Annotated in this window: 54 protein-coding genes and 1 pseudogene (2 of these 55 only partly in view); 41 read left to right on the top strand and 14 right to left on the bottom strand. The window is 60.6% G+C overall.

Going from position 1 to position 57,671, the window contains the following annotated elements:
- The 5 genes from ntrX to hflX form a co-directional block, all read left to right on the top strand.
- Positions 1-354 carry the 3' end of a two-component system response regulator NtrX gene (ntrX, locus tag BC360_RS25855; protein ID WP_025426781.1) on the top strand. It extends 1,011 nt beyond the left edge of the window, so 354 of the gene's 1,365 nt are visible here — the last part of the coding sequence; its start codon lies beyond the left edge, outside the window; the stop codon is at positions 352-354.
- 52 nt (positions 355-406) lie between these two features.
- Positions 407-1,783 (top strand): Trk system potassium transporter TrkA, encoded by a 1,377-nt coding sequence (gene trkA / locus BC360_RS25850; RefSeq protein ID WP_065797360.1) that lies wholly within the window; start codon positions 407-409, stop codon positions 1,781-1,783.
- A 14-nt stretch (positions 1,784-1,797) separates the two neighbouring features.
- A complete protein-coding gene (locus BC360_RS25845) occupies positions 1,798-2,661 on the top strand; it encodes a D-amino-acid transaminase (RefSeq protein WP_065781235.1) in 864 nt (287 codons plus the stop codon).
- Between the two features lie 110 nt (positions 2,662-2,771).
- Entirely contained in the window at positions 2,772-3,014 is a 243-nt protein-coding gene (gene hfq, locus BC360_RS25840; protein ID WP_003535434.1) for an RNA chaperone Hfq, read from the top strand.
- Positions 3,015-3,092: 78 nt separating this feature from the next.
- Positions 3,093-4,418, top strand: a complete 1,326-nt coding sequence (hflX, locus tag BC360_RS25835; RefSeq protein ID WP_065781234.1) for a GTPase HflX — start codon at positions 3,093-3,095, stop codon at positions 4,416-4,418.
- A gap of 36 nt (positions 4,419-4,454) precedes the next feature.
- Here hflX and mazG read toward each other — a convergent pair whose 3' ends face one another.
- Together mazG and BC360_RS25825 are read right to left on the bottom strand one after the other, a co-directional pair.
- Entirely contained in the window at positions 4,455-5,288 is an 834-nt protein-coding gene (gene mazG, locus BC360_RS25830) for a nucleoside triphosphate pyrophosphohydrolase (RefSeq protein ID WP_065797358.1), read from the bottom strand.
- Positions 5,289-5,292: 4 nt separating this feature from the next.
- Positions 5,293-5,880 (bottom strand): deaminase, encoded by a 588-nt coding sequence (locus BC360_RS25825; protein ID WP_065797356.1) that lies wholly within the window; start codon positions 5,878-5,880, stop codon positions 5,293-5,295.
- 231 nt (positions 5,881-6,111) lie between these two features.
- Here BC360_RS25825 and cysG point away from each other — a divergent pair, with 231 nt between their 5' ends.
- The 6 genes and pseudogenes from cysG to BC360_RS31115 form a co-directional block, all read left to right on the top strand.
- Positions 6,112-7,572 carry a siroheme synthase CysG gene (gene cysG, locus BC360_RS25820; RefSeq protein ID WP_065797354.1) on the top strand — a complete coding sequence of 487 codons (1,461 nt, stop codon included), beginning with the start codon at positions 6,112-6,114 and terminating at the stop codon, positions 7,570-7,572.
- A gap of 10 nt (positions 7,573-7,582) precedes the next feature.
- The gene (locus BC360_RS25815; protein ID WP_065781230.1) at positions 7,583-7,897 is read left to right on the top strand and encodes a DUF2849 domain-containing protein; all 315 of its coding nucleotides are present in this window, start codon (positions 7,583-7,585) and stop codon (positions 7,895-7,897) included.
- A gap of 14 nt (positions 7,898-7,911) precedes the next feature.
- Positions 7,912-9,585: a nitrite/sulfite reductase gene (locus tag BC360_RS25810; RefSeq protein ID WP_065797352.1), complete on the top strand. Its 1,674-nt coding sequence runs from the start codon at positions 7,912-7,914 to the stop codon at positions 9,583-9,585.
- A 16-nt stretch (positions 9,586-9,601) separates the two neighbouring features.
- A complete protein-coding gene (locus tag BC360_RS25805; protein WP_065797350.1) occupies positions 9,602-10,102 on the top strand; it encodes a DUF934 domain-containing protein in 501 nt (166 codons plus the stop codon).
- Positions 10,103-10,247: 145 nt separating this feature from the next.
- Entirely contained in the window at positions 10,248-11,060 is an 813-nt protein-coding gene (locus BC360_RS25800; RefSeq protein WP_065797349.1) for a ferredoxin--NADP reductase, read from the top strand.
- A 94-nt stretch (positions 11,061-11,154) separates the two neighbouring features.
- A pseudogene (locus BC360_RS31115) lies at positions 11,155-11,403 on the top strand (acetyl-CoA hydrolase/transferase C-terminal domain-containing protein); the annotation flags it as partial.
- 4 nt (positions 11,404-11,407) lie between these two features.
- Here the strand turns inward: BC360_RS31115 and BC360_RS25790 are convergent.
- Positions 11,408-12,025: a GntR family transcriptional regulator gene (locus tag BC360_RS25790; protein WP_065797424.1), complete on the bottom strand. Its 618-nt coding sequence runs from the start codon at positions 12,023-12,025 to the stop codon at positions 11,408-11,410.
- A 369-nt stretch (positions 12,026-12,394) separates the two neighbouring features.
- Here BC360_RS25790 and BC360_RS25785 point away from each other — a divergent pair, with 369 nt between their 5' ends.
- The 5 genes from BC360_RS25785 to BC360_RS25765 all read left to right on the top strand — a co-directional run bounded on the left by BC360_RS25785 (position 12,395) and on the right by BC360_RS25765 (position 20,907).
- Positions 12,395-13,648, top strand: coding sequence for a ferric reductase-like transmembrane domain-containing protein (locus BC360_RS25785; protein ID WP_065797344.1), 1,254 nt, complete (start codon positions 12,395-12,397; stop codon positions 13,646-13,648).
- Between the two features lie 117 nt (positions 13,649-13,765).
- Positions 13,766-16,921: a c-type cytochrome gene (locus BC360_RS25780; RefSeq protein ID WP_065797342.1), complete on the top strand. Its 3,156-nt coding sequence runs from the start codon at positions 13,766-13,768 to the stop codon at positions 16,919-16,921.
- A 21-nt stretch (positions 16,922-16,942) separates the two neighbouring features.
- The gene (locus tag BC360_RS25775; RefSeq protein ID WP_065781223.1) at positions 16,943-17,833 is read left to right on the top strand and encodes an OmpA family protein; all 891 of its coding nucleotides are present in this window, start codon (positions 16,943-16,945) and stop codon (positions 17,831-17,833) included.
- Positions 17,834-19,390, top strand: a complete 1,557-nt coding sequence (locus BC360_RS25770; RefSeq protein WP_065797340.1) for a caspase family protein — start codon at positions 17,834-17,836, stop codon at positions 19,388-19,390. It abuts the gene before it with no gap.
- Positions 19,387-20,907 (top strand): caspase family protein, encoded by a 1,521-nt coding sequence (locus tag BC360_RS25765; RefSeq protein ID WP_065797338.1) that lies wholly within the window; start codon positions 19,387-19,389, stop codon positions 20,905-20,907. Before BC360_RS25770 ends, BC360_RS25765 begins: the two co-directional genes overlap by 4 nt.
- A 76-nt stretch (positions 20,908-20,983) precedes the next feature.
- Here BC360_RS25765 and BC360_RS25760 read toward each other — a convergent pair whose 3' ends face one another.
- The 4 genes from BC360_RS25760 to BC360_RS25745 form a co-directional block, all read right to left on the bottom strand.
- Entirely contained in the window at positions 20,984-21,760 is a 777-nt protein-coding gene (locus tag BC360_RS25760) for an amino acid ABC transporter ATP-binding protein (RefSeq protein WP_065781219.1), read from the bottom strand.
- Positions 21,761-21,777: 17 nt separating this feature from the next.
- Entirely contained in the window at positions 21,778-22,932 is a 1,155-nt protein-coding gene (locus BC360_RS25755; RefSeq protein WP_065797336.1) for an amino acid ABC transporter permease, read from the bottom strand.
- Between the two features lie 4 nt (positions 22,933-22,936).
- A complete protein-coding gene (locus BC360_RS25750) occupies positions 22,937-24,130 on the bottom strand; it encodes an amino acid ABC transporter permease (protein WP_065797334.1) in 1,194 nt (397 codons plus the stop codon).
- Between the two features lie 92 nt (positions 24,131-24,222).
- On the bottom strand, positions 24,223-25,248 hold the full coding sequence (locus tag BC360_RS25745; protein ID WP_065781216.1) for an amino acid ABC transporter substrate-binding protein: 1,026 nt from the start codon (positions 25,246-25,248) through the stop codon (positions 24,223-24,225).
- A gap of 341 nt (positions 25,249-25,589) precedes the next feature.
- Here BC360_RS25745 and BC360_RS25740 point away from each other — a divergent pair, with 341 nt between their 5' ends.
- A complete protein-coding gene (locus BC360_RS25740; protein ID WP_065797332.1) occupies positions 25,590-26,780 on the top strand; it encodes a cystathionine beta-lyase in 1,191 nt (396 codons plus the stop codon).
- 5 nt (positions 26,781-26,785) lie between these two features.
- Here the strand turns inward: BC360_RS25740 and BC360_RS25735 are convergent, their stop codons facing one another.
- Together BC360_RS25735 and BC360_RS25730 are read right to left on the bottom strand one after the other, a co-directional pair.
- The gene (locus tag BC360_RS25735; protein ID WP_065797330.1) at positions 26,786-27,952 is read right to left on the bottom strand and encodes an FAD-dependent monooxygenase; all 1,167 of its coding nucleotides are present in this window, start codon (positions 27,950-27,952) and stop codon (positions 26,786-26,788) included.
- Between the two features lie 11 nt (positions 27,953-27,963).
- Positions 27,964-28,209, bottom strand: a complete 246-nt coding sequence (locus BC360_RS25730; RefSeq protein WP_053247284.1) for a zinc-finger domain-containing protein — start codon at positions 28,207-28,209, stop codon at positions 27,964-27,966.
- 179 nt (positions 28,210-28,388) lie between these two features.
- Between BC360_RS25730 and BC360_RS25725 the strand changes: the two genes are divergently transcribed.
- The 8 genes from BC360_RS25725 to BC360_RS25690 all read left to right on the top strand — a co-directional run bounded on the left by BC360_RS25725 (position 28,389) and on the right by BC360_RS25690 (position 35,276).
- The gene (locus BC360_RS25725) at positions 28,389-29,174 is read left to right on the top strand and encodes an alpha/beta fold hydrolase (RefSeq protein WP_065797423.1); all 786 of its coding nucleotides are present in this window, start codon (positions 28,389-28,391) and stop codon (positions 29,172-29,174) included.
- Between the two features lie 100 nt (positions 29,175-29,274).
- Positions 29,275-30,102, top strand: coding sequence for a serine O-acetyltransferase (gene cysE, locus BC360_RS25720; protein WP_065781213.1), 828 nt, complete (start codon positions 29,275-29,277; stop codon positions 30,100-30,102).
- A 100-nt stretch (positions 30,103-30,202) separates the two neighbouring features.
- Positions 30,203-30,406: a DUF3126 family protein gene (locus BC360_RS25715; protein ID WP_003535016.1), complete on the top strand. Its 204-nt coding sequence runs from the start codon at positions 30,203-30,205 to the stop codon at positions 30,404-30,406.
- A 231-nt stretch (positions 30,407-30,637) separates the two neighbouring features.
- Positions 30,638-30,991 carry a phasin family protein gene (locus BC360_RS25710; protein ID WP_065797328.1) on the top strand — a complete coding sequence of 118 codons (354 nt, stop codon included), beginning with the start codon at positions 30,638-30,640 and terminating at the stop codon, positions 30,989-30,991.
- Between the two features lie 240 nt (positions 30,992-31,231).
- Complete coding sequence (clpS, locus tag BC360_RS25705; protein ID WP_053247287.1) at positions 31,232-31,585, top strand: ATP-dependent Clp protease adapter ClpS; 354 nt, start codon at positions 31,232-31,234, stop codon at positions 31,583-31,585.
- Positions 31,586-31,594: 9 nt separating this feature from the next.
- The gene (gene clpA / locus BC360_RS25700) at positions 31,595-34,114 is read left to right on the top strand and encodes an ATP-dependent Clp protease ATP-binding subunit ClpA (protein WP_065781211.1); all 2,520 of its coding nucleotides are present in this window, start codon (positions 31,595-31,597) and stop codon (positions 34,112-34,114) included.
- An 83-nt stretch (positions 34,115-34,197) separates the two neighbouring features.
- Positions 34,198-34,935, top strand: coding sequence for an AzlC family ABC transporter permease (locus BC360_RS25695; protein WP_065797422.1), 738 nt, complete (start codon positions 34,198-34,200; stop codon positions 34,933-34,935).
- A complete protein-coding gene (locus BC360_RS25690; RefSeq protein WP_065781209.1) occupies positions 34,932-35,276 on the top strand; it encodes an AzlD domain-containing protein in 345 nt (114 codons plus the stop codon). Before BC360_RS25695 ends, BC360_RS25690 begins: the two co-directional genes overlap by 4 nt.
- A 52-nt stretch (positions 35,277-35,328) precedes the next feature.
- On the opposite strand, the gene BC360_RS25685 is transcribed toward BC360_RS25690, so the two are convergent.
- Genes BC360_RS25685 through BC360_RS25670 form a run of 4 tightly spaced genes read right to left on the bottom strand, consistent with a single transcriptional unit; the run spans position 35,329 to position 38,191 of the window.
- On the bottom strand, positions 35,329-35,748 hold the full coding sequence (locus BC360_RS25685) for an HIT family protein (protein ID WP_065781208.1): 420 nt from the start codon (positions 35,746-35,748) through the stop codon (positions 35,329-35,331).
- Between the two features lie 44 nt (positions 35,749-35,792).
- Positions 35,793-36,980, bottom strand: coding sequence for a GNAT family N-acetyltransferase (locus BC360_RS25680; protein WP_065797326.1), 1,188 nt, complete (start codon positions 36,978-36,980; stop codon positions 35,793-35,795).
- Between the two features lie 4 nt (positions 36,981-36,984).
- On the bottom strand, positions 36,985-37,710 hold the full coding sequence (locus BC360_RS25675; protein WP_065781206.1) for a glycerophosphodiester phosphodiesterase: 726 nt from the start codon (positions 37,708-37,710) through the stop codon (positions 36,985-36,987).
- 13 nt (positions 37,711-37,723) lie between these two features.
- Positions 37,724-38,191, bottom strand: coding sequence for a RidA family protein (locus tag BC360_RS25670; RefSeq protein WP_025426816.1), 468 nt, complete (start codon positions 38,189-38,191; stop codon positions 37,724-37,726).
- A 145-nt stretch (positions 38,192-38,336) separates the two neighbouring features.
- Here BC360_RS25670 and BC360_RS25665 point away from each other — a divergent pair, with 145 nt between their 5' ends.
- The 14 genes from BC360_RS25665 to lpxB all read left to right on the top strand — a co-directional run bounded on the left by BC360_RS25665 (position 38,337) and on the right by lpxB (position 52,638).
- A complete protein-coding gene (locus BC360_RS25665) occupies positions 38,337-39,164 on the top strand; it encodes a cell envelope integrity EipB family protein (RefSeq protein ID WP_065781205.1) in 828 nt (275 codons plus the stop codon).
- A gap of 180 nt (positions 39,165-39,344) precedes the next feature.
- On the top strand, positions 39,345-40,112 hold the full coding sequence (rpsB, locus tag BC360_RS25660; protein WP_053247295.1) for a 30S ribosomal protein S2: 768 nt from the start codon (positions 39,345-39,347) through the stop codon (positions 40,110-40,112).
- Positions 40,113-40,369: 257 nt separating this feature from the next.
- Positions 40,370-41,293, top strand: coding sequence for a translation elongation factor Ts (gene tsf / locus BC360_RS25655; RefSeq protein WP_065781204.1), 924 nt, complete (start codon positions 40,370-40,372; stop codon positions 41,291-41,293).
- Between the two features lie 191 nt (positions 41,294-41,484).
- Complete coding sequence (pyrH, locus tag BC360_RS25650; RefSeq protein ID WP_065781306.1) at positions 41,485-42,207, top strand: UMP kinase; 723 nt, start codon at positions 41,485-41,487, stop codon at positions 42,205-42,207.
- A 52-nt stretch (positions 42,208-42,259) separates the two neighbouring features.
- Positions 42,260-42,820, top strand: a complete 561-nt coding sequence (gene frr / locus BC360_RS25645) for a ribosome recycling factor (RefSeq protein ID WP_065781203.1) — start codon at positions 42,260-42,262, stop codon at positions 42,818-42,820.
- Between the two features lie 38 nt (positions 42,821-42,858).
- Complete coding sequence (locus tag BC360_RS25640; protein WP_065781202.1) at positions 42,859-43,602, top strand: isoprenyl transferase; 744 nt, start codon at positions 42,859-42,861, stop codon at positions 43,600-43,602.
- A complete protein-coding gene (locus BC360_RS25635; RefSeq protein ID WP_065781201.1) occupies positions 43,602-44,435 on the top strand; it encodes a phosphatidate cytidylyltransferase in 834 nt (277 codons plus the stop codon). Before BC360_RS25640 ends, BC360_RS25635 begins: the two co-directional genes overlap by 1 nt.
- Positions 44,436-44,464: 29 nt before the next feature.
- Positions 44,465-45,598 carry an RIP metalloprotease RseP gene (gene rseP / locus BC360_RS25630; RefSeq protein WP_065781200.1) on the top strand — a complete coding sequence of 378 codons (1,134 nt, stop codon included), beginning with the start codon at positions 44,465-44,467 and terminating at the stop codon, positions 45,596-45,598.
- Between the two features lie 250 nt (positions 45,599-45,848).
- Positions 45,849-48,182, top strand: coding sequence for an outer membrane protein assembly factor BamA (bamA, locus tag BC360_RS25625; protein WP_065797324.1), 2,334 nt, complete (start codon positions 45,849-45,851; stop codon positions 48,180-48,182).
- Between the two features lie 48 nt (positions 48,183-48,230).
- Positions 48,231-49,295 (top strand): UDP-3-O-(3-hydroxymyristoyl)glucosamine N-acyltransferase, encoded by a 1,065-nt coding sequence (gene lpxD / locus BC360_RS25620; protein WP_065781198.1) that lies wholly within the window; start codon positions 48,231-48,233, stop codon positions 49,293-49,295.
- Entirely contained in the window at positions 49,288-49,752 is a 465-nt protein-coding gene (gene fabZ / locus BC360_RS25615; RefSeq protein ID WP_025426827.1) for a 3-hydroxyacyl-ACP dehydratase FabZ, read from the top strand. Before lpxD ends, fabZ begins: the two co-directional genes overlap by 8 nt.
- Positions 49,753-49,754: 2 nt before the next feature.
- Positions 49,755-50,564, top strand: a complete 810-nt coding sequence (gene lpxA / locus BC360_RS25610; RefSeq protein WP_083222728.1) for an acyl-ACP--UDP-N-acetylglucosamine O-acyltransferase — start codon at positions 49,755-49,757, stop codon at positions 50,562-50,564.
- 5 nt (positions 50,565-50,569) lie between these two features.
- Positions 50,570-51,457, top strand: coding sequence for an LpxI family protein (locus tag BC360_RS25605; protein WP_065797322.1), 888 nt, complete (start codon positions 50,570-50,572; stop codon positions 51,455-51,457).
- Complete coding sequence (lpxB, locus tag BC360_RS25600) at positions 51,454-52,638, top strand: lipid-A-disaccharide synthase (protein WP_065797320.1); 1,185 nt, start codon at positions 51,454-51,456, stop codon at positions 52,636-52,638. Before BC360_RS25605 ends, lpxB begins: the two co-directional genes overlap by 4 nt.
- A gap of 29 nt (positions 52,639-52,667) precedes the next feature.
- Here lpxB and gltA read toward each other — a convergent pair whose 3' ends face one another.
- Positions 52,668-53,957, bottom strand: coding sequence for a citrate synthase (gene gltA / locus BC360_RS25595; RefSeq protein ID WP_065781194.1), 1,290 nt, complete (start codon positions 53,955-53,957; stop codon positions 52,668-52,670).
- A gap of 315 nt (positions 53,958-54,272) precedes the next feature.
- Between gltA and BC360_RS25590 the strand changes: the two genes are divergently transcribed.
- Together BC360_RS25590 and exbB are read left to right on the top strand one after the other, a co-directional pair.
- Entirely contained in the window at positions 54,273-56,756 is a 2,484-nt protein-coding gene (locus BC360_RS25590) for a ComEC/Rec2 family competence protein (RefSeq protein WP_065797318.1), read from the top strand.
- Between the two features lie 188 nt (positions 56,757-56,944).
- On the top strand, positions 56,945-57,671 hold the 5' portion of the coding sequence (gene exbB / locus BC360_RS25585) for a tonB-system energizer ExbB (protein WP_244512898.1). The gene runs 377 nt beyond the window's last position; 727 of the gene's 1,104 nt are visible here — the first part of the coding sequence; it begins with the start codon at positions 56,945-56,947; its stop codon lies off the right edge, out of view.

The raw sequence follows: 57,671 nt of genomic DNA, 5'->3' as shown, positions 1-57,671 counted from the left end.
AAGATCGGCGACGATGCGCTCGCCGTGCTACAGGCCCATGACTGGCCGGGCAACATTCGCCAGCTCCGCAACAATATCGAGCGCCTGATGATCCTTGCCCGCAGTGACGGTCCGGATACCCCGATCTCCGCCGACATGCTGCCGACCGAAGTTGGCGACACCTTGCCGAAGATCTCCGCGCAGGGTGACCAGCACATCATGACGCTGCCGCTGCGCGAGGCTCGCGAAATGTTCGAGCGCGACTATCTGATCGCTCAGATCAACCGATTCGGCGGCAACATTTCCCGCACGGCCGAATTTGTTGGCATGGAGCGTTCGGCGCTTCACCGCAAGCTGAAGTCGCTGGGCGTTTGAGCGTTAAACCTCTTCCGGCTAGCGGCCGCCTGTTCCTGGGTGAAAGAACGACATGAAGGTGATCATTTGCGGTGCGGGGCAGGTCGGCTATGGCATCGCCGAACGGCTGGCTCAGGAAGACAATGACGTCTCGGTCATCGATACGTCGGCAGCGCTGATTGCCAACATCACCGAAAGCCTAGACGTGCGCGGTTATGTCGGCCATGGCGCACATCCCGATGTGCTGGCGAAGGCCGGTGCAGATCAGGCCGACATGCTGATCGCGGTCACGCTGTTCGACGAAGTCAACATCGTCGCCTGCGAGGTGGCGCATGCGATCTTCAGCGTGCCGACCAAGGTCGCCCGTATTCGCGCGCAGAACTATCTGGCGCCGGAATACGCCAACCTGTTCTCCCGCGAGAACGTCCCGATCGACGTGACCATTTCGCCCGAGATCGAAGTCGGACGATTGGTACTGCGGCGCATTTCGTTCCCCGGCGCGACGGATGTCGTGCGCTTTGCCGACGACCGTATCGCCATGGTGGCGATCGAGTGTATGGAAGATTGCCCGGTGGTCGACACGCCGCTGCAGCAGTTGAGCGAACTGTTTCCCGATCTGCAGGCAACCGTGACCGGCATCTTCCGCAACGGCAAGCTGATCGTGCCGCATTCGTCGGATCAATTGCAGACCGGCGATCTCGCCTATGTCGTCTGCGATCGCGACCATGCGCGCCGCACCCTGGCTCTGTTCGGCCACGAAGAACAGGAGGCGCGCCGCATCGTCATTCTCGGCGGCGGCAATATCGGTTACTTCGTCGCCAAGGCAATCGAGGAAAATCAGCCTAGAACCCGGGTCAAGTTGATCGAGAGCGACCGCGATCGTGCCGTGATGATGGCCGATAAGCTCAGCAACACGGTCGTCCTCAACGGTTCGGCAATGGATCAGCGTATCCTGATGCAGGCCGACGTGCAGGATGCCGACCTGGTTGTGGCGCTGACCAACAACGACCAGATCAATATCCTCGGCAGCATGATGGCAAAACGCCTCGGCGCTAAATCGACGCTCGTCCTGATCAACGAGCCGTCCTACCAGGATTTTGCGGGGACCGCCGGCGTGGATGCCTATATCAACCCGCGCGCAGTAACGATCTCACGCGTGCTCCAACACGTGCGCAAGGGGCGCATCCGCTCGGTCTATGCCGTCCAGAAGGGGATGGCTGAAGTGATCGAAGCAGAGGCGTTGGAAACGTCGCCGCTGGTCGGCAAGGCGCTGCGCGAGCTGGATCTGCCCGACGGCATCCGCATCGGCGCACTCTACCGTGACCAGACATTCATTCGCCCGCATGGCGACACCAAGATCAAGGCCAGGGACCGCGTGGTGCTGTTTGCTGCCGCCGATGCGGTGCGCCATGTCGAGCAGCTTTTCCGCGTCAGCATTCAGTTCTTCTGAGGTCAAATAAACACATGCCGAGAATTGCCTATGTCAACGGCGCCTATGTGCCGCATGCCGATGCCGCCATCCATATCGAAGATCGCGGCTACCAGTTCGCCGACGGGGTCTATGAGGTCTGCGAGATCCGTCATGGCTTCATCGTCGATCTGACCCGGCATCTCGACCGCCTCGGCCGATCCTTAAGTGAACTTCGCATCGATTGGCCGATGAGCCGTGCCGCGTTGGTCCACGTCATTCGCGAGGTGCTGCGCCGCAACCGGGTGCGAAACGGCCTGTTCTATATGCAGGTGACGCGCGGTGCCGCGCGGCGCGATCACGTGTTTCCGGCAAAAGGTACCGTGCCGACGATCGTGGTGACGGCGAAGCGCACCGACGCGGTCGTGATCGCCAGGAAGAATGCCGAAGGCATCTCGGCGATCACCGTTCCGGAGAACCGCTGGGACCGCGTTGACATCAAATCCGTCGGCCTGCTGCCGAACGTGCTTGCGCGCCAGAAGGCCAAGGAAGAGGGTGCCCATGAGGCGATCTTCGTCGACCCGGATGGCACGGTGAAGGAGGGAGCGGCGACCAATGTCTGGATCGTCGATCGGGAGGGCGTGCTGCGCACCCGGCCGGCCGATCACGGTATTCTCAGAGGCATCACCCGCACGACCCTGATGGACGTTGCAGCTCCTCTTGGAATCAGGATCGAAGAACGAGCATTCTCCGTCGACGACATGCTCGCGGCGCGCGAGGTCTTCATCACCGCCGCGACGAGCATCTGTTTTCCGGTGGTTTCCATCGACGGCAAACCGATCGGCAACGGTCATCCGGGAAGCATAGCGCAGAATATTCGCGAAGCCTTTTTCGGCGTTGCGGAAAAGACATTGATTTGATACCAAACTGAAAGAGGTGTCGGGGGAAGGGTACTTGTGACGCCTCTGATTGAAAAAATAGACAAAATGCACCGGCGCGAGACGCCGGCAAATAAGAAAGAATCGGCGCGATGGCGGAACGTTCTCAGAACTTGCAGGATCTTTTTCTCAATACGGTCCGCAAACAGAAGATTTCTCTGACAATTTTTCTTATCAATGGCGTCAAATTGACGGGCGTCGTCACGTCTTTTGACAATTTCTGTGTCTTGTTGCGCCGCGATGGTCATTCGCAGCTCGTCTACAAGCACGCGATCTCGACCATCATGCCGGGCCAGCCGCTGCAGATGTTCGAGAACGAAGAAGCCGCATCCTGACGGGACGTTAGGCACATTACCAAACGGGATTCAAAGTCGTCGTCGATCATTCCGGAGCTTGAAACGCTCCGCGACGACATGCGCGCGGTCGTGATTGTGCCGGTTCTGAAAAAGACCGGCAGGCAGGCGGCTGAAACGCTCTCTGCAACGAGCACCCGCACCGACGAAAGTCGGCTGGAAGAAGCGACGGGCCTGGCACGAGCGATCGACCTGAACGTCGTTCATGGCGCCATCGTTTCGGTGGCGCAGCCAAAGCCGGGAACGCTTCTGGGCACAGGTAAGATCGAAGAGATCGGTCACATCCTCGTCGAACAGGATGCCGGCCTGGTCATCGTCGATCATCCGCTGACGCCTGTGCAGCAGCGCAACCTGGAAAAGGAATGGAACGCCAAGGTCATCGACCGGACGGGCCTGATCCTTGAAATCTTCGGGCGCCGCGCTTCCACCAAGGAAGGCACGCTGCAGGTCGATCTCGCGCATCTCAACTATCAGAAGGGCCGGCTTGTCCGCAGCTGGACCCACCTCGAGCGTCAGCGCGGCGGTGGCGGCTTCATGGGCGGCCCCGGCGAAACCCAGATCGAAGCGGACCGGCGCTTGCTGCAGGATCGCATCGTCAAGCTCGAGCGCGAGCTGGAGCAGGTCCGCCGCACGCGGCAATTGCACCGCTCCAAGCGCAAGAAGGTTCCGCATCCGATCGTGGCACTTGTCGGCTACACCAATGCCGGCAAATCGACGCTGTTCAACAGAATGACCGGAGCCGGTGTGCTGGCGGAGGACATGTTGTTTGCGACGCTCGATCCGACGTTGCGGCGACTGAAACTGCCGCATGGCCGCATGGTGATCCTGTCCGACACGGTCGGCTTCATCTCAGACCTGCCGACGCATCTTGTTGCCGCCTTCCGTGCGACGCTGGAAGAGGTACTCGAAGCCGACCTGATCCTGCACGTGCGCGATCTCTCCGATCCGGACAACCAGGCGCAGGCAAGCGACGTTCTGCGCATCCTGGCCGATCTCGGCATCGACGAGAAGGAAGCGGCGGCGCGGCTAGTCGAAGTCTGGAACAAGATCGACCGGCTCGAGCCGGAAGCGCGCGAAGCCCTGACGAACAAGGCTGCGGGCACGGCCAACACTGTGGCGGTCTCGGCGATATCAGGCGAGGGCGTCGATGTGCTGTTGGCTGAGATCGGTCGTCGCCTGTCGGGCGTATTGACCGAATGCACCGTCGTTCTTGGCGTCGACCAGTTGCAGCTTCTGCCCTGGGTCTACGAGCACGCGATCGTCGATGGTCGCGAAGATCTCGAGGACGGCACGGTCAGTCTCGATCTTCGCCTGACTGAAAACGAGGCCGTGCAACTGGAGCGGCGTCTAGGCAACGGGCCGAAGCCCATTGCGGAAGACTGGTAAGCGTTTTTAGTTTTTACCTGAGGCGCGGTTGGCGCCTCAGGCCAATTGCCGCTCGATCGCCTTGGCTGCCTGCCAGAGCTCTTCCATGCGTTCCAACGTTGCCGCATCCAGTGTCTCGCCGCTGGCTTCGAGCTCGCGCTCTATGTGGCCAAAGCGGCGGCGGAACTTCGTATTGGTGCCGCGCAGCGCCATTTCCGGATCCGTGCCGACGTGCCGGCCGATATTCACCACTGCAAAGATCAGGTCGCCGAGTTCATCGGCCACCTTCGCACGGTCCTTTTCGCGCAATGCCTGGCGCAGTTCGCCGATTTCTTCCTCGATCTTGTCGAGAATAGGTTCCGGTTCAGACCAATCGAAGCCGACCTTGGCCGCTCGCTCCTGCAGCTTCAGTGCTTCGATGAGCGCCGGGAAGCTGCGCTGTATCGAGCCCAGATGACTGGCTGCGCCGTCAGACGGCAAGCCCCGCTTGGCACGTCGTGCCTGGCGCTCGGCCTTTTCGGCCTGCTTGATCTGGTCCCACTGACTTTTGACCGCTTCCGGGGTGTCGGCGTCCGAACGGGCGAAGACATGCGGGTGGCGGCGGATCATCTTGCGCGTGACGGCCTCGACGACATCGCCAAAGGCGAACTCGCCGGCCTCTTCGGCCATGCGGGCGTGAAACACGACCTGCAGCAGCAGGTCGCCCAGCTCGTCGCAAAGGTCATGCATGTCGCCGCGCTCGATTGCGTCGGCCACTTCGTAGGCTTCTTCGATCGTATAGGGCTTGATCGTTTCGAACGTCTGGACGACGTCCCACGGGCAGCCGGTTTCCGGGTGCCGCAGTGCCTCCATGATGTCGAGCAGGCCCTTGATATCGCGTGATGGTTCCATGGGATCAGTTCAACGGAATGGCGTTGTCGCTCTTGCCCGACTGGTAGCTGTCGGACAGGTGCTGATAGCGGTCGCGGATGCGCGCATCCTGGGCTGCAAGCTTCGCCTGCGTTGGCTGGTCGGCATCCTTGGCGAGCGCCGCGATCGAGGACGACTTCCAGAACGCGTTGTTCTGCGCGTAACCGCCGGGTTCAAGCAAAAACACTTCCTTCAGGATCTTCAGGTCGTGCGGAATGGAAAAGCTGTCGCGCGAATCTTCGTGGCTGAAGAAATAGTAGAAATTGTCGAAGCCCGCCCAGGTGATCGCCGACAGGCACATCGAGCAGGGCTCGTGCGTCGAAAGGAAGATCAGATTGCGCGTGTCTGGCTTTTCCGCCATCTCGTAGAAGCGCTTGAGCGTGTGCACTTCGCCATGCCAGAGCGGGTTTTCAGTCTCGTTGTTCGTCTCGGCGAGAACGAGCGAAAGGTCCGATTTGCGCAGGATCGCGGCGCCGAACACCTTGTTGCCCGCGGCGACACCCTTTTCGGTCAAGGGCAGGATATCCTGCTCGATCACGTTCAGCAGCCGTTCGGCCAGTTCGGATTGTGTCATGTCTTCAGTCTCCGGCAGATGTCTTGCGACATTTAACGGAGGTTGCCCCTGGGGCGCAATGGCTGCGGACAGTGCCATCAGCAAGCCGTTCCGGAGATATTTGCTCAAAATGCTGCACGGTCGAGCAAAACAATACGTGGCCTGAAAGCCATTGAAATTTCTGTTTCTTCAATTGCTCTGGGCGATGCGGGATATTCAGCGCAGCCTGTAGAAGGAACAGATTGCAAGAATATGTCGCAGCAGCTCTCCGTCTTTCCCGCATTCTTTCGCGTCGCGCAAAAGCGCGTGCCGATATTCGGCAATGGCGACGAGGCCTTTGCAAAGCTGCGGCTGTTGCTGAACACCGAAGCCTCGATCGTTGTCTATGCGGATGCTCCTCAGGCTGACTTCGAGACGTTCCTGCGCGAGCGGGCGATCGAAACCGTGCGTGAGGCCTTCGACCCGCAACAGCTCGAGGGCGCCGTTCTGGTGTTTGCCGCGACCGGCGATGCCGCCGAGGACCGGCAGATCGTCATTGCCGCGCGCGAGCAGAAAATCCCGGCAAACGCCGTCGATCAGCCCGATTACTGCGATTTCTTCACACCGGCGCTGGTCAATCGCGCACCGGTCGCCGTTGCGATCGGGACCGAAGGCGCTGGTCCGGTGCTTGCCCAGATGATCCGGGCGCAGATCGATCAACTGCTGTCGCCGTCGCTCGGTGTCGTTGCGTCGCTCGCCGCCGGTTATCGCGATGCCGTCGATCGTCTTGTGCCGCGCGGTGTCGCGCGCCGCCTGTTCTGGCGCCGGTTCTTCCAGGGGCCGGTGGCCGACAAGGTTGCGCTTGGCGATGTCGCCGCCGCGCGCCGCGAGGCCTCCCGTCTGCTCGATGCCGCGCACGCAGCCTCGGGCCACGTCTGGCTCGTTGGTGCCGGTCCTGGCGCCGAGGATCTGCTGACGCTGCGCGCCCAGCGCGTGATGATGGAAGCCGATGCAATCGTCTATGATGCCCTTGTACCGCAGGCGATCGTCGACATGGGCCGCCGCGATGCCGAGCGGCTTTCCGTCGGTAAGCGCAAGGGTTGCCACACGAAGTCGCAAGACGAGATCAACCAGCTTCTGGTAAGGCTCGCGGGTGAGGGCAAGCGCGTCGTTCGCCTGAAGTCCGGCGATCCGCTTGTCTACGGCCGTGCCGGCGAAGAGATGGCGGCGCTGCGCGAAGCTGATATCACCTATGAGATCGTGCCTGGCATCACCTCCGCCTTTGCCGCCGCCGCCGATTTCGAGTTGCCGCTGACCTTGCGCGGTGTCGCATCGTCGCTGGTCTTCACCACCGGCCACGATCTGACCGGCGAAGTGCTGCCGGATTGGGCGCGGCTTGCCGTTTCCGGTGCCACGATCGCCGTCTATATGGGCCGCACCGTCGCTGCTTCGGTTGCCGGTCGCCTGATGCAGGCGGGGCTGCCAGCGGAAACCACAGTGGCTGTGATCGAAAACGCCAGCCGCGCCGACCGTCGCCTGTTGCATGGCACGCTTAAGGACCTGCCGGACCTGGAGGGCCGCACCGAGCTTTCCGGACCGGTCATGGTCATCATCGGCGATGCCGTTGCAGGCGCGAATTTCGAGCGTTCCGAACCGCTGGTGGCAGGCAAGCGCGCCGTCAAGCAAACGAAGATCGAAGCTGCTCAACAGCGCAACGAACAGATTCTGAACTAAGGGAAACGTGATGGTGAACAAGGTTTTGACGGCAAATCGGCTCTCGGATGGCATATCCGTGTGGCTGGATGCCTCGGGCAACTGGGTCGAATCGCTCCAGCAGGCCTTCATTGCCCGCCATGCCGAGGCAGTCACCGCGCTGGAAGCGACAGGCAAGCTTGCCTTCGACGACAACAAGGTCGTGGACGTCAATGTCGTCGACGTCGAGGAAGTCAACGGCACGTTGCGGCCGCTGCGCATGCGCGAGCGCATCCGCGCCGAAGGCCCTTCGATCCCCTATGCCGCCGGATACAATGGGCTCGCCGGCCCGAACTTTGCTGCCTGAGGAACCGATACAACATGTACCGTTACGATGAATTCGATCATGCCTTCGTTTCCTCGCGTGTCGAGCAGTTCCGCGACCAGGTCGAGCGCCGTCTGAGCGGCGAGCTGGCCGAGGACGCATTCAAGCCGCTGCGCCTGATGAACGGCGTCTATCTGCAGCTTCATGCCTACATGCTTCGCGTTGCGATCCCCTATGGCACGCTGTCGAGCCGCCAGATGCGCATGCTTGCGCACATTGCGCGCAAGTACGATCGCGGCTACGGCCATTTCACCACGCGTCAGAATATCCAGTACAACTGGCCGCGTCTTTCCGACACGCCGGATATCCTGGAGGAACTGGCAAGCGTGGAAATGCATGCGCTGCAGACCTCGGGCAATTGCATTCGCAACGTGACGGCCGATCACTTTGCTGGTGCTGCAGCCGATGAAGTCGCAGATCCAAGACCTTATGCGGAAATCCTGAGACAGTGGTCGAGCGTTCATCCGGAATTCTCGTTCCTGCCGCGCAAGTTCAAGATTGCCGTGACCGGTGCCGAGCGCGACCGCGCCGCGATCCAGGTGCACGATATCGGTCTGCACCTGAAGAAGGATGAGAACGGCCGGATCGGCTTTGCCGTCTATGTCGGCGGCGGACAGGGCCGCACGCCGATGATCGCCAAGAAGATCCGCGACTTCCTGCCGGAAGAAGATCTTCTGTCCTACACGACGGCGATCATGCGCGTGTACAACCTGCATGGCCGCCGCGATAACAAGTACAAGGCGCGCATCAAGATCCTCGTTCACGAAACTGGTGCCGAGGAGCTTTCCCGTCAGGTCGAGGTCGAGTTCGCGGCGCTGAAGGATACGGAGCTGAAGCTTCCGGAAGCGGATATCCAGGCCATCTCCACCTATTTCGCGCCGCCGGCGCTGGAGCCGCGCGCCGAAGGCTGGGAAAGCCTGGCGCGCTGGAAGAAGACCGATCCGGAATTTTCGCGTTGGGTTCACCAGAACGTCCAGCCACACAAGCATCCGGACTACGGCATGGTCACCATCTCGCTGAAGCCGATCGGCGGCATTCCAGGTGACGCGACGGATATGCAGATGGAAGCCGTTGCCGATATCGCCGAGGAATATGCCTTCGACGAGATCCGCGTCAGCCATGAGCAGAACCTGATCCTGCCGCATGTGGCTCTGGCCGATCTGGAGCCGATTTACCGGGCGCTCGTGGTTGCCGGCCTGGCGACCGCCAATGCCGGCCTGATCACCGACATCATTGCCTGTCCCGGGCTCGACTACTGCGCGCTTGCAAACGCGCGCTCCATTCCGGTGGCACAGGAGATCTCGACCCGTTTCGGAGCACCCGAGCGCCAGGCCGAGATTGGCGAGTTGAAGATCAAGATCTCCGGCTGCATCAATGCCTGCGGCCACCACCATGTTGGCCACATCGGTCTGCTCGGCGTCGAGAAGAAGGGTGCGGAGCTCTATCAGATCACGCTCGGCGGCTCCGGCGACGAGAACACGTCGATCGGCGAGATCATCGGTCGCGGTTTCGAACCCGAGAAGGTGACCGACGCGATCGAAACGATCGTCGATACCTATCTTGGGCTGCGCAACGACAAGTCGGAAACGTTCCTTGAGGCGTACCGTCGTGTCGGCCCGCAACCCTTCAAGGACGCGCTCTATGGCGGCAGCGCACAGGAAGCCGCTTGAGGCGCGAGGAACGAACATGACAAAAATCTGGAAAGAAACCGGCTTTGTGAGCGATGATCCATGGATCATCGAAAACGAGGAAACCAAGGCGGGTTCGAATGAGAAGGCGATACTCGGCTTCGATACGTTTCTCGCCAAGGTGACCGAGACGGACGAGGTCGGCCTGGGCGTGGTCGTCGCTCCGGCGGATGACGTTACCAAGCTGCAGCCCCATCTCGATCGCATTGCGCTGGTCGCGGTCGCATTCCCGGCCTTTAATGACGGGCGGGCTTTCAGCCATGCGTCGCTGCTGCGTGCCAGGCTTGGTTTTGCCGGCGAGGTGAGAGCGGTCGGTGATGTGCTGATCGATCAGATCCCGTTGATGCTGCGTTGCGGCATCGACAGTTTCGCGGTAACCAATGCCACGGCCTTGAAGCGTCTGAGTGAGGGCCGGCTGCCTGGCATCGCCAATCACTACCAGCCGACGGCAAAGCCCTCGACCGACGCCAGATCCTATAGCTGGCGGCGTGTTTCCTAAGCAGTGTTGACCGCGACAGTGTGAAGCACGGCGAAATGCGCGAAAGCGACTATATTTAGAAGGGAATTCCTTCCCGTTGAGCGCGGCTTGGAATATCCGCGTATTGTTGATAGACAGGGTCATCATTTACAGGACTGTAGCCACGATGAATGCTCCGGCAAAAACGGAAGATTTCGCGATCCAGGCACCGGCAGGTGTCTTCGTTGAGACGGTGACGAGCGTCACCCACTATACGGATCGGCTCTTCCGCTTCCGCATGACCCGTCCTGCGGAGTTCCGCTTCCGCTCCGGCGAATTTGCGATGATTGGTTTGATGGTCGGCGACAAGCCGGTCTACCGCGCCTATTCGATCGCAAGCCCGGCCTGGGACGAGGAACTCGAGTTCTTCTCGATCAAGGTTCCCGATGGTCCGCTGACGTCCCACCTGCAGGCGATCAAGCCCGGCGACAAGGTGCTGATGCGCAAGAAGCCGACCGGCACGCTGGTGCTTGATGCACTGGTTCCCGGGCGCCGGTTGTACATGTTCTCGACCGGCACCGGCATTGCGCCTTTCGCCAGCCTGATCCGCGACCCCGAGACCTATGAGAAATTCGAGGAGGTCATCCTCACGCACACCTGCCGCGATGTGGCCGAGCTGAAATACGGCTTCGACCTCGTCGAGGAGATCCGCGCTCACGAGTTCCTGAACGAGATCGTCGGCGACAAGCTTCGCCACTATGCGACGGTGACCCGCGAAGACTATCCGTTCAAGGGCCGTGTGACCGATCTGATGGTCAACGGCAAGTTCTTCGCAGACCTCGGCCTTCCCCCGCTCGACCCGGCCATCGACCGCGGCATGATCTGCGGTTCGACGGCGATGCTTAAGGACACCAAGGAAATTCTCGAGGCTGCGGGCCTGACTGAGGGCTCCAACAACAAGCCGGCCGAGTTTGTCATCGAGCGCGCTTTTGTCGGCTAACTGACGACAAGATACGAAACATCGTCGCAGTATTTGGAAAGGCGCATCATCGGATGCGCCTTTTTCGCATCTGTGCGACAGTCGCGGCCCATGGACGAGCCATGCTGACGTCGATATTCTGGTCACCGAGCATGGACTGGCCGACCTGCGCGGCCTTGCGCCGCGCGAGCGCGCGCCGATCATTGTCGGCAACTGTTGTCACCCGGAATACCGCGAACTGCTTGCGGATTATTTCAAGCGCGCCGTGGCAACGCGGGCGGGGCAGACGCCGCATATTCTCGAAGAAGCTTTCGACTGGCACGTGCGGCGTCTGAAGACCGGCAGCATGTTGCCCATCGCATGAGGTGTCAGTCCTGTACCAGGTAGTCCATCAGGCCCGACATTGCCACTGACGCTTGCTCGGCGTCGGCGCGGACGATGGCGTCGATCACCTCAACGTGACGGTCGACCGATCCGCGCATCCGCTCGATGGATGCAGCGGCAAACCAGATTCGTCGAGCGTGCGTCTGCAGCGGCGCCAGGGCCGCTGTCAGGAACCTGTTCGGGCAGGCCTCCTCCATCAGTTCGTCGAAGGCCTTGTCGGCCACCAGGAAGCCTTCCATGTCGCCGGCATCCGCGCATTTGCTCATCTCGGCCGCGCAATCCTTCATTGCGCGGCGCGCCTGTCGGCTGGCATGCTCTGCGACCAAGGCGGCCGCGAGAGGCTCAAGGTTCTTGCGGGTTTGCATCACATGGGCTCGGTCGTCGGGCCTGAGGGTCGCGATCTGCAGCCCGACGCGCGGACGCACCTCCACCAGTTCCTGCCACGCGAGTTTCTGTATCGCCTCGCGCACAGGCGTTCGTCCGTGGCCGGCGAGCTCGATCAGCTGCTTTTCGGTCAGCAGCATGCCGGGCTCAAGCTTGAGCGTCACGATGAGGCGCTCGAGTACGAGATAGGCGAGGTGGGCCTGGGAGTGAACTGGCATGCGCATCCTGTCGCTTCTGATATATCAGAAATTGCCATGGTTTGGTGCGGGCGGCAAGCAACCTGATATATCAATGACGCAAACGTGAGAGTGTATTGCGGGCACTGTCAATCAGCTACGATGCCGCCGTCCGTTTTGTGGCGCCTTCGGGTCTCCGTGCACGTGGTTGAAGTGAGCTGCGGTTACTACTTTGCATTGGCCGGGTGGTAGGCATCAATGCTTAGGCAAAAATAGCGAACGTCAACGGCTAGAATAAAAACGGACGCTCGTCCGTTTCACTTTCAAATGATATTGACGACGAGCCAACTGCTTGCCAGTCTTCTCTAAAATAAGCCGTTGGCAATCGGCGTTGAGGGGCGCGGACGTAAGGTGGGAGCGTTTCTGGTCTGGTCGCTGGTCGTGTTCGCGGGGTTGCTTGTCGTACCGGCCGTCAGCCACACGAATGCGACGACGACGTTCTCACTGATGGCCTCGTCCATGGCTTTTGTCTGCATGGCGATCGCACAGTTCATGGCGGCGCGACCGCCCTTTATCGAGCCCCTGTTTGGCGGGCTCGATCGGGTCTATCACTTTCATCGTAAGATCGGCATCTCGGTGCTGGGTCTGATCCTCGTGCATTACTTTCTGACGCCTGATTTCAAGGGGCTGTCGTTGACGAGTGGGCTGAACCAGCTTGCCGCTTCCGCCGGAAAGTATGCCTTCTATGGGCTGAGCGCGCTGCTTGTTCTCAGCATCGTCAAGATCATACCGAAGACGAAGATCGAGATTCCCTATCACCTGTGGCGCTATACCCATCGCTTCATCGGATTGCTGTTCGTACTCGTCGCGTTCCACCAGATGTTCATCAAGCGCCCTTATGACGGGACGGCACTGCTTGCAGTCTACCTCAACGCCTTCGCCGCACTCGGCATTCTAAGCTACGCCTATACCCAGCTTCTGCCGTGGCTGAGGACGCGCAGCTATGAGGTTTTCGAAGTCACCCGGCACGATGGCGCGACCATTATCTCGGCCCGACCGATCGGACGAGCGCTGAAGGCAAAGCCCGGTCAATTCGGCTTCCTGCGTGTCCTGAAAAACGGATTGCGCGAGCCGCACCCCTTCACCATCGCCGGCATCGAGGCCGATGGCGTTGTGCGCTTCGCCATCAAGCCGCTCGGCGACTACACGCGGGCCCTGCGGGAGAAAATCGCCATAGGAGACCGATTGAAGCTCGAGGGCGGATATGGCCGGTTCAATCATCGCCGTGGCGCCAAGAAACAGATTTGGCTTGCCGGTGGTATCGGGGTCACGCCTTTCCTGGCGATGGCCCGTCATTTGCGGGGCGACGAGGGGCAGGACATCCATATGGTCTACTGCGTGCGTGACCGAAACGAGGCGATTGGCCTGGAAACCTTCGAGGCGCAGGCAGCGAAACTCGGCAATTTCAGTTTTGTGTTGCACGATTCGGCTACGGACGGGCGGTTGGACGCGGCGAAGCTTGCGGCCGGCAGCGCGATTGATCCAGGCGACGCGGATCTTTGGTTTTGCGGTCCGCCGCCCTTGCGCGAGGCGATCGTCAAAGGCTTGAAAGAACTGGGAAAGAAGCCGCGCCGGGTAGAATTCGAACAGTTTCAGTTTCGGTAAACAGACGTTTTAATGACGATCTTTTTGATTGAGGGGGTAGGGCTCATGCGCAGCCAGCGTGATATGCGAGAGAATGTCTCGCGGTGTGCCGGTATCCAGAGGAAATCTATCGTAGCCGTGGCCGCGGCTCTTGCCGCCGCGATGCTCTGTCCCGGGACGGCCTCGGCGCGCGATGCTTTCGCCGACGATGCTTTCTCGACCTACAAGGCGAATGCCGAGCACGGCAAGTACATGTTCAACGCCGCCGGCTGTGGCGCCTGCCATGGATCCGGTGACAATACCGAGTTGCTGTCCGGCGGCATGGAGATGAACACCGCCATCGGAACTTTTTACGCGCCGAACATCTCGCCCCACGCCAACGGCATCGGTGGCTGGAGCAACGCCCAATTTCTCAACGCGGTGATGGTCGGTCTCGATCGCGATGGCAACAACCTCTATCCGGTCATGCCCTATACCTCCTATGGCGGCATGAAGCCGGAGGACGTGCTTGATATCAAAGCCTATGTCGAGACCTTGCCGCAGTCCGACGCCGCCTCGAAGGAACATGAGATCGCTTTTCCCTTTAGTCGTCAGACGACGATAACGCTATGGAAACGCACTCATTTCACCGTGCCGGCATATCAGTCGCGCGAAGAGACCCAGATGGAGCGCGGCCGCTATCTGGTCGAAAATGTCGGCGGCTGCGGCGACTGTCACACGCCGCGTACGACGACCTACGGGCTTGACCTGGAAAGAGCCTATCAGGGCGAGAAGGGGCTGACTGGTGCGGTCGCACCCGATATCGGCAAGGCGAAGATGGCCGGGCTCGCGGCACCGGACGTGTTTACGACGGGTCTTATCGGCGAAGGCAAGAAGCTGTCCGGCGCACCGATCAGCGACCCCGTCATGCGGCGGATCGCCAAGGGACTTTCGGCGCTCAGCGATGATGATCGCCGCGCGATCTATGCTTTCCTGTCCGATCGCGAGGTCAAGGCGCCGGCGCCGGTTGCGCAGTCTGTGACGGCCGTGTGCAAAGAGAACACCGCCTCTGCCGTATTGTCCGGCGACAATGCGGCGCTCGCCCAACAGGCGGATGCCTTCATTGGCAAGTATTGCCGCAATTGCCACGGCGCGGGCGAAAGCAATCAAGGTAGCTATCCCGCCGGTGAACTTGCTTCGATCGCCGCCGATGCCAATTTTGTCACGCCGGGCAATGCTGCCAAATCGCGCCTTTTCACCTCGGTTACCAGCGGCCGCATGCCGCTCGGCAAGCGCCCGACGGACGAAGAGGTCAAGGTGCTCGAAGGCTGGATCAATTCGCTGAGCGAAAAGAACCTGCCGCAGACGGCGGCCGCCAAACCCGATCGATCCCGCCCGATGTTGTCCTATGATCAGTTCGTCGCGTTCGCGCTCAAGGACATCTCCAAGGTGAGCGCGCTCGATCGCCCGCACATGCGTTATTTTTCCTATCGCGACCAGTACAACGGAATGATGGGTTGCGAAGATGAGGCCACGTTCATGAAACGCATGGACGTTCTGGCGGGCGGCTTCAAGAAGCTGCTGAACTCGCTCTCCTCTGGACCGAAGCTGGTCTTGCCGGCGGAGGTGGATGGCACCAACGGTCTGCTCGTGCGGGTCGATCTGCGTGAGTTGCAATGGGAGAGCGCCGATTACGACTTCCTGATCAAGCGCTATTTCTACGGCGTCGATCCGAAGAGCGACGCGTCGCTTCAGGCGCTTTCCGACGAAACGCAGACGCAGTTGCCGATCATGCGGATTGACTGGTTCATGAGCAATGGCGCCCGTCCGGAGATCTACAACAGGTTGATGAGGTTGCCGGCGCATATCCGCGAGCTGGAAGCGCGCTTCAAGATCGATGTGGACGACAACATCAGGCGGCGCAAGGTTCTGCGCGCCGGCTTTGCGGATGGCTCGTCGGGTGTCTCGGATCACAATCGCATGCTCGAGCGGCACGATATGCCGTTTGGCGGTTACTACTGGAAGTCCTACGACTTCGGCGGCGACGTCGGCAAACAGGTGCTGAAGCGTTTCCCGCACGGACCCAAGGAATTGGGCGCGCTCGATGCTGGCCTGGTGCCGTTCGAGCACGATGGCGGCGAGATGATCTTCTCGCTGCCCAACGGCCTGCAGGGTTACTACCTGTCGACGGCGGCAGGCAAGCAGCTCGATATCGGGCCGACGACCATCGTTTCGTTCCGCGAACGGCCGATCGGCAAGGGGGTGGAAATCGTCAACGCCCGCTCCTGTTTCGACTGTCACGCAGACGGTATTCTTTCGAAACGCGACCAGTTGCGCGACCATATCGCCACCTCGACACTGTTCAGCAAGGACCAGCAGGATGTTCTGTTGGCCATGTATGTGAAACAGGAGGAACTGGATGAGGCCTACCTTAGGGATCGCCAACGCTTCGTCGAGGCCCTGCAACAACTCGGCGTGACAGAGCCGACACCGGACGGCGGACTCCAGAGCAAGCACGCACCCGGCGACGCCGAGATCGTCACCTATTTCGCCGATAAATACGAAGACGAGCTCGACTTCGATGCTCTTGCGGCGGAGTTCGACATGACGCCGCAAGAGTTTTCCGATGCGATCAAGCGGGTGACGGATACGAATGTCCTTCGTCTCGGGCTCGATTGGGTGACGACGCTGGAGGCCGGCAACACCGTGCCGCGCAACGAGGTTGAGCAGCAATATGCCTTGCTGCTGGAGCCGCTCGTCCAGCGTCGCCCGCTCGATACCGGCACGATCGTTGTTGCCGGAAGCGAGCAGCAGCCCGAAGCAAAGCCTCAATCCGTGGCCGCCGCGGTGCCCGACTACCGCAAGCAGGAAGTCGCTGGCGGCAACAAGCTTGCACTCGCATTGAAGGTGCCGACGACAACGGCCAAGGTCGGTGATGAGCTTTCGTTCGAGTTGAGCGTCAATCAGGCTTGCGAACTGCAGATCCTCTATGTCGAGGAGAACGGTAATGTCGAAGTTATCCCGGACGAGATGATCGGCAATACGACCTTGCAACCCGGAGAAAGCAGGGTGATCCCGCAGCCTGGGACCGGCACGCTGACCTTCGATACGGCAGCGCCCGCCGAAACGATGTTGGCCTTCTGCCGCGTCGGCGGGCTTGCCGATCAGAGGCTGACAGTCGAAAAGGCGCGGGAATATGTGGCTGCGTCGAAGCTGCCGCCGACGCGCGGGCTGGCAGTCAATCTCGCCAAGAAGGCGCAGGCCGACAACGGCGCCAGCAGCGTGCAGATGGTAACTTTCGAGATCAAGGACTAGCCGCCACAGATGAGGAATCGGGTGAAACGACTGATCTTTGCTTCCACGATGCTATTGCCGTTGGCGTATCCCGCTAGCGCCTGCGATGCGCTGGCGAAAGCCTCGCAGGCTCTCAACAGCGGCGATGAGGCCGGTGCGCGGGCGGCCGCCTCTGCGGAGCGAACCAAGGCGTGCTCGAGTACAGAGGCAGCGCTTACGCGGCGTGTCGCGGCGCTTGCGACCTTCAACCGTATCGCCAACGCGGTCGGTGGCGGCGCCAGGCTCGATACCTTTGACAGCGAGCTGAAAGCGGTGCGGGATGAGGTCGGCGGGCCATGGCAAATCCTCGACGCGCTCGGTGACATCGACCGGCAGCGAAAGGACTACGAAAGTGCGGCGACATTTTACCAGCAGGCGCTGGAAGATGCCGCCAACGAGGAACTGACGCCTCAGTGGATGGCGCCGGACAAGGCCTACATTCTGCGCCTCGACCGGCTGGCCTCCGAGATGCGGCTTGCCGCAGCGAAGCCTGTAAAGCTTGCGATGCGCGGTGCCTGCAAATTCTCCTATCGCGGCGTCTCGATCAGGAAGAAGGCGACACCCGTCCGCTATGTCTTCGGAACGGCTGAGTTCACGCCCGAAGGACTGCAGTCTGCCAAGGATCTTTTCGAGTGCCTGAAATCGGCAAAGCCGGAAGCGATCACCTTGATCGGACACACCGATCCGGTGGGCAGCACTGAGGCGAACAAGAAACTCTCGTTGGCACGCGCCGAAGCACTCGCGAACTATCTCGTCGATGCCGGCTACAGCGGCACATGGTCGACTGTTGGCAAAGGCGAGGAGGAGCCGTTCAAGCCGGATGATCCGAGCGCCTATGACGAAGCGATGCTGCATCAATTGGATCGCCGTGTCGAAGTTGATGTGGAGAAATAGGTGCTGCTGCGCAAGATCCTGATTTCGTGCGTTTTCTTTGGATTGCCGGTTCTGCCCGCGATGGCGGCGACATCCGCGCTCGTGGTCGGCGTCGATATCTACCCGCATGAAGTGAGCCTTGATGGGGCGGTCAAGGATGCACGCGATGTTGCTCAGGCGTTGAAGAAGGCTGGTGTCGGTACCATCCGCAAATTCATCAACGAGCAGGCGGCGAAGGGCGCGATCAGAGCCGCCTGGCTGGACCTTGTCGGCGCCGCAACGAGGGGCGACACGATTATCTTCACCTATGCCGGTCACGGCGCGCAGATGCCGGAACTCGTCGCCGGCAGCGAACCGGATGGGCTTGACGAGTTTCTTGAGCTGCCGGGATTCGACCGTAGTCGCGCGGAAGAAACGGCAAAGGAGATCATCGTCGATAACGAGCTGAATGCCTGGTTCGCGGAAGCTGAGGCCAAGGGCGTCCAGGTGCTGTTGGTTTCCGACAGCTGCTATTCCGGTGGCATGAACCGATCGATCTCGGGCAAGACGCGGCTCGCGCCGACCGTGCGGGCGCAATTGCCGCCGCCGTCGCAAGAGGCGGTTTCTGGTGCGGCGCTCAAGGATGCGGATCTGTCACAAGTGACCATCCTTGCTGCATCGCTTGAGAGCCAACCGACGCCGGAGGTTGTGATTGAGGGTGTGCCGCGGGGGGCACTCAGCTGGAGTTTTTCCCGCGCGCTCGAGGGGGCTGCCGATCGTGATGGCGACGGCCTGATTTCGCGCGTCGAGCTCGAGGACTATGTCTTTTCCAACGTCAAGCTCCAGTCCGAGGCGCTGCAGGTGCCGAACTTTACGCCGCAGGTGCCGCGGTCGGACAAGGAAATTGTCCTGTCGTTGCCCAGAAGCGCGACGCTTTCGGCAGACAATGGCACAGCAGCGTCCGGTCGACCGTCAAAGCTGAAACCGGCCCGAGAAATGGGCTGGGCGGGCAAGCTGGCCCTGAGCGTCGAAGGCGCCGCGCCAAAGCTCGACAATGTTGGCGGCACTGGCGTTCCCTATCGATGGGATGCCACGAGCGGCACATTCTACACGCCGAATGGCGACGTCGCGGGTGAACATGTCGCCGCCGACATGGTGCAGGGTGTGGTCGACAAATTCGTCCTTCTCGATTTCCTGAAAGTGCTTGCCGCACAGAACCCTGGCAAAGTCTCGCTGACGCCGGTCAAGGACATCTATTCATCAGGCGACCGCCTGAACTTCGACGCGCCCCAGTCCGGATACGCGAACATGCTGGTGTTCAATCTCGCCAATACCGGCGAAATCCAGCTTCTCGATGCCCAGATCGAGGGCTCGGGCAGCCATGTGTTCAAACTCAGGGACCTGGAGGTGGTCAAACCTTTCGGCGCCGATCACCTTGTCGTCGTCTCGACGAACGCCCCGATCGATGCGGTGGCTGCCGCCCTATCCAACCCGGGTGTCGATGCATCCAAGTTTCTGCGCCTCCTCGAAGAGCGGCTTGACGGTACCGACAGTGCCATCGCCATCCAGCCGCTCTATACGCGGGAGCGCGGGCAATGAGTGGGGACGTCCTGGCCTGGCGTTTCCTGCTGCCGCTTATGGGGCTGGGTCTCTGCTCTCCTGTCTTGGCCGCGGATCGAGCCTTGCTCATCGGGGTAGGGAATTATCAGAGCCTTCCGCCAAAGCTGTTTCTGCACGGACCGAAGAACGACCTTGTTGCCATGGAAGGTCTGCTGACCGGGAGGCTCGGTTTCGATCGCTCCGCGATACGGGTGCTGAAGGACGAGCAGGCGACGCGCACAGCCATCCTGTCGTCGATCGAGGAATGGCTGGTGGCGGGCACGCAACCTGGCGACCGCGCCTATCTCTACTATTCGGGTCAAGGCCTTCAGGTGACGGATCAGGATGGCGACGAGGACGACGGCATGGATGAGGCGTTGGCGCCGTTCGACCTTGCCGCCAAGGCCAAGGATTGGGTGGGTGCCGTCACCGATGACGAACTCGATGCCATCCTCGAGCGCTTGAAGGGCAGGGCGGTAACCCTGGTGATCGACGCCTGTCACTCCGGTACGATCTCGCGGTCGCTGTCGGACGAGGTGTCCGCCGGCATTGACGGCGCGCGCTTCCTGCCGCGCCCGGAAGCCAAACCGGTGGAGCAGGCGCTGACGCGCGGCCTGCGGATCGATCTCGGTGTCATCGATAAGCCCAGCCGCGCCAACGAGAGCGGCATCGTTGCCTGGCGCGCCAGTGCGCCCTATCAGGTTGCCTGGGACGACGTGCGACTGCCGGTCGAGAGCCGTCACGGCGTCTTTACCGCGGCCTATGTCGCCGGGCAGACGGGGGCGGCGGCGGACGCCAACGCCAACGGCCTGACCAGCAACGCCGAGCTTTTCGAATACGTCACGGCGCAATCGGCGACCTATTGCGCCTCGCAGGAGAAATGCGACACGCTTGACCCGCAACTGGAGACGAAGGCGCAGAACCTCGGCGCCAGTGCGGTCATTCCAGCACAGGCAGGTGCCGAGGCGAAGGCGCGGTACGAGCCCGCCATAGGCGATAACACCGGCCAGGCAAGCTATCAGGATGCGAACGCAGTCGATGCGATCGGCGATATCGTCGGCAAAATGGACGCTGGTGACGTGACCATTAGCATCGACCGGCCAACGTCGATGAAGACCGGTGACGTGTTCAAGCTGACGGTCGCGAGCAAGGTTGCCGGTAGCCTCATCCTGCTGGACGTCAACACGGCGGGCGCAGCGACCCAGATCTTCCCCAACGAGTTCGCACAGAAGATTACGCCGCTCAGCGCCAATGTGCCGTTGACATTGCCGGATGAGTATTACGGCTTCGACTTTGAAGCCTCAGGCAAAGGCGAGAGTGCGTTCGTTGCCTTGGTGGTCAGCGACGCCGTCGATCTGGCTGACGTCGCGCCGAAGACGCGGGGCCTCAAGGTTGAACTCAACGCGCGTGAGACTTTGAGCGAAATAGTCTCGCGGCTGCAGAAGATCTGGACTGATGACCTGGACAAACGCGGCATCCGGTGGTCGGTCGGCACCCTGCGCTACCACGTCGAATGATCGTTTTCGTGGTGGATCGGACATCAAAAAGCCCGCCTGGAAAAGCGGGCTTTCTTTTTTAGGTCCGAGGCGATGCCTAGTGCAGGATCTGGCTGAGGAAGAGCTTGGTGCGCTCATGCTGCGGATTGTCGAAGAACTCGGCCGGCGAATTCTGTTCGACGATCTGGCCCTGGTCCATGAAGATCACGCGGTTGGCGACCTGGCGGGCAAAGCCCATTTCGTGGGTCACGCACAGCATGGTCATGCCTTCTTCGGCAAGGCCGACCATCGTGTCGAGCACTTCTTTCACCATTTCCGGATCGAGCGCCGAGGTCGGCTCATCGAACAGCAGAATCTTCGGCTTCATGCACAGTGAGCGGGCAATCGCCACGCGCTGCTGCTGGCCGCCCGAAAGCTGACCCGGATACTTGTTGGCCTGCTCGGGGATCTTGACGCGCTTCAGGAAGTGCATCGCGATTTCTTCGGCCTGCTTCTTCGGCATCTTGCGGACCCAGATCGGTGCAAGCGTGCAGTTTTCCAGGATCGTCAGGTGCGGGAACAGGTTGAAGTGCTGGAACACCATGCCGACTTCGCGGCGCACTTCATCGATCTTCTTCAGGTCGTTCGTGAGCTCGATGCCGTCGACGACGATCTTGCCCTTCTGATGCTCTTCCAGCCGGTTGATGCAGCGGATCATCGTCGATTTGCCGGAGCCCGACGGCCCGGCGATGACGATGCGCTCGCCTTTCATGACCTTCAGGTTGATGTCACGGAGAACGTGGAAGTCTCCGTACCATTTGTTCATTCCGCTGATTTCGACCGCAACGTCAGTTGCCGATACGGTCATCTTGGAAGCAGTGGCAGCATTGGCCATGCGATCTCCCCCTCTTATCATTTATGGCTCGTGTCCAGCACGCGTTCCATGAAGCCTGAATAGCGCGACATACCAAAGCAGAAAAGCCAGAATATGAAGCCTGCGAAAATTAGCCCGGAAATCGGTGTGACCGCCGAGGCCCAGTTGGCATCCGAGAAGTTCAGTCGGACGATGCCGAGCAGGTCGAACATGCCGATGATCGAGACCAGCGACGTATCCTTGAACAGTCCGATGAAGGTGTTGACGATGCCGGGGATCACCAGCTTCAGCGCCTGCGGCAGCACGATGAGGTTCATCTTCTGCCAATAGCTGAGGCCGAGCGAATCGGCGCCTTCATACTGCCCCTTGCCGATCGCCTGCAGACCGCCGCGCACCACCTCTGCCATATAGGCGGAGGCGAAGAACGACACGCCGATCAGTGCCCGCAGGAACTTGTCGAAGGTCACCCCCTGCGGCAGGAACAACGGCAGCATCACGCTTGCCATGAACAGAACGGTGATGAGCGGGATGCCACGCACAACTTCGATGAAGAACGTGCAGAGCATCTTGATCACCGGCATGGTCGATCGCCGGCCAAGCGCAAGCAGGATGCCGAAGGGCAGGGATACCGCGATGCCGACGAAGGACAGCACCAGCGTCACCATGAGGCCGCCCCACAGTGGCGTTTCAACGAACGGCAGTCCGAACCAGCCGCCAGGCAGCAGAACGAGCGCCAGGATCGGCAAGGCGCCGAGAAGCAGGATTGCGTTGATGTTCTTGTAGGGAACCTTCGGGATCAGCATCGGCGTCAGCAACAGGATGAACAGGATGCCGATAAGCGCCGGCCGCCAGCGCTCCTCGATCGGGTAGCGCCCGAAGAGGAACTGGTCGAACTTGGCATTGACGAAGGCCCAGCAGGCGCCGCTCCAGCCCTCCGGCTGCGTGCCGCCCTGTGCGACGGTCGCACAGACCCCACGCCCGCCGCCCGTCCAGGCGGCGTCGATGAAGAGCCATTGTATCGCCGGCGGCACGAGCCAGGCGAGTACAAGCAAGCTTACGATCGTAAGGACCGTATCTTTCGGCGTCGCAAAGAGGTTCTTGCGCAGCCAGTAAGCAAGACCACCCGTCTGGACGGGCGCCGGTGAGGCCTCGATCATCGAGGCACGGACGAAAGTCGCCTGGTGTGTGTTCATGATCTTACCTCTCCACCAGGGCCATGCGGGCATTGAACCAGTTCATCAGCAAGGACGTCGTCAGGCTCAGCGTCAGGTAGACGATGATCCAGATCGAAACGACCTCGATCGCTTGACCGGTCTGGTTGAGAATCGTTCCGCCGACGGCAACCAGGTCGGCGTAGCCGATGGCGATCGCCAGCGACGAGTTCTTGGTCAGGTTGAGATACTGGCTGGTGAGCGGCGGAATGATGATCCGCATTGCCTGCGGCACGACGACGAGGCGGGTTGTCAGACCGGGCCGGACGCCGAGCGCATGGGCTGCTTCGGTCTGTCCCTTGGAGACGCCGCGGATACCGGCACGAACGATCTCGGCGATAAAGGCTGCGGTATAGAAGGAAAGCGCCAGGAACAGTGACAGGAACTCCGGCCCGATGACCGAGCCGCCGGTGAGGTTGAACTTGCCGGCGACCGGCACGTCGAAGGTGATCGGCGAACCGGTCGCCAGGAAGGTGAGGAGCGGCAAGCCAATGACGAGACCGAGCACCGACCACAGCAACGGGAAGCGTTGTCCTGTTGCTTCCTGTTTGATGCGCGCATAGCGGGCCACGAAGAAGCTGGCGATGACAGCGATCACGAACGCATAGAAGACATACTGCGAGCCGTCGCCGAAGACCGGCTTCGGAAAGGCGATGCCGCGGTTGTTGAGGAAGATGTTGAGCGGCAGCGCGGCCGATTCCCGCGGCTGCGGAAGCACCGCCAATACGCCGCTGTACCAGAAGAAAATGACCAAAAGCGGCGGAATGTTGCGGAACACTTCGACATAAGCGAGCGACAGTTTCGCGATCAGCCAATTGTGCGAGAGCCGTCCGATGCCGACGATGAAGCCGATGATCGTTGCGGTGATGATGCCGGTCACCGCCACAAGCAGCGTATTGACGAAACCGACGACGAGGGCCCGTCCGTAGGTAGAATCGCTGGTATAGGCGATCAAGGACTGTCCGACGTCGAAACCGGCACGCCCGTTGAGGAAGCCGTAGCCGGACGCGATGTTTGCGCGCTTGAGGTTTTCGATCGTGTTGTCCGCTATCCAATAGATGACGGTCACGAGAATAACGACGGTTACGACCTGGTAAAATATCCCGCGCACTTGCGGGTCGTTGATGATCGAGCCGGAAGGTTTGCTCTTCTCAGGCGTAGTTGTGACGCCAATCGCCATGCAATGCCTCTTTCCCCTTGTCACCCTTCAGGGTGTTTTTATCGTTGGGATGGGGAAGCGGCGGACCGCTTCCCCTGTCGTGTCGGAGCGTATTAGCGGACCGGAGGAGCGTACTGAATGCCGCCTTTGCTCCACAGCGCGTTGAGGCCGCGTTCGATCTTCAGCGGGCTGCCGGCGCCAATGTTACGGTCGAAGACTTCGCCGTAGTTGCCGACTGCCTTGATGACGTTGACGGCCCATTCGTTGGTGAGGCCGAGGTCGGTGCCGATCTTGCTGTCAGCTTCTACGCCGAGGAAGCGCTGAACGTCCGGGTTGGTGGACTTCTTCATCTCTTCGACGTTTGCCTGCGTGACGCCGAACTCTTCGGCCTGGATCAGCGCGTAGTGAACCCAGCTGATGATATCGTACCACTGGTCGTCACCCTGACGGACGGCCGGACCAAGCGGCTCCTTCGAGATGATTTCCGGCAGGATCATGTGATCGTCCGGCTTGGAGAGCGTAAGACGCAGCGAATAAAGGCCGGACTGGTCGGTCGTGTAGACGTCGCAACGACCGGCGTCATAGGCCGCGTTCACTTCTTCGAGCTTTTCGAAGACGACCGGGTTGTACTGCAGGTTGTTGGACTTGAAGTAGTCGGCGAGGTTGAGCTCGGTGGTGGTGCCGGTCTGTACGCAGACGGCAGCGCCGGAGAGTTCGAGGGCCGACTTCACGTTCAGGCCCTTGCGGACCATAAAGCCCTGGCCGTCGTAATAGTTGACCGGGCGGAAGTTGAAGCCGAGAGCGGTGTCGCGGTTGATCGTCCAGGTGGTGTTACGGGCGAGGACGTCGACTTCACCGGATTGCAGGGCCGGGAAACGTTCCTTGGCCGAAGTGGGTGTGTATTTTACCTTGGTGCCATCCGCGAAGATCGCGGCGGCGATCGCCTTGCAATAATCGACGTCGAAGCCGCTCCAGTTGCCCGAAGCATCCGGTGCGGCGAAGCCGGCAAGGCCGGTGTTCACGCCGCATTGGACAAAGCCCTTGGCCTTCACGTCATCGAGTGTCGCAGCCGAAGCCGCATGTGCGCCAATCCCCATGACAGCAGCGCCAACAAGAGCTGTCAGAATTCTTCTTGCCATTTTTAGAACCTTTTTTCTGTTGTCGTTAGTTCCCGTCTGCACTGGCGCGTCTCCCAGCGCGTGCAGCCTCCGCCACCCTCCTGGAGCGAGTGCAACCTATCTCATGCTCAAAATCCATGAGGGTCAAGTGATGTTGCCGATTTTCTGATCTTGCGTGTGAAAAACCTGAAACAAGCCAGAAGTTTAGGCAGGCTTTGCAGAAAACGAGCAATTGCTGAGCGAAAATTCGTCAATGGCGGCTGCTTTCGGTCGCAAAGCGCCTTTGTCGGATTTTGCCACTTGACCCCGGTTGTAGGGCGTTCGAAGAGTTCCGGATCGGTTTTTCAACATCGGAATATTCAATGGCAGACAGCGGCAATGTGAACGGCAAGATGGGCATCAACACCCGACTGGCCCATACCGGAAACAAACCCTCCGACTATTTCGGTTTCGTCAATCCACCGGTCGTGCACGCGTCCACGGTGCTGTTCCCGAACGCCAGGACGATGGAGACCCGCGCGCAGAAATACACCTACGGCACCCGTGGTACGCCGACGACGGATGCGCTCTGCGACGCGATCAACGAGCTTGAAGGCTCCGCCGGCACGATCCTCGTTCCCACGGGGCTTGCCGCCGTCACCGTGCCGTTCCTTACCTATCTGTCCTCTGGCGATCACGCGCTCATCGTCGATTCGGTCTATTTCCCGACCCGGCATTTCTGCGACACGATGCTGAAGCGCCTCGGTGTTACCGTGGAATATTACGACCCGATGATCGGCGCTGCGATCGAAAGCCTGATTCGCCCGAACACGCGCCTGGTGCACACGGAAGCTCCCGGCTCCAATACATTCGAGATGCAGGACATCCGAGCGATTTCCGATGTTGCGCATCGCCACGGCTGCATCGTGACCATGGACAACACCTGGGCGACGCCGGTCTATTTCAAGCCGCTCGACCACGGCGTCGACGTGTCGATCCATGCTGCCACGAAATATCCCTCGGGTCATTCCGACGTGCTGCTCGGCACGGTGTCGGCCAACGCCGCCCACTGGCCGGCGCTGACGGAAGCGATGGTTACGCTCGGTGTCTGCGTTTCTCCCGATGACAGCTACCAGATCCTGCGCGGGCTGCGCACCATGGGTGTCCGCCTTGAGCGGCACCAGGAAAGCGCGTTGTCGCTCGCGACATGGCTGGAAGGCCGCGACGAGGTTGCGCGCGTCCTGCATCCGGCGCTGCCGAGCTTCCCCGGACACGACCTCTGGAAGCGCGATTTTACCGGTGCGAGCGGCATTTTCTCCTTCGTGCTCAAGGCGGAAGGCCCCGACCGCTTCAAAGCCAAGGCACACGCTTTCCTTGACGCGCTGTCGCTGTTCGGCCTTGGCTATTCCTGGGGCGGCTTCGAAAGCCTGGCGATTCACGTCGGCCTGTCGGATCGCAAGGTGGCATTGGCGCCGACCGAGGGCCCGGTCCTTCGCCTGCAGATCGGTCTTGAGGATGTTGCCGATATTCGCCGGGATATCGAGAAGGGGCTTGCCGCGGCAAGGGCCGTCTGACCGTTTCAGCGTTCGGGAGCGCCGTAGCCGTAGAGCCAATCGAAATCGGCTGCGAGCGCTTCCGGACCCTTCATCGACAGGACGATATTTCGCCCGAGCCGGAATGGGCCACGGGCATGATAGGCGAAGCGGTTGAAGGCGGCGCGGCGGCGCACTTGGGCGATGCGCGGCCGGCGTATGGTCTCGAAGGCTTTCAGGGCTTCGCCGATATCGTTTGTGCCGCCGAGGCAGGCAGCAAGCTCGTATGCATCCTCGATCGCCATGGCAGCACCTTGCGCCGCAAACGGCGTCATCGCATGGGCGGCGTCGCCGATCAGAACAGTCTTTCGCCCATCCTGCCAGGCGCCGTCGGTCACCGTGCAAAGCGGCCAATAGGTCGGGGCATCGGCTTTTTTCAGCAGCGCCTGCACGTCGCCGTTCCAGCCGGAAAAGGCTTCGAGATAGTCGCGACGCCGGCCTTCGGAATCCTTGCCGACCCAGACGCCGTCGGTTTCCTTGCCCTCGATGATAGCAACCAGGTTGAAGCCGTCGATCTCCCGTAAGGGGTAGGCGACCAGATGCGCCCGCGCGCCAAGAAAGGCGGTCACGCAATCCGGTTGAAGAAGGCTGGCGGCGGCATCGCGCGTGACCGTCATGCGCCAGGCGACGTTGCCAGAAAACTGGACGGTGCCGGCACCCGCAATGACGGCGCGCAGGCGCGACCAGATGCCATCGGCGCCGATGATCAGCGCCGGCTCTCGTTTGGTGATGGAGGCGATCGTCTGCTGGGCCTCTCCATCGATGCGGTGTCCGAGATGAAGGCGGCAGCGCGGCTCGGCCATCACGGCGACAGAAAGGATTCTTTGAAGGCTTGCCCGATGCAGCACGCCATAGGGCGCGCGCCAGCGGTCACGGGCAAAACGTCCTGAGGGAACGCGTGCAAGTGAACGAAGGGATTTTCCATCGACAAGCGTGATGGCATCAGGCTCGGTCCACACGGCTTCAAGCGCGTCGAGAAGACCGAGTTCGCCGAGGATGCGCGATGCATTCGGAGACAGCTGAAGCCCGGCCCCGACCTCGGTCAGAACGGCCGCCTGTTCGATAATGTCGACGTTGAAGCCGCGATGCGCGAGGCACAGCGCCGCCGTGAGCCCGCCGACGCCGGCACCGACGATCGCGACCGCATTCGACATCCGCGTGGGGATCAGGCTGCCTGAAAGGTGAAGAGACAGCCCGGCGGGTTGGTTTCGGTCGCCTTCAGCTTCGGATTGTAGCGATAGAGCGTCGAGCAGTAGGAGCAGACTTTTTCGTTGTCGTCGCCCATGTCGATGAAGATGTGCGGATGGTCGTAGGGAACGGACGCGCCGGTGCACATGAATTCCTTGACGCCGATCTCGATTGCCTGATGTCCGCCGTCATTCTGGAAATGGGGGATGCTGTGGCCGGCCATGTCATGCTCCGATGTATGCAAGTCTTTGAGGGTCGAATTTGCCGGCACCATAGTGAGCTTTGTTGCAAAAGTGTAGCGGCAAACACGTCGCACCTGTGGTTTTTGCCGGCTCGGGGTTTCCCTGATCGGGGTGACAAATTAGGTTGCGGCAAACCGATACCGCCTCAAGGACTAGAATGATGGATCTCAATCCGCCGCCGTTTTCGCACTTCACGCATGAAGGGCTGGATATCGCCTTCTTCGATGAGGGCGATCCTTCCGGTGCGCCGATCCTGCTTATTCACGGCTTTGCTTCGAGCGCCAATGTCAATTGGGTTTTTCCCGGTTGGCTGAAGACGCTTGGCGATGCCGGATACCGGGTGATCGCATTCGACAACCGCGGCCATGGGAAAAGCAGCAAGCCCTATGACCCTGCGCTCTATCATCCCCAGCAGATGGCCGGCGACGCGGTTGCGTTGCTGGGGCATCTCGGCATCGCCGAGGCGCATGTGATGGGCTACTCGATGGGCGCACGCATCTCCGCATTCCTGGCGTTGGCCCATCCCGACCGCGTGCGCTCGCTGGTGTTCGGTGGCCTCGGTATCGGCATGGTAACCGGGGTCGGGGATTGGGACCCGATCGCCGACGCGCTCGCGGCACCGTCGCTCGACGTGGTGACACATGCGCGCGGCCGTATGTTCCGCGCCTTCGCCGACCAGACCAAGAGCGATCGCCAGGCACTGGCCGCCTGTATATCGACGTCCCGCGACCTTCTGACCGCCGAGGACATGGGTCGCATCGACATTCCGGCATTGATCGGTGTCGGTACCAAGGACGATATCGCCGGCTCGCCGCAAGAACTTGCGCACCTGATGCCGGACGCCCGCGCGCTTGATATTCCGGGCAGGGACCATATGCTTGCGGTCGGTGACCGGGTGTTCAAGAAGGCCGTACTCGAGTTCCTCGAAGAGGTGGGGCGAGCGTAGGTGTGTCTGCGACCTTTGGTCGAACTGGGGCCAGGCCATTTATGTCTCGCCGGATTTCCCCTATATTGACGGCATAGACCGATTGAGAAGGAGTGCGACGATGGTCGCGACCACCGAACTTCGTCAGACGGAATCCCTCAAGTTGATGGATCCGATCTGGAGCAGCCTGCGCGAGGAGGCCCGCCTTGCCGCCGAGCAGGATCCGATGCTTGCCGCCTTCCTCTACTCTACGGTCGTCAACCAGCACTCGCTGGAAGAAAGTGTCATCTACCGCATCTGCGAGCGCCTCGATCATCCCGATCTGCAGGCGAACCTGCTGCGGCAGACATTTGCCGAAATGCTGGAGGATTGGCCGGAATGGGGCACGATCCTGCGTGTCGATATCCAGGCGGTCTACGATCGTGACCCGGCCTGCACCCGATTCCTCGAGCCCGTGCTTTACTTCAAGGGCTTCCACGCGATCCAGACGCATCGTCTCGCCCATTGGCTTTTGAAGCGCGGCCGCCGGGATTTCGCGTTTTATCTGCAGAGCAGGGCATCCAGCGTCTACCAGACCGATATCAATCCGGCGGCTCGGATCGGCCGCGGCATCTTCCTCGATCACGCCACCGGCCTGGTCGTCGGCGAGACCGCTGTCATCGGAGACAACGTTTCGATCCTGCATGGTGTGACGCTTGGCGGCACCGGCAAGGAAGGCAGCGACCGTCATCCGAAGATCGCTGACGGCGTGCTGATCGGCGCGGGCGCCAAGATTCTCGGCAATATTCACATCGGCCACTGCTCGCGCATTGCCGCCGGCTCGGTCGTCCTGAAGCCGGTGCCGCCGAAAACGACGGTTGCCGGCGTTCCGGCCAAGGTCGTCGGCGAAGCCGGGTGTTCCGAACCGTCGCGCCAGATGGACCAGATCCTGACCAGCTTCGAAATCTGAACCATCGGGAACCGGTGCGTAGCCGCTTTCGAGGGGTTTACACCCGCCAATGCAGCGTGCGAGAAGCGCCGCACATCAAAAACGGCTACGGAGAAGACATTTGAAGCCCGAAGAAATCCGCAAGCTTGAAGCCTACCTCAAGCGCACGTTCAACCAGTCGATGGTCGTCAAGGCTCGCCCGAAGAAGGACGAGTCGGCTGAAGTCTATCTCGGTGACGAATTCCTCGGCGTCGTCTTCCGCGACGAAGAAGATGGCGAACTGTCCTACAACTTCTCCATGGCGATCCTCGACATCGACCTCTAAGTCGCTGATCGACCGATTTCGGATGACCCGGTGGCGAGCAATCGCGCCGGGTTTTTCTATGCTTTCACGTTTTTCAGAGCGCAAAGCCGAAGAAATTTGAGCGTCAGCGGCGTTTTTTCATCAAGCTGTTGCAAGTACTGTGTTTTATTGCGCTGCACGCTCGACTTGACTTTTTGTGCAGTGCACATAAACTGAAGCCTCCAGATCAGGCCGTCACTAAGGAGACACCCGATGTTCAACTTCGATGATGCAAACAAGAAAAGCAAAGAAGCCATTGACGTGGCTGTGAAAAGCTATTCCGCTTGGACCAAGGGCCTTCAGGCCATTGCGACCGAGGCTGCCGATTTTTCCAAGAAGTCCTTCGAAGACAGCGTTGCGCACGTGGAGAAGCTCTCCAGCGCCAAGAGCATCGAGACGGCTTTCGAACTGCAGACCAACTTCCTGAAGTCGAGCTACGAGGGCTTCTTCGCCGAGGCGACGAAGATCGGCGAGATGTATGCCGACCTCGCCAAGGATGCCTACAAGCCGTACGAGGCGCCGGTTGCCAAGGCAACCGCAGCGGTCAAGGCCGCCGCTGCCGCCTAAAGCCACGGATCACTGCCGTCATTGAAAGGCCGGTCGCCGATACTGCGACCGGCCTTTTTGCTGTTTTGGACACTTCGCGGTGGATCGAAGAAAGTTGATCAATCTTATGCTTCTCCGTGCGATTATGATTGCAGTGCGTTGGTTCGGTCTTAAAATCTAGAAACGAACCATTAGATAAAGGGCAAGCACGCTGCGGCCACATCAGATGGATCCGCGGCTTGTACTAAGGAAAAGACACGAATGATCGCCACGCCGGTCCGGATGCAGCAAGGAAGCGACGACGAAGGAGGCGGCAGCAATCGCAGCACCTCCGTCATCACGCGCACCAAGCCGAAGACCAAGAAGCCGAGTTTGTATCGCGTTCTGCTTTTGAATGACGATTACACACCAATGGAGTTTGTCATCCACATTCTGGAACGTTTTTTTCAGAAGAATCCGGAAGAGGCGACTCGCATCATGCTCCACGTTCACAATCACGGTGTGGGGGAGTGCGGCGTCTTTACGTACGAAGTCGCCGAAACGAAGGTGACGCAGGTGATGGATTTCGCCCGCCAGCATCAGCATCCGTTGCAATGCGTCATGGAAAAGAAATGAGGAACTAACGTGCCAACATTTTCGCCCAGCCTCGAAAAGGCGCTGCACCAGGCACTGACTTTTGCCAACGAGCGCCACCACGAATATGCGACGCTTGAACATCTGCTTTTGGCATTGATCGACGATGCCGATGCAGCGGCCGTGATGGGCGCGTGCAACGTCAATCTCGAGACGCTGCGCAAGACCGTGACAGACTATGTCGACAACGAACTGTCGAACCTGATCACCGGCTATGACGAGGATTCCAAGCCGACCGCCGGTTTCCAGCGTGTCATCCAGCGGGCCGTCATTCACGTTCAATCGTCTGGACGCGAGGAAGTGACGGGGGCAAACGTGCTCGTTGCGATCTTCGCTGAGCGCGAGAGCCATGCCGCCTATTTCCTGCAAGAGCAGGAGATGACGCGCTACGACGCGGTCAACTTCATCTCGCATGGTATCGGCAAACGTCCGGGAAGCTCCGAGGCGCGTCCGGTGCGCGGGGCCGAGGAACACGAATCCGAGCAGAAACCTGCGCGTGAAAACGAAGAGGCGAGCGCGAAGAAGCAGCAGGATGCCCTGACGGCCTATTGCATCAACCTGAACGAAAAGGCGAAATCCGGCAAGATCGACCCGCTGATCGGCCGCCACGCCGAGGTCAATCGCACGATCCAGATTCTCTGCCGTCGCTCGAAGAACAATCCGCTCTATGTTGGCGACCCCGGCGTTGGCAAGACGGCGATCGCCGAGGGCCTTGCCAAGCGTATCATCGAAAAGAAGGTGCCGGAGGCGCTCCAGGACGCGACGATCTTCTCGCTCGACATGGGGACGCTGCTGGCCGGAACGCGTTATCGCGGCGATTTCGAAGAGCGCCTGAAGCAGGTCGTCAAGGAACTTGAGGATTACCCGGGTGCGGTGCTGTTCATCGATGAAATCCATACGGTCATCGGTGCTGGTGCCACCTCTGGCGGCGCGATGGACGCGTCGAACCTGTTGAAGCCGGCGCTTTCGTCCGGCGCGATCCGCTGCATCGGGTCGACCACCTACAAGGAATACCGGCAGTTCTTCGAGAAGGACCGCGCGCTGGTGCGTCGCTTCCAGAAGATCGACGTCAACGAGCCGACGATCGCCGATACGATCGAGATCATGAAGGGTCTGAAGCCGTACTTCGAGGACTATCATCATCTGAAATACTCGAACGAGGCGATCAAGGCAGCGGTCGAGCTTTCGGCCCGCTACATCAACGACCGCAAGCTGCCGGACAAGGCGATCGACGTGATCGACGAATCCGGTGCGGCCCAGATGCTGCTGCCGGTCGGCAAGCGCCGCAAACTGATCACCGAGCGGGAGATCGAAGCGACCATCGCGACAATGGCCCGCATTCCGCCGAAGACCGTCTCCAAGGATGACGAGGCGGTGCTCGCGAACCTCGAGAAGGAACTGCGTTCCGTCGTCTACGGCCAGGATCTGGCGATTGAGGCGCTTGCCTCGTCGATCAAGCTTGCCCGTGCGGGGTTGCGCGAACCGAACAAGCCGATCGGTTGCTACGTCTTCTCGGGCCCGACGGGCGTCGGTAAGACCGAAGTTGCCAAGCAGCTTGCAACGTCGCTCGGCGTTGAGCTTCTGCGTTTCGACATGTCGGAATACATGGAGCGGCACACCGTATCGCGGCTGCTTGGTGCACCTCCCGGCTATGTCGGCTTCGACCAGGGCGGTCTTCTGACCGATGGCGTCGACCAGCATCCGCATTGCGTGCTGTTGCTCGACGAAATCGAGAAGGCGCATCCGGACCTGTTCAACATTCTGCTGCAGGTCATGGACCATGGGTCGCTCACGGACCACAACGGCAAGAAGATCGACTTCCGCAACGTCATCCTGATCATGACGACCAATGCGGGCGCTTCGGAAATGGCAAGGGCTGCGATCGGCTTCGGCTCGTCCAAGCGCACCGGCGAGGACGAGGAAGCGCTGAACCGCCTGTTCACGCCCGAGTTCCGCAACCGTCTCGATGCGGTCATTCCGTTCGCATCGCTGCCGACGCCGGTCATCCATCAGGTCGTGCAGAAGTTCGTCATGCAGCTCGAGACTCAGCTCGCAGAACGCAACGTCACGTTCGACCTGGCGCCTGACGCTATCGCCTGGCTTGCCGAGAAAGGCTACGACGAGAAGATGGGTGCGCGGCCACTCGCCCGCGTCATCCAGGAGCACATCAAGAAGCCGCTTGCAGACGAAATTCTGTTCGGCAAGTTGAAGAAGGGTGGCGTACTGCGCGTGACGATCGGCACGAAGGCCGACGGAACCAAGGGGCTGCTGCTTGATGCCGTGCCGGAAACGGCGCCGATCAAGCCGAAGGCAGAAGTGACCCGCCCGGCGATGAAGAATGCCAAGCCGAAGAAGGCCGAGGAAAAGGAAGCCGTCGGGGCTGAACCCGCACCGAAGGCCAAGCCGAAGAAGACAGCAGCCAAGTCGTCTTCGGACGCCGAAGGCAAGGTTGCCAGCGAGGCGAGCCCGCGAAAAGGCAAGACGGTGCCGAAGGTGCCACGCAAGAAATAGTCCGACCGGACACGATGTTTGGCGCTGCCGGATGGACCCATCCGGCAGCGTTTCTCTGAATGAAAGCAATTCCGGAACGGCTGATGAAGAGTGATGAAAACGACCAGTCGTCGGTTGTCTGGTTTCTAACCGGCATGCGTGGCCTGTTCAGCCTCCCGGCCTTTATCCTGATGCTGTCCTTCGTTGGCTTCTGCTCCCTGACCGCTCAGGCTGGAATTCCACCGCAGCAGGTCGTCTTCATGACCGGCATGGTTTGGGCGCTGCCGGCGAAGGTCATTCTCGTCAGCTCGATGATGAGCGGTGCAAGCCTGGCGGCGGCCTTCCTGGCCGTGTCGCTCTCGTCCGTCCGCCTGATGCCGATGGTTGCGGCGCTCATTCCCGAATTGCGCACGTCGAGGACGCCGACATGGCTCCTGTTGTTTCTGTCGCATTTCGTCGCGATCACGGCCTGGGTTTTCGCGATGGAGAAGGTGCAGGCGGTGCCGCGCGACAAGCGTGTTGCCTTCTTCGCCGGCTTCGGCATCACGCTTGTGGTGGCCAATATGGTGCTGGTCGCCATCGTCTATCATTTCGTCGCTAATTTTCCGCCGATCGTCGCTGGCTGTCTGTTCTTCCTGACGCCGATCTATTTCCTGGCCTCGATCTGGCACTCGGCGCGCCATCCGGTCGTCTATATCGCGCTGCTGTTCGGTCTCTTGGCCGGCCCATTGTTCTATTGGCTCGCCCCTGAATTCGACATTCTACTGGCGGGTGTCGGTGGAGGCACGCTGGCCTGGGCGGTCGAACGGCTGCGGCGCCGCCGCCGGGAGATCGGCGCATGACTTGGCATGACGGCTGGTGGGCCTATGCGTTCATTGCGATCGCCGGCTGGCTTGCGACCGACATCTGGCGCTGGTTGGGCGTGATCGCCGGGAACCGGTTGCGCGATGATTCCGAGGCGCTGAACTGGGTCAGGGCAGTGGCGACTGCGCTTGTCGCAGCCGTCATCGCCAAGCTCATTCTCTACCCAACAGGCGTTCTCGAGCAGTCGCCGCTGTGGCTGCGCCTGGGAGCCGTCGCGATTGGGGCGGCGGCATTCTTCCTGCTCGGTCGCAAACCGGCAATCGGGATAGCGACAACGATCGCAACGTTGGCCGCCGGGCTATGGTGGTTGGGTTTTTAGAGACGCAATGCGCAGCCGGTGACAGCTGTTAACGCGGCCGTCAGATTTGCATCTAAAGCGCCTGGCGCACTTTTTCGGCGTTGGCGGCCAGCACCGCACCATCTTCCATCGTGCCGGAATGCGGTTTCAGCGGAACGCCGTGGCGCCGCGGGATGACGTGGAAGTGCAGGTGGAAGACGGACTGGCCGGCGGGTGCCTCGTTGAACTGCATGATCGTCACCCCGTCGGCGTCGAAGGCGTCTTTGGCGGCAACGGCAATTTTCTGAACGGCGGTGATCAGTGCCGGCAGGCTTGCTGTGTCGGCGTCCAGCAAGTTGCGGGAGGGGGTCTTGGGGACAACGAGGATGTGGCCTTCGGCTTGCGGCATCACGTCCATGAAGGCGATGGTTGCATCGTCCTCGTAGACCCGGTGCGACGGGATTTCGCCCCGCAGGATTTTCGCGAAGATATTGTTGGTGTCGTAAACGCTCATTGTTTTTCCTCGTAGATTGGATCCGGCCAACGCTGGAGAGCGGTTCAATCGTCCTGGCGCTCACCTTTGCGGAAAGGACCGTGCTCTGCAAGAAACTCGGCGGTTTCCTCCACGTCCCTGCGCTCGCGAACGAGATAGTCCGAGACCGCACGGGCGAGACCGGGATGGCTGATGTAGTGGGCCGAATGGGTCGTTACCGGCATGTAGCCGCGGGCGAGCTTGTGCTCGCCCTGCGCACCGGCTTCCACGCGCTTGAGGCCCTTCGCGATGGCGAAATCGATGGCCTGGTGATAGCAGACTTCGAAGTGCAGGAAAGGGTGGTCCTCGATGCAGCCCCAGTGGCGGCCATAAAGCGCGTCGCCGCCGATGAAGTTGATCGCGCCGGCGATATAGCGGCCGTTGCGCCGTGCCATCACCAGCACGATGTCGTCCGCCATGCGCTCGCCGATCAGCGAATAGAAGGCGCGAGTGAGATAGGGGCGTCCCCACTTGCGGCCGCCGGTGTCCATGTAGAACCCGAAGAATTGATCCCAGATCGCTTCCGTCAGATCGCTGCCGGTCAACCAGTCGATCGTGATGTCGTTTTCGAGTGCGGTGCGGCGCTCTTTCTTCAGAGCCTTGCGCTTTCGGGATGCCAGCGTCTCAAGGAAATCGCTATGGGATCCGTAACCTTCGTTCAGGAAATGGAACTGCTGGTCGGTGCGATGCAGAAAGCCGGCCCGTTCGAAAACCGGCATTTCCGATTCCCGCACGAAGGTTACATGCGCAGATGAGGCATCGTGCCGTCGTGTTAGCTCCTTCAGGCCCGCCGCAAGCCCATCCTGCACGGGCGAGCCGTCTTGGCCCGTAACCGTCAGGAGCCGCGGCCCGGTTACGGGCGTGAAGGGAATGGAGCCTTGAAGTTTGGGATAATAGCGGCCGCCGGCACGCTCGAACGCATCCGCCCAGCCATGATCGAAGACATATTCGCCCTGGCTGTGGCTCTTGAGATAGCAGACGAGCGCGCCCTGAAGCTGGCCATCGGCGCTTTCCATCAGCAGGTGTTGGCCGAGCCAGCCGGTCTTGGCGGTGGCTGAGCCCGATTCCTCCAGCGCCGAGAGATAGGCATGCGAGACGAACGGGTTATAGGCGGAGCCCCGTTTCCCCTTCGCCGCGCCGGAAAGCATGTTCCAGCGCGCCGCCGGTATCTCGGAGAAGGATTGCGCTATGCGGATGGTGACGGCGTCGGACATGAGCTCAGGAAATCAATGCCTCCCGCGGGTCGAAACCCTCGAAGGTCATCTGGTCGGCATGGGTGTAGGTGTATTCTTCGGCCTGCCTGTCGCGAACGGTCCAGGTGATGATCGTACGGCCGAGCGTCCGTTCCTTGGTAATGAACGAGTTCGGCAGATGGCCGTAGTGGTAGGAGATGAAGTCGAGGCCGAGTTGCATGGCCTCCTCGTGCACGAAGAAAGTTTCCGGCCTTGCACCCTCGGCGGTCAGCCCGAGCGGGTAGGGCGCATCGAGCGCTTTCAGGTCCTTGAGCAGCCAATGGTCGAAGCTCATCAGGGCGACATGGCCCTTGTAGTCTTCGAGCGTTTCCAGGACCGCTGCGGCAAATCCCTCGTCGTCGTCCTTGCGTCCCTTGAGTTCGATGACGAGCGGCACCCGCCCTTTGACGAGCCGTAGCATCTGCGACAGCGTCGGAACCTTGTCCTTCGTCCCGCCGATGGACATCAGGCCGAGTTCGCCGGCGGTTCTCGATCGCACGTCACCCTTGATGCCGCACAACCGTTCTGTATCGTCGTCGTGAAAGACCACCGGCACGCTGTCGGCGGTGTATTGCAGATCGCATTCGATCGCAAAGCCGGCATCGAGCGCGCGGGAAAACGCCGAAAGTGTATTTTCCCACACCTGCTTGTTCATGTCGTGATAGCCGCGATGGGCGATCGGCTGAGCCTTCAGCCAGGAAATATCCGTCATGCCCGGCACCCGATCAAGCGATCTCGATGACCGCGTCGATCTCGACGGCGGCATTGAAGGGCAGGGCGGCCATGCCGACGGCAGCGCGCGCGTGCTTGCCGGCGTCACCAAGGACGTTGGCCAGAAGGTTGGAGGCACCATTGAGCACGAGGTGCTGTTCAATGAATTCGGGCGTGGAGGCGACGAAGCCGTTGATCTTGACCAGCCGGCGAATACGGCCGAGGTCGCCGCCAAGCGCGGATTTGGCCTGTGCGAGAATATTGATGGCGCAGAGTTCGGCGGCGCGCTGGGCGCCCGCGACGTCAACGTCCTTGCCCACATGCCCGGTGACGGCGATCTTTCCGCCTTCCATCGGCAGCTGTCCGGAGATGTAGAGCATCGAGCCGCTGATGACGTAGGGCACGTAGTTCGCCGCCGGGGCTGCTGCCTGGGGAAGGGTGACGCCGAGGTCCTTGAGGCGCGTTTCGATCTCTGCGGACATGGAAAGCTCCGTTGTTGTCTTTTGTGTTAAAATCCGGCATTCAGACCGGATCGCTGCGGGGCGCTGGCATTTAAATGTGGTGACGCCTCGCTTCTGCCGAAAGCTTGTTTATAGCATTGCCGGCGAGTCCAACAGGAGGAAACGGATGTTTCGTAAAGGCTTCGGTCTCGCAAGTTTGGGCAGCGCCTGCTTCGCTGTTATGACGGTTGCGGGCATCGATGCGGCAAGCGCAAGTGTCCTCGTGCCGCATCGAGCCGTCTACGATCTCGAGCTCAAGGATGCTTCCGACCGCTCGGGCATTTCCGGCATGTACGGCCGCATGGTCTACGAGTTCAACGGATCGGCTTGCGAGGGATATACGGTCAGCTTCCGCTTCGTGACGCAGGTTAATACCGGCGAAGAGACGCGCATGACCGACCAGCAGACAACCACCTACGAGGATCTGAAGACGGGCAACTTCCGTTTTCTGACCCGCTCCTTCACCGACGAAAAACTCGACAAGGAAGTGCGCGGCACGGCCCATGACGACAAGACCGGCGTCAAGGTCGAGCTGACTGCGCCGGACAAGCGTGAGGTCGAGCTGGCGGCAAGCCGGTTTCCGACCGAGCACATGGTCGAAGTCATCGATCGCGCCAAGAAAGGTGAGAGCTTCTTCGAGGCACGGATCTTCGATGGCTCCGATTCGGGTGACAAGACGCTGATCACCTCGACCTTCGTCGGCAAGTCGCGCAAGCCGACGCCCGATGAGCCGGATGCGGGCAAGGCCGGCAAGCTCGGCGCAGAGAATTATTGGCCGGTCACCATCTCCTACTTCAACGACGACAAGGGTGGCGACGCGCTGCCGATCTATCGCATGTCGTTCAAACTCTACGAAAACGGCATCACCCGCGACCTGACGATGGACTACGGCGACTTCGTGCTGAGCGGCAAGCTCGCGGATCTCGAAGTCTTCAAATCGGAAGAATGCAAGTAGTCGATATGACAAAAACAGACTTCAAGTCTTGATTTGTCGGGCAGTTGCCGGTAAGGGGCTGCCCATTCCACACGTGAGGCATGGGATGTTCCGGGAGAAATCCGGTTCGTTCCGCCGGTGGGCTTTTCGAAAGATGAGCTCGACGTCTCGCGGAGGTTCAACCGGAAAAGGAGAAAAGGCATGGCATTGCCTGATTTTAGCATGCGCCAGCTGCTTGAAGCTGGTGTTCACTTCGGCCACCAGACGCACCGCTGGAACCCGAAGATGAAGCCCTACATCTTCGGCGATCGTAACAACGTTCACATCATCGACCTCGCACAGACCGTTCCGATGCTGTCGCGCGCCCTGCAGATCGTTAGCGACACCGTCGCCAACGGCGGCCGCGTCCTGTTCGTCGGCACCAAGCGCCAGGCTTCGGAAATCATTGCTGACGCTGCCAAGCGTTCGGCCCAGTACTACGTCAACGCTCGCTGGCTCGGCGGCATGATGACCAACTGGAAGACGATTTCGAACTCGATCCAGCGCCTGCGCAAGCTCGACGAAATCCTCGCTTCGGAAGCTTCCGGCTTCACGAAGAAGGAGCGTCTGAACCTCGAGCGCGAACGCGAAAAGCTGAACCGCGCTCTCGGTGGTATCCGCGATATGGGCGGCACACCGGACCTGATGTTCATCATCGACACCAACAAGGAATCGATCGCAATCGACGAAGCCAAGCGCCTTGGCATCCCGGTTGTTGCGGTTATCGACTCCAACTGCGATCCGGACCAGATCGACTACCCGATCCCGGGCAACGACGACGCTTCGCGTGCGATCGCTCTTTACTGCGATCTCATCGCTCGTGCCGCCATCGACGGCATTGCCCGTCAGCAGGGCGCATCGGGCCGCGATCTCGGCGCATCGGCTGAAGCTATGGTCGAGCCGGCGCTCGACGAAGCCTCCGAAGCCTGATCGGACGGCGCGGCGGGCATCGGACCGCCGCACCAATCTAATGTCGGGGCGAGGCCGTTTGTGATGAAAAGTCTGAACGGCCTTGTTCTTTTCAGCGAGGGATGAAGCGGCTTGGGCCGGCGATCCGCGCCCCGGACACGACAGCGGTGGGCGCGTTCATCACGGTGTCACATACGCAAGCCATTCCCCTGCCACACCTCCTGGTGCCGCGCCACTTGCGGGCAGCGCGCCAGCCAAACAGACAAAGAGGCAAAAAGATGAGTGTAACTGCAGCAATGGTGAAGGAACTGCGCGAAAAGACCGGCGCAGGCATGATGGATTGCAAGAAGGCTCTCGCCGAAACCAACGGCGACATGGAAGCTGCGATCGACTGGCTGCGTGCCAAGGGCATCGCCAAGGCCGACAAGAAGTCGGGCCGCACGGCTGCTGAAGGCCTCATCGGTATTGTCAGCGGCGGCGTCAAGGCCGTTGTCGTCGAAATCAACTCCGAGACCGACTTCGTTGCCCGCAACGAAGCCTTCCAGGAGCTCGTTCGTGGCGTTGCCAACGTCGCGCTCGGTACCGACGGTTCTGTCGAAGCCATTGCAAACGCCAACTACCCGGCAACCGGCAAGTCGGTCGACGACACGATCAAGGACGCGATCGCCACGATCGGCGAGAACATGACGCTTCGCCGCGCAGCCCTGCTCAAGGTCGAAGACGGCGTCGTTGCCACCTACATCCACAACGCTGCCGGCGACGGCATCGGCAAGCTCGGCGTTCTCGTCGCGCTGAAGTCGGTTGGTGACAAGGAAGTTCTGTTCTCGGTCGGTCGCCAGATCGCCATGCACATTGCCGCCACCAACCCGCTGGCAATCCGCGCCGACGAAGTCGACGCCGCTGTCGCCGAGCGCGAGCGCAACGTGTTCATCGAACAGTCGCGCGCTTCGGGCAAGCCGGACAACATCATCGAAAAGATGGTCGAAGGCCGTATGCGCAAGTTCTTCGAAGAGGTCGCCCTGCTGTCGCAGGCCTTCGTCATGAACCCGGAAATCACCGTCGGCCAGGCCGTCAAGGATGCTGAAAAGCTCGCTGGCGCCCCGATCGAAGTGACCGGCATGGCGCGTCTTCTGCTCGGCGAAGGCGTCGAGAAGGAAGAATCGGACTTTGCAGCCGAAGTTGCGGCTGTCGCCAAGGGCTGATTTCTTCACCCTTGTTTGGAAAACCGTGGGGCATCGCGTGACAACGCGGTGCCCTTCGTGTATCCGGCTTCGTCAATGCGCCGGACCCGCCGGAAAATGCTCCGCAGCGGTTGAAACCGGGTAGCGCAATATGTCCTTATACGCAGCGCGCCTTTTCGCGTGCACGCGTACCGATCTGTTCAGGAGCGATGATGCCGGCCGAGCCAATCTACAAGCGTGTTCTACTCAAAGCTTCCGGTGAAGCCCTGATGGGAAGCCAGGGCTTCGGCATCGATGTGGCGGTTGCCGACCGCATTGCCGCCGATATTGCCGAAGCACGCGCCATGGGCGTCGAAGTGGGCGTCGTCGTCGGCGGCGGCAACATCTTCCGCGGCGTCGCCGTTGCCTCCAAGGGCGGCGACCGGGTGACCGGCGACCACATGGGCATGCTGGCAACCGTCATCAACGCGCTCGCCCTGGCGACGTCTCTGCGCAAGCTCGACATCGACACCGTGGTGCTCTCGGCAATCGCGATGCCGGAAATCTGCGAGAGCTTCTCGCAGCGTGCAACGCTCCACCATCTGTCGCTCGGACGCGTGGTGATCTTTGCAGGCGGGACGGGCAATCCGTTCTTCACGACCGATTCTGCAGCCGCCCTGCGCGCAGCCGAAATGGGCGCTCAGGCGATCTTCAAGGGTACACAGGTCGACGGCATCTATTCAGCCGATCCGAAGAAGGATCCGACGGCCACGCGCTTCGACCGCCTGACCCACAGTGCGGTCCTGGAAAAGGGCCTCGCGGTGATGGACGTGGCGGCAGTGGCGCTCGCGCGCGAGAACGCCATTCCGATCGTGGTCTTCTCGATCCACGAAAAGGGCGGCTTCACCGAAATATTGACCGGTGGCGGCCGCGCCACCATCGTCACAGACAATTAAGAGCTGCAAGACGGCTATCTGCGGATGAAAGACAGAACGGGAGTTTCCAACCATGAGTGAAGGTGTAGACCTGAAGGAACTGAAGCGTCGCATGGACGGCGCGATCTCCGCATTCAAGAGCGATATTGCATCGCTGCGCACCGGCCGCGCGTCGGCAAATGTTCTCGACCCGGTGACCGTTGAAGCTTACGGCTCGCGCGTTCCGCTCAATCAGGTGGCAAACATCACCGTGCCGGAACCGCGCATGCTGTCCGTTTCGGTCTGGGACAAGCAGATGGTCGGCGCCGTCGATCGCGGCATCCGCGAATCGAACCTCGGCCTGAACCCGATCATCGACGGCCAGAATTTGCGCATTCCGCTGCCGGAACTCAACGAAGAGCGCCGCAAGTCGCTGGTCAAGGTTGCGCACGACTATGCCGAAAAGGCCAAGGTCGCCGTCCGCCACGTTCGCCGTGATGGCATGGACGACCTGAAAAAAGCCGAAAAGGATGGCGACATCGGGCAGGATATCAGCCGTGCTCAGTCCGAGCGGGTGCAAAAGATGACCGATGAAACGATTTCCGATATCGACCGCTTGCTCGCCGATAAGGAAAAGGAAATCATGCAGGTCTGATCTGCTCTTGATCCTGAGTCTCCTTTCGCGGACGCCTTATGCAAAAACTCATCCCGATCACCGTTCCGGAACACGTTGCCATCATCATGGATGGCAACGGGCGCTGGGCGAACGCGCGCGGACTGCCGCGCACGATGGGACACCGCAAAGGTGTTGAAGCGGTGCGTGATGCGGTGAAGACGGCAGCCGAAGCGGGTGTCCGCTACCTCACGCTTTTTGCGTTCTCGTCCGAAAACTGGAACAGGCCGCAGGCCGAGGTGACGGATCTGATGGGCTTGCTCAAAGCCTTCATTCGCCGTGATCTTGCCGATTTGCACCGCGAGAATGTTCGCATCCGGATCATCGGGGAGCGATCGAATCTGCGCGGCGATATCCTGCCGCTACTGATCGAGGCCGAGGAGACGACGAGTGCGAACACCGGCATCACGCTGGTGATCGCCTTCAACTACGGTGCGCGTGACGAGCTGACGCGCGCCATGCGGCGCCTGGCAACCGATGTCGCCGAGGGCCGTCTGCGGCCAGAGGACATCACGCCGGAACGCATCGCCGCATCGCTCGATACGGCGGGTATTCCCGATCCGGATCTCATTCTTCGCACCAGCGGCGAGGAGCGGCTTTCAAACTTTCTTCTTTGGCAGGGCGCCTATTCGGAACTGCTGTTCGTTCCGGAGCTTTGGCCAGACTTCACGCGTGAGACGTTTCTGTCGGCGCTCGAGAAATTCGCCTGCCGCGAGCGTCGCTTCGGCGGTCTGGCGCAGCCGACGTTAGCGGTTGGTTCGTAATGCAAACAGAACTCAAGCTTCGCATCGCTTCGGGAGTGGTGCTCGCGGCGGTAGCCCTCGGTGCGACCTGGTTCGGTGGCTTGGCCTTCCAGCTGCTTTCGGTTCTGATCGCGCTGCTCGTCTATTACGAATGGTCGACGATTACCGGTCTTCCGGAACGCGATTTTCAGGGAAACGCTTTCGGTTGGCTGTCGCTGGCGACAATCGCGGCGCTCATTCTTCTCGGTTACATTGGCTACAGTCTGCCGGCCCTGCTCATTGCCGTCGTTGTCGCAGTGCTTTGGGTATCGCTCAAGAAGGGCAGCTGGTGGTTGCCTGGCGGCATCGTCTACGCAGGATTGACCGGCATCTCGCTGGCGGCCCTGCGCGGGATTGATCAGGCCGGCCTGATTGCGACCTTGTTCGTCTTCGCGGTCGTTTGGGGAACCGATATTCTTGCCTACTTCGTTGGCCGAGCGATCGGGGGACCCAAGCTCGCGCCGCGTATTTCGCCCGGCAAGACCTGGTCGGGCGCCATTGGCGGGACGATTTCAGGTATTTTGGCAGGCACTGCCGTTTTTATGGCATATTTTCCGCTGCAAGATCTGCGTGTCCCAGCGGTGGCGCTGGTTCTCTCCGTCGCGAGCCAGATCGGAGACCTCTTCGAATCCTTCATAAAGCGCCGATTTGGCGTCAAGGATTCGAGCCATCTCATTCCTGGGCATGGTGGGGTCATGGATCGGGTCGATGGTCTGATATTCGCCTGCATCGCCACGCTGGTCTTGGTCCTGGTACAGTATATCCTCAGCGAGGGGCGTCAGATCGCCTTTGGGTCGGTCCTCCTCGGCCTGTAATGCTGCCGGCAGGCACTTAAGGAAAACTCATGTCGTATCTGCTTGATGCCCTGCAATTCGTGACCGGTTACATCGTTCCCTTCCTGTTGGTGCTGACCCTTTTGGTCTTCGTGCACGAAATGGGACACTACCTCGTTGGCCGCTGGTCGGGCATTCGGATCCTTGCATTCTCGGTCGGTTTCGGGCCGGAACTGCTCGGATGGACCGATAAGCGTGGCACCCGGTGGAAATTCTGCGCCGTACCGCTTGGCGGCTACGTCAAGTTCTATGGCGATGAAGACGCGGCCAGCACGCCGGATTACAAGCGGCTGGAGGCGATCTCGCCCGAAGAACGGTCGCGAACCTTCCTGGGGGCCAAGCTGTGGAAGCGTGCGGCGACAGTTGCCGCGGGCCCGATCGCCAACTTCATCCTTGCCATCGCCATTTTTGCCGTTCTCTTCGCCGTTTACGGACGTTCGGTGGCGGACCCGGTCGTCGCTCAGGTGAAGGAGAACAGTGCTGCCGACAAGGCTGGCATTCTTCCGCGTGATCGGCTGATCGCCATTGACGGAACGCCGGTCGCGACCTTCGACGATGTGCGCCGCTATGTGAGCGTTCGGCCAGAGCTGGAGATCAAGATCCGGATCGAGCGTGACGGTGCATTTCTGGATCTTCCCATGGTACCCGAACGGACCGAAATATCGGACCAGTTCGGCAACAAGATGGAGGTCGGAATCATCGGTATCGTCACCGACCAGGATGCCGGCAATTTCCGTCTTGTTACCTACGGGCCGATCGAAGCCATCGGGCAGGGTGCGCTGCAAAGCTGGCACATCGTCACCGGCACATTCGACTATCTGGCGAATCTGGTAACGGGGCGTATGAAGGCGGATCAGCTGGGCGGTCCTATTCGTGTCGCCCAGGCTTCGGGCCAAATGGCGACGCTGGGTGTGGCTGCCGTGCTGCAGCTTGCAGCTGTCCTGTCAGTTTCCATAGGATTGCTTAACCTCATGCCCGTTCCGGTGCTTGATGGCGGCCACCTGATGTTCTATGCGGTTGAGGCCTTGCGCGGAAAGCCGGTTGGAGCTGCCGCGCAGGATGTCGCTTATCGGATCGGCTTTGCCATGGTGCTCATGCTCATGGTTTTTGCGACCTGGAACGACATTTCGATGTTCTTCGGCTAGCGTTCGGCCGCGGAGCGTTCAGAGGGAACGACGACCGATACTGTGAACGATTGGGTTTCAATGGCTTGTGCAGCAAGGATTTGTTTACGATAAGTCGAATCTGTAGTGGCCGTTAAGCCACGGTTCGAATTGAAGTAAACAGAAATTAACGAGCTGGCTTGCTTGTATGGGAAAAGCGGGTAAAACGGCAACCGTGACCGGAGTCGGCACGAAATTGCCGCGCGACGTTGGGAAAAGGTAAGATTTGAACATGAAAGCTGGTTCAAGGTTTTTGAACGCGGTGTCGGCGTTTGCGCTGTCCACGAGTATGGTGGTTTCTGGCGCTGGTGTTGGGTTGCTCGCAGGCGCTTCCGTCGCAGAGGCCGCGACCATCAGTCGTGTTGAAGTCCGCGGTGCCACGCGCGTCAGCGCTGAAACGGTGCGTGCGAACATCACGATTGTTCCAGGTAAGAGCTTCAGCAACGCAGATATCGATGCTTCCGTGAAGCGTCTTTACGCGACTGGCTATTTCTCCGACGTCAGCATCAATGTTGCGGGCGGTACGCTTGTCGTAACCGTCAGCGAGAATCAGTTGATCAACCAGGTTGTTTTCAACGGCAACCGCAAGATCAAGGATGACAAGCTTCAGGGCATCGTCCGCACACAGCCGCTCGGCCCCTATAGTGAGGCGACCGTTGAAACGGATATCCAGTCGATCAAGGACGCTTACGCAGCGATCGGTCGCAGCGATATCACTGTGACGACTCAGGTTGTTCCGATAGCTGAGGGTCGCGTCAATCTTGCTTTCGTCATCAATGAAGGCGAGCGCACCAAGATTTCGCAGATCAATTTCGTCGGCAACGAAGCCTACAGCGATGGCCGTCTGCAATCCATCATTGCAACCAAAGAATCGGGCATCTTCTCGTTCCTGACCCGCAAGGACGTCTACAATCCGGACAAGCTGCGCGCGGACGAAGAGCTGCTGCGCCAGTTCTACTACAACCGCGGTTACGCCGACTTCCAGGTCATGTCGTCCGAAGCCTCTCTCAACGAGGCGACCAACGAATACACGGTGACGATCACTGTCGAGGAAGGTCCGCGCTACGATTTCGGTGCGGTGACTGTCGAATCGACGGTTGAAGGTGTGGATGCCGAATCGCTGAAGGGCGTCGTTCTTAGCCGCGAAGGCTCGGTCTATAAGGCCAAGGACATTCAGGAAACGATGAGCGAGATCTCGAAGCGCGTCGCTTCGGCTGGCTACCCGTTTGCCCGCGTAACGCCGCGCGGTAACCGTGACCTGGGCAACCATACGATTGCCGTCGACTACCTCGTCGACCAGGGTGAGCGGGCATACGTCGAGCGCATCGAAATTCGCGGTAACACCCGCACCCGCGACTACGTCATCCGCCGCGAGTTCGACATGGGCGAAGGCGATGCCTTCAACCAGGAAATGATTGCGCGCGCCAAACGTCGCCTTGAGGCTCTGGGCTACTTCTCGACTGTCAATGTCTCGACGGCTCCGGGCAGCGCTGCCGACCGCGTCGTGGTTATCGTTGACGTACAGGATCAGTCGACCGGTTCGTTTGGTATCGGTGCTGGCTACTCTGCTGGCAGCGGCGGCGGCTTCCTTGTCGAAGCTTCGATCGAGGAAAAGAACTTCCTGGGTCGCGGCCAGTACATCCGCTTGGCTGCAGGGCGCGGTGATGAGAGCCGTACCTACAACGTTTCGTTCACCGAGCCGTATTTCCTCGGCTACCGTCTGGCCGCCGGCTTCGACGTCTTCAAGAACGAAAATGATTTTGATGACGAAAACTACAGCTATGAGGATCAAGGCTTCAGCCTGCGCATAGCGGCGCCGATTACCGAAAACCTGTCGACCACGCTGCGCTATAACTTCACGCAGTTCGACTATAGCGGTAATGTTGCCGAGCTGTCATCGCCTTACGTCCGGGCGGTTGAAGGTGGCAACTGGGTCCGTTCGTCGGTATCGCAGTCGATCACCTATAACACGCTCGATGATGCGCAACTGCCGCATGATGGTATCTTGGCGACGTTTACGCATGAGTTCGCGGGCCTTGGTGGAGACTCTGATTTCTATAAGATGACGGGTAAGGCCAAGTGGTATTACACCGTGAACGACGAGGCAGACATCATTACTTCGCTCGCTGGTAGCGCTGGTCATATCTTCGAGACCGGCAGTGACCTGCAGGTCTTTGACCAGTTCCAGCTCGGCAGTAACGATATTCGCGGCTTCGAGCGCAATGGTATCGGTCCGCGCGACCAAGCAACGGGCGATGCACTTGGTGGCACCACCTATTTCACGGCTTCAGCCGAAGCGACGTTCCCGCTGCCGGGCATTCCGCGTGACAGTGGCTTCCGCGGTGCGGTCTTCGCAGATGCGGGCACGCTCTATAGCAACAAGGTCGCGATGCTTCCCTCTGAAACGGTACAGGGTAACGACTCCTCGCTGCGCGCATCGGTGGGTATCGGCTTGATCTGGGCTTCGCCGTTCGGTCCGCTGCGTGTCGACTACGCTTGGCCGATCGCGAAGGAAGATTTCGACAAGGTTCAGAACCTGAAGTTCGGTATTTCCTCGTCGTTCTGATAAAGAAGCAGTCCAGAACTGCCGAAAGTAGATTGTTCTGGAGTGTCCATGGAACAGAACTGGTTTTTTCCGCCCCATCAAGGGATTCGTCTGGGTGACCTTGCGAATCAAATTGGGGCGGAGCTCAACGATGGCGCGGCGGCCGATCGCGCTATCCATTCGGTAGCACCCGTCAACCGGGCAAAGCCCGGCGATGTCTGCTACATGCTTTCGCGCAAATACCGCGCCGAGTTGGAAAGCTGCCAGGCGTCCGCTATCATCTGCGATAAGACGATCGCTCCGCTCGTCCCGCCTCATATCCCCATTCTCTTGACTGCAAGGCCGCATACGGCCTTTGCGCTCGCAGGTACGCTGTTGCACGAGGTGGCAATGCGCCCGTCGCGCAACACCAGCCTCGGCGGTGTCTCGCCGGCTGCCTTCGTCGATCCGACGGCCCGCCTTGAAGAGGGGGTTGAAGTCGAGCCGATGGCAGTGATTGGGGCCGGCGCCGAAATAGGCAGCGGAACGAGAATTGCCGCGGGTGTCGTTATCGGGCCAGGCGTTCGCATTGGCCGAGACTGCACGATCGCGGCGGGCGCAAGCGTTCTCTGTGCCCTTGTCGGCAATAGCGTCATCATTCACCCGGGTGCCCGGATCGGCCAGGATGGGTTCGGCTACGCGCCAGGCCCCAAGGGTGGAATGATCAAGATCGTTCAGGTCGGACGCGTGATCATCCAGGACCATGTCGAGATCGGTGCAAACACGACGATCGACCGTGGCACGATGGATGATACGGTCATCGGCGAAGGCACGAAGATCGACAACCTTGTACAGATCGGCCACAACGTCCGAATCGGCCGTTATTGCGGCATCGTCAGCCAGGTCGGTATCGCCGGCAGCACCAGGATTGGTGATGGCGTGATGATCGGCGGTGGCAGCGGCGTCAACGGTCACATCACCGTGGGCGACGGTGTCCAGATTGCCGCGATGAGCGGCGTTGCAAGCGACGTCCCGGCGGGCGAACGCTATGGCGGTATTCCAGCGCGCCCCATGCGCGATTTCCTGCGCGATGTCGCCGAAATGGCCCTGCGCGCAAGTGACAGACAGAAAAAGAAGGGTGGCACGAATGAGTGAGGCGGCAACGGTTCTCGGTACGGCGGATATTCAGGAGATCCTGAAGCTTCTCCCGCATCGCTACCCCTTCCTGCTCGTCGACCGGATCATCGAGATCGACGGTGACAATTCGGCGATCGGCATCAAGAACGTCTCGGCGAATGAGCCGCACTTTACCGGCCATTTCCCGGAAAAGCCGATCATGCCGGGTGTCCTCTTGATTGAAGGCATGGCACAGACGGCGGGCGCGATCTGCGCGCGCAAGACCGCTTCGGGCACCAACCTCGTCTACTTCATGACCATCGACAATGCGCGTTTCCGCAAGCCGGTTGTGCCGGGCGACCGTGTCGAGTTCCATGTCGTGAAGCAGAAACAGCGCGGCAATATCTGGAAGTTTCACTGTGACGCAAAAGTTGACGGGCAACTTGTCGCGGAAGCTGATATCGGCGCGATGATAGTCAGCACGGAAGACGCTTGAACATGATTGCAGCAACAGCGAAGATCCACCCGTCCTCGATCATCGAAGATGGGGCGGTCATCGGCGAAAACGTCAAAATCGGCCCGTTTTGCTACATCGGGCCGAAAGTCGTTCTCGGCGACGATATGGAACTCATGAGCCACGTCGTCGTCGCCGGCCGCACGACGGTCGGCAAGGGCTCCAAGATTTTCCCGAATGCCGTCATTGGCGGAGATTCGCAAAGCGTGCATCACAGCACGGTCGACACCACGCTACAGATCGGTGAAAACTGCACCATCCGCGAAGGTGTGACGATGAATGCGGGAACCGTCGAATATGGCGGCGCCACGATCGTCGGCAACAACAATCTGTTCCTCGCCTATTCGCATGTGGCGCATGATTGCCGCCTCGGCAACAACATCATCATGTCGAACAACGTGCTGCTGGCCGGCCATGTGACGATCGAGGACCGTGCGATCCTCGGCGGCGGCTGTGCCGTGCACCAGTTCACACGCATCGGGCGGCAGGCGTTCATCGGCGGTCTCTCTGCCGTAAGCTACGACGTCATTCCCTATGGCATGCTCAACGGCAATCCCGGCGTTCTGAGCGGGCTTAACGTGGTCGGCATGACCCGGGCGGGCATCGAGCGTGCGACGATCCACGTGGTTCGCCGCGCCTACAAGCAGATCTTCGAAGGGCCGGAATCGGTTCGCGCCAATGCGGCCGCCATTCGCGCGGACTATGCCGACTGCGCGCCGGTTATCGAGATCCTCGACTTTATCGCTGCAGAAAGCGACAGAGCACTGTCGTCGCCAAGTCGCGGCAAGGCCTGATCGTGATGTCGGCTACGGCGAGCCGCGCGGCAAATGGCGGCCGGCTCGCGATCATCGCCGGTGGCGGAGCGCTGCCCCATCATGTAGCCGAGGCCGTTCGGGCCCGTGGAGAAGACCCTTTTGTCATTGCGCTTTCGCGCGAAGCGGAAGAGAGCGATTGGATCGGATTCGATCACTCCGTACTTGCCATTGGCGATTTCTCCGGCATTAGCCGCACATTCAAGGAAGAAGGTATCGATCGCGTCGTGCTTTCGGGCTGGGTGCGTCGCCGGCCGGAATGGCGCGATATCCGCCCGACACTGAAAACGCTTGCCAGGGTGCCGAGCGTTTTGAAGACGCTGGTGTCCGGTGGCGACGACGCTGTTCTGCGCATGGCCATGCAACTCATCGAAGCAAGTGGCGCCCACGTGATCGGCGTGCATGAGGTCGTTCCGAACCTTCTGGCAGATCCAGGGCCGATTGGCGCTCTCGCACCATCGGTCGACGACAGGCGGGACGTAGAGGCCGGTATTGCTGCTGCCAACGCGCTTGGCGAACTCGACGTGGGGCAGGGCGCGGTCGCCGTCGGCGGTCGCGTGGTGGCGCTGGAGGGCGCCGAGGGCACCGATGCCATGCTGCAGCGCGTGGCAACGCTCAAGATGGAAGGACGCGTCTCTGCGCGTCGTCGTGGCGTCCTGGTCAAGCTCTGCAAGCCGGGGCAGGATTTGCGCGCGGATCTACCATCGATCGGTCCGTCCACGGTTGCTGGCGCTGTAGCGGCCGGGCTGGCCGGAATTGCCGTCGAAGCCGGACGTGCCCTGGTGCTCGAGCGCTCGGAGGTGATTGAGGCTGCCGACCGGGCAGGGCTGTTCGTCATGGGTGTCGAGCGCAGCGATTACCGGGGAAGGGCATGAGTGGACGGGGCTACAAGCTGGCAGTGATTGCCGGCGAGGTATCGGGTGATTTGCTTGGAGCAGATCTGGTGCGGGCACTGCGTGTCCAATGTGGCTGTGATGTCGAGCTTGTCGGCGTCGGCGGCGATGGTCTGGAGGCCGAAGGTCTGAGGTCGCTGTTCGATTATTCCGAACTGTCGATCATGGGCTTTTCACAGGTGCTGGCACGCCTGCCAAAGTTGATTCTGCGTATCCGCCAGACGGCGAATGCCATTATCGCTGCGCGCCCCGATGCGCTGCTGATCATTGACAGTCCGGATTTCACCCATCGTGTCGCGCGTCGCGTTCGCGCCGCCCTGCCGGGTCTGCCTGTTATCAATTATGTCTGCCCGAGTGTGTGGGCCTGGAAACCGGAACGGGCGCCGCGCATGCGCAGCTATGTCAACCATGTTCTGGCGGTGTTACCGTTCGAGCCCGAGACCATGCGCAAGCTTGGGGGGCCGCCGACGACCTACATTGGTCATCGGCTTGCCTCGGATGCCAATGTGCTTGCCGTCCGCGCCAGTCGGCGCGAAAGACTGGGCGGCGTCAGCGGTAACGTGGTTTCCACCTGCCTGCTGCTGCCGGGATCGCGTTCCAGCGAAGTCGAGCGGCTTCTGCCGATCTTTGGACAGATGGTCGAGGAGCTTGCCAGCCGGCATCCCGGCGTGCGCTTCCTGTTGCCGACGGTTCCACGCCAGGAAAAACTGGTACGCGAGATCACGGCCGGCTGGACCGTTCAGCCGGAAATATCAGTGGGAGCCGCCGAAAAATGGGCCGCCTTCGACAAGGCGGATGCCGCGATTGCGGCGTCGGGAACAGTTATTCTGGAGCTAGCGCTGGCCGGCGTTCCCGTCGTTTCCACCTATGATGCCGACTGGCTTGTGCGGTTGCTGCACAACCGCATCCGCATCTGGAGCGGGGCGCTCCCCAATCTGATCGCCGACTTCCCGATCGTGCCGGAGTATTTCAACCAGAGCATCCGCCCGGGTGCCTTGACCCGCTGGGTCGAGCGGCTGTCGAGCGAGACGGCCCAGCGTGCGTCGATGCTCGACGGCTACGCGCTCGTGCAGCAGCGCATGGCAACCAGTCGACCGCCCGGCGAACTAGGCGCCGAGATCGTCCTCTCTTACCTGCAAAACAAAAGGCCCGGTCATCTCTGACCGGGCCTTTCTCATTCCATGATTGCCGTTTAGCGCTTGGAGACCGGCACGTAGTCGCGCTGCGGAGCGCCGACATAGAGCTGGCGCGGGCGGCCGATGCGCTGTTCCGGATCTTCGATCATTTCGTTCCACTGGGCAATCCAGCCGACGGTGCGCGCGAGCGCGAACAGCACGGTGAACATGGTGGTGGGGAAGCCCAGCGCCTTCAGCGTGATACCGGAGTAGAAGTCGATGTTCGGGTAGAGCTTCTTCTCGACGAAGTATTCGTCGGTCAGCGCGATACGCTCGAGTTCCATGGCGACTTCAAGAAGCGGGTCGTCCTTATGGCCGAGCTCTGCGAGCACTTCATGCGTGGTCTTCTGCATGATCTTGGCGCGCGGATCGTAGTTCTTGTAGACGCGGTGGCCGAAGCCCATGAGACGGAACGGATCGTTCTTGTCCTTGGCCTTGGCGATATATTCCGGAATGCGGTCAGCCGTGCCGATTTCGGCCAGCATGTTGAGCGCAGCTTCGTTGGCGCCGCCGTGAGCCGGCCCCCAGAGGCAGGCGATGCCAGCGGCGATGCAGGCAAACGGATTGGCGCCCGACGAACCGGCGAGGCGCACGGTCGAGGTCGAGGCGTTCTGCTCGTGGTCGGCGTGCAGGATGAAGATGCGATCCATGGCGCGCGACAGAACCGGGTTCACCACATACTCCTCGCAAGGCACGGCAAAGCACATGCGCAGGAAGTTCGAGGCGTAGTCGAGATCGTTCTTCGGATAAACGAAGGGCTGGCCGATATGGTACTTGTAGGCCATGGCTGCGATCGTCGGCATCTTGGCGATCATGCGCAGCGAGGCGACCATGCGCTGGTGCGGATCGGTGATGTCGGTGGAGTCGTGATAGAAGGCCGACAGAGCGCCGACGCAGCCGCACATGACGGCCATCGGGTGAGCGTCACGGCGGAAGCCGGTGAAGAAGCGCGACATCTGCTCGTGCACCATGGTGTGGTGCGTGACGCGGTAGTCGAAGTCAGCCTTCTGCGCCTTCGTCGGCAGTTCGCCGTAAAGCAGGAGGTAGCAGACTTCCAGGAAGTCGCCATGTTCTGCAAGCTGCTCGATCGGGTAGCCGCGGTGCAGGAGCACGCCTTCGTCGCCGTCGATATAGGTGATCTTGGATTCGCACGACGCCGTGGACGTAAAGCCCGGGTCGTAGGTGAACATTTTCGTCTGCTTGTAGAGTGAGCCGATGTCCACAACATCAGGGCCGATGGACCCCGATCGCACCGGAAGATCCGCCGACTTTCCATCGAGTGTTACAACCGCGGTTTTATCAGTCATCGGACCCTCCGTCTTATGGCACCGTGGCACAGAGACATGCCACGAAAATGAACGTTGCGAATTTGCTATATGATTTATTTTCGACTGCCAAGCTGTACGAAAGGCAAATTGTGCGATGCGAAAATGTGCATATGGCGACGCAATAATCGCATGTTAGGGCAATATGTCCAACGGGATCAATGACCGCCGGCAGAATGATGCGGTACCATTCCATATAGGTTTGCCGCTTTTTTCGGCAGATAGCGCTCAGGTTGCTGTTTGTCGCTATTGGTTGCATGATCGTCCGCGACCGCCTTGGGGGAGAAGTGCCATACAATGAGCGAGATCGAAGTCCGGTCTTTGATGCAGGACGCAGATCGTGTCGCTCCAGCACCACCAGCCTCGGTTTTGGCTGGCGGTATGTCTGCAACGCCCGCGAATGCGCGGCGCAATCTCGTTCTTCGCCTTGTGAGATCGTTTGCCACGGTAGCGTCGACGCGCCTCCGACCAGAGGCTATTGCTGCATCCTGGCGCGACGCCGTGGAGGAAGAAACGGCATTCGGCCACGGATTGGTGTTTGTTCCGGTTCTTTTGGCCGCGGGTGTGTTGACGTGGCTCTCGCTGCCCTATGACGTCGGACTCGTCAAACTTGCACTGCTGCTTTGCGTTTTCGGAATGGCCGCCTTGCTGTTCAGCATCCGCATGCGAGCCCTGCGTGCGCCGATGATCGCAGCGGGGCTGTTCACTGCGGGAATGATGCTTGCGGCAATCGAGACATCGCGCATCGACACGATCGTGCTCGACGGACCGGTGACGACGAACCTGCGGGGCAAGGTGTTTTCGCGCGAGAAGAATGATCGCGACCATTGGCGCTACGGCATTCTCATCGAGCAAACGACAAAGCCGATGCTCCGTCGGGCGCCCCTCAAGGCCATGGTGCTGTCGCGCAGCCCGCACGCTCCGTTGGCGATCGGGGCAACGATCGAGGGCAGGGCGCGTCTTTCGCCGCCTTCCGGCCCTGCGTTGCCGGGTCTGAACGACTTCGCGTTCGATTCGTACTTTCGGCAGATCGGCGCCGTCGGCTATTTCTACGGTGCGCCGCGTAGCCCGCCGGCCGATAGTGCCGCAGCGGCGTCGGACCGTTCGCCTTGGATGCGAATGGCGGAACATCTGGCCGCAAAGCGTGAGACGGTGGGCGAACGAATCCGCACGGTGATCGGTGGCGACACCGGTGCGCTTGCTGCGGCCTTGGTGACGGCGGAAGAAAGAGCGATCGGTCGCGACACCGTCGAGATGCTGCGACAGGCCGGCCTGGCGCATGTGTTGGCAATTTCCGGTCTCAACATGGTGCTTGCAGCGGGAACATTTCTGATTGGAGCGCGAACCGTCCTGAGCGCTGTTCCTGGATTGGCGCAGCGCGCGGCGATCAAGAAGATTGCCGCTGCGGGTGCGCTGACCATGGTCTTTCTCTACATCCTGATCTCGGGTGGTGCCGTATCCGCGGTGCGTGCCTGGATCATGATCTCGATCATGCTGGTCGCGGTCTTTTTCGATCGCATGTCGATCAGCCTGCGCAACATCGCGCTGGCCGCAATTGTCATCATCGTGATGACGCCATCGGCGGTCGCGGGGCCGGGGTTCCAGATGTCTTTCGCCGCCACATTGGCGCTGGTGGCAGGTTATGCACGCTGGCGCGAACGGGCAGGAGGGGGTGAGCAGCCGACGCTAGACCGATGGTGGGGCAGGCGGCTCGTTGCGGGCTTTGTCATCGGCGTGGTTGTAACCTCGCTGATCGGTGGCCTGGCGACCGCGGTCTATTCCGCCGCCTATTTCCAGCGCCTGCCAGCCTATGGCCTGCTCGCCAATATCCTTGCAGCGCCACTGATCAGCATCGTCATCATGCCGTTTGGCCTGTTCGCCATGTTGCTGATGCCCTTCGGCCTCGAGCAATATCCGCTCACTGTCATGGCATGGGGCCTTGATGGCATGCTGGTGATCGCCCGCTTCGTCACCTCGCTCGACGGCGAGTTTCTGACCGGCCGCATCGGGCCGCTGGCGTTCCTCCTCATTGCCTTTGGCGGGATCATGCTCTGTGTGTTGCGGACCTGGCTGGCAGGGATCGGAGCCCTGCTATTGTTTTCCGGGCTGGCTTGCCTTGTCTTCGAAGACAGGCAATTGCCGGCGGTTCTGGTGTCGGAAGATGGGCGTCTCGTTGGGTTGGTCACCGACGCGGCCATTGCGACGAACCGGGATCGCCCCTCCGACTTCCTCTTCTCTCAATGGCAGCGCGCATTGGCGGTCGAGAACCACGTTGCTCCAATGCCCGTGCAAGCGGTAGCAGCTGACGGTCTTTATCCCGAAATGAAGCCCCCGGCTGGCAAGGCGGCAGCGAGGACCGTCGATGCAGGGACAGCCTCCTCCGTCCGCGAAGATCTCACTTCCACGCTCAACCGTGCTTCGCTCGATGTCTTTTCGTGCCGAGACAAAGCATGGTGTGGCGCTCGGACCCGTTCTGGCTGGACGGTTGTGATCGTCGACGATCTAAGCCTGTTTGAGGTGCTGTGCGATCAAGCCGATCTGCTGATCGCGCCGGGAAGTTTCAACGAGCGGACCTGTCCATCCGGCCAGGCGCGAATCCTGAGTGGGCGCCTGCTGCGGTTGGCAGGGGCGGTCGAGATTTTCGCCGAGCCGGTCTCCGGCGACCAGCGCTCGAAGATGCGGTTCAAGACGTCGTTCACATCCTTGCAGCGTCCCTGGGAGCGCCACCGCGCGTATGACTGGCGAAGCGACGGCTTCGTCGACGGTTCGCCGTCCCTCTAGCTAGATCCTGCCGTTGGCCGCAATTGGGACGCAGGCGCGAAATTATTCTTGATCTTTATACTCCACAAATCCTTGTGCTTCAGTCATGGTTTGTCGTAAAGAGCGACCAACGCACGTTGAGGTGGCTGAAATTCCGGCTGTCTTTGAATTTTTGTGATGGCGAAACGGACCAGTACGCGAGGAACAAGATGCCCAACCGAACCCGATCGAAGCTGAATTTGTTGGCGGCAGCGACATTGGTGCTGGCTTGTGGTGTTTCCTCGACGGTCGTCTTTGCCCAGACGACAACCGCAACCGAGACGATGGTCCCGGTGGTCACTCAGGTTCAAAACGTTGAACCGGCGGCAACGGCAGCGGCCAACGCCAATGGTGCCCCTCAGGGCGGCCAGCCCGCGACCGCTCAACCGGCCGCCGAAGGGCAACCGACTGCCGACGGTCTCGCGGCGACCGCGTCTGACGTCGGTGGACAAGCATCGCCGGCATCAACGGAGGCCCCGGTGGCAGAAGCCGCTGAAGCGACCTTGGAGGTTGCCGCCAACCCGGTCCTGCCGCACGACCTTTCACCGGTGGGCATGTTCCTTGCCGCCGACATGGTGGTGAAGGCGGTGATGATCGGGCTGGCGCTTGCCTCGGTCATCACCTGGGCGATTTTTGTGGTCAAGACGCTCGAACTTTTTGCCGCAAAGGCGCGCCTTAGCCGCGCCGTCCGTCAGCTCTCCGCCGCAAATGGACTGGCTGAGCTTAAGCCCACATTCGAGGATAGGTCGGGTCCTGCCGCGGAAATGGTTGCTGCTGCGATCGATGAGATGGTGCGTTCGGAGGCCGTGCTCGATCACGCGCCGGCCGCAGGTCTCAAGGAACGCGTCGCATCGCTGCTGACGCGCATCGAGGTTCGCGCTGGCAAGCGCATGACCA

The sequence above is a fragment of the Ensifer sp. LC163 genome (assembly GCF_001695855.1).
Taxonomy (GTDB): Bacteria; Pseudomonadota; Alphaproteobacteria; order Rhizobiales; family Rhizobiaceae; genus Ensifer.
This window is presented reverse-complemented; position numbering and strand designations above follow the sequence as displayed.

Coding starts and splice junctions, on each gene's coding strand:
- trkA (WP_065797360.1), top strand. CDS start 407: ATGAAGGTGATCATTTGCGGTGCGGGGCAGGTCGGCTATGGCATCGCC.
- BC360_RS25845 (WP_065781235.1), top strand. CDS start 1,798: ATGCCGAGAATTGCCTATGTCAACGGCGCCTATGTGCCGCATGCCGAT.
- hfq (WP_003535434.1), top strand. CDS start 2,772: ATGGCGGAACGTTCTCAGAACTTGCAGGATCTTTTTCTCAATACGGTC.
- hflX (WP_065781234.1), top strand. CDS start 3,093: ATGCGCGCGGTCGTGATTGTGCCGGTTCTGAAAAAGACCGGCAGGCAG.
- mazG (WP_065797358.1), bottom strand. CDS start 5,288: ATGGAACCATCACGCGATATCAAGGGCCTGCTCGACATCATGGAGGCA.
- BC360_RS25825 (WP_065797356.1), bottom strand. CDS start 5,880: ATGACACAATCCGAACTGGCCGAACGGCTGCTGAACGTGATCGAGCAG.
- cysG (WP_065797354.1), top strand. CDS start 6,112: ATGTCGCAGCAGCTCTCCGTCTTTCCCGCATTCTTTCGCGTCGCGCAA.
- BC360_RS25815 (WP_065781230.1), top strand. CDS start 7,583: ATGGTGAACAAGGTTTTGACGGCAAATCGGCTCTCGGATGGCATATCC.
- BC360_RS25810 (WP_065797352.1), top strand. CDS start 7,912: ATGTACCGTTACGATGAATTCGATCATGCCTTCGTTTCCTCGCGTGTC.
- BC360_RS25805 (WP_065797350.1), top strand. CDS start 9,602: ATGACAAAAATCTGGAAAGAAACCGGCTTTGTGAGCGATGATCCATGG.
- BC360_RS25800 (WP_065797349.1), top strand. CDS start 10,248: ATGAATGCTCCGGCAAAAACGGAAGATTTCGCGATCCAGGCACCGGCA.
- BC360_RS25790 (WP_065797424.1), bottom strand. CDS start 12,025: ATGCCAGTTCACTCCCAGGCCCACCTCGCCTATCTCGTACTCGAGCGC.
- BC360_RS25765 (WP_065797338.1), top strand. CDS start 19,387: ATGAGTGGGGACGTCCTGGCCTGGCGTTTCCTGCTGCCGCTTATGGGG.
- BC360_RS25760 (WP_065781219.1), bottom strand. CDS start 21,760: ATGGCCAATGCTGCCACTGCTTCCAAGATGACCGTATCGGCAACTGAC.
- BC360_RS25755 (WP_065797336.1), bottom strand. CDS start 22,932: ATGAACACACACCAGGCGACTTTCGTCCGTGCCTCGATGATCGAGGCC.
- BC360_RS25750 (WP_065797334.1), bottom strand. CDS start 24,130: ATGGCGATTGGCGTCACAACTACGCCTGAGAAGAGCAAACCTTCCGGC.
- BC360_RS25745 (WP_065781216.1), bottom strand. CDS start 25,248: ATGGCAAGAAGAATTCTGACAGCTCTTGTTGGCGCTGCTGTCATGGGG.
- BC360_RS25740 (WP_065797332.1), top strand. CDS start 25,590: ATGGCAGACAGCGGCAATGTGAACGGCAAGATGGGCATCAACACCCGA.
- BC360_RS25735 (WP_065797330.1), bottom strand. CDS start 27,952: ATGTCGAATGCGGTCGCGATCGTCGGTGCCGGCGTCGGCGGGCTCACG.
- BC360_RS25730 (WP_053247284.1), bottom strand. CDS start 28,209: ATGGCCGGCCACAGCATCCCCCATTTCCAGAATGACGGCGGACATCAG.
- BC360_RS25725 (WP_065797423.1), top strand. CDS start 28,389: ATGGATCTCAATCCGCCGCCGTTTTCGCACTTCACGCATGAAGGGCTG.
- cysE (WP_065781213.1), top strand. CDS start 29,275: ATGGTCGCGACCACCGAACTTCGTCAGACGGAATCCCTCAAGTTGATG.
- BC360_RS25710 (WP_065797328.1), top strand. CDS start 30,638: ATGTTCAACTTCGATGATGCAAACAAGAAAAGCAAAGAAGCCATTGAC.
- clpS (WP_053247287.1), top strand. CDS start 31,232: ATGATCGCCACGCCGGTCCGGATGCAGCAAGGAAGCGACGACGAAGGA.
- BC360_RS25695 (WP_065797422.1), top strand. CDS start 34,198: ATGAAGAGTGATGAAAACGACCAGTCGTCGGTTGTCTGGTTTCTAACC.
- BC360_RS25690 (WP_065781209.1), top strand. CDS start 34,932: ATGACTTGGCATGACGGCTGGTGGGCCTATGCGTTCATTGCGATCGCC.
- BC360_RS25685 (WP_065781208.1), bottom strand. CDS start 35,748: ATGAGCGTTTACGACACCAACAATATCTTCGCGAAAATCCTGCGGGGC.
- BC360_RS25680 (WP_065797326.1), bottom strand. CDS start 36,980: ATGTCCGACGCCGTCACCATCCGCATAGCGCAATCCTTCTCCGAGATA.
- BC360_RS25675 (WP_065781206.1), bottom strand. CDS start 37,710: ATGACGGATATTTCCTGGCTGAAGGCTCAGCCGATCGCCCATCGCGGC.
- BC360_RS25670 (WP_025426816.1), bottom strand. CDS start 38,191: ATGTCCGCAGAGATCGAAACGCGCCTCAAGGACCTCGGCGTCACCCTT.
- BC360_RS25665 (WP_065781205.1), top strand. CDS start 38,337: ATGTTTCGTAAAGGCTTCGGTCTCGCAAGTTTGGGCAGCGCCTGCTTC.
- rpsB (WP_053247295.1), top strand. CDS start 39,345: ATGGCATTGCCTGATTTTAGCATGCGCCAGCTGCTTGAAGCTGGTGTT.
- tsf (WP_065781204.1), top strand. CDS start 40,370: ATGAGTGTAACTGCAGCAATGGTGAAGGAACTGCGCGAAAAGACCGGC.
- pyrH (WP_065781306.1), top strand. CDS start 41,485: ATGCCGGCCGAGCCAATCTACAAGCGTGTTCTACTCAAAGCTTCCGGT.
- frr (WP_065781203.1), top strand. CDS start 42,260: ATGAGTGAAGGTGTAGACCTGAAGGAACTGAAGCGTCGCATGGACGGC.
- BC360_RS25640 (WP_065781202.1), top strand. CDS start 42,859: ATGCAAAAACTCATCCCGATCACCGTTCCGGAACACGTTGCCATCATC.
- BC360_RS25635 (WP_065781201.1), top strand. CDS start 43,602: ATGCAAACAGAACTCAAGCTTCGCATCGCTTCGGGAGTGGTGCTCGCG.
- rseP (WP_065781200.1), top strand. CDS start 44,465: ATGTCGTATCTGCTTGATGCCCTGCAATTCGTGACCGGTTACATCGTT.
- bamA (WP_065797324.1), top strand. CDS start 45,849: ATGAAAGCTGGTTCAAGGTTTTTGAACGCGGTGTCGGCGTTTGCGCTG.
- lpxD (WP_065781198.1), top strand. CDS start 48,231: ATGGAACAGAACTGGTTTTTTCCGCCCCATCAAGGGATTCGTCTGGGT.
- fabZ (WP_025426827.1), top strand. CDS start 49,288: ATGAGTGAGGCGGCAACGGTTCTCGGTACGGCGGATATTCAGGAGATC.
- lpxA (WP_083222728.1), top strand. CDS start 49,755: ATGATTGCAGCAACAGCGAAGATCCACCCGTCCTCGATCATCGAAGAT.
- BC360_RS25605 (WP_065797322.1), top strand. CDS start 50,570: ATGTCGGCTACGGCGAGCCGCGCGGCAAATGGCGGCCGGCTCGCGATC.
- lpxB (WP_065797320.1), top strand. CDS start 51,454: ATGAGTGGACGGGGCTACAAGCTGGCAGTGATTGCCGGCGAGGTATCG.
- gltA (WP_065781194.1), bottom strand. CDS start 53,957: ATGACTGATAAAACCGCGGTTGTAACACTCGATGGAAAGTCGGCGGAT.
- BC360_RS25590 (WP_065797318.1), top strand. CDS start 54,273: ATGAGCGAGATCGAAGTCCGGTCTTTGATGCAGGACGCAGATCGTGTC.